At 67.9% G+C, this 54779-nt stretch carries 55 protein-coding genes, 1 tRNA gene, 1 other RNA gene and 1 riboswitch (2 of these 58 cut by a window edge); of the genes, 33 read left to right on the top strand and 24 right to left on the bottom strand.

Annotated features, from left to right (window positions below; all coding sequences use genetic code 11):
• The 4 genes in view from IEX93_RS02710 to aroE are tightly spaced (at most 9 nt apart) and all read right to left on the bottom strand, a layout consistent with a single transcriptional unit that may run on beyond the window.
• A protein-coding gene (locus IEX93_RS02710) for an IMPACT family protein (RefSeq protein ID WP_188846202.1) crosses the window boundary here: on the bottom strand, window positions 1–547 show its 5' portion. It extends 29 nt beyond the left edge of the window; only the first 547 of its 576 coding nucleotides appear in the window; it begins with the start codon at window positions 545–547; its stop codon lies off the left edge, out of view.
• Window positions 544–981 (bottom strand): type II toxin-antitoxin system VapC family toxin, encoded by a 438-nt coding sequence (locus IEX93_RS02705; RefSeq protein WP_188846200.1) that lies wholly within the window; start codon window positions 979–981, stop codon window positions 544–546. Before IEX93_RS02705 ends, IEX93_RS02710 begins: the two co-directional genes overlap by 4 nt.
• A complete protein-coding gene (locus IEX93_RS02700; RefSeq protein ID WP_188846198.1) occupies window positions 959–1234 on the bottom strand; it encodes a hypothetical protein in 276 nt (91 codons plus the stop codon). Before IEX93_RS02700 ends, IEX93_RS02705 begins: the two co-directional genes overlap by 23 nt.
• Window positions 1235–1243: 9 nt before the next feature.
• Window positions 1244–2035: a shikimate dehydrogenase gene (aroE, locus tag IEX93_RS02695; protein WP_188846196.1), complete on the bottom strand. Its 792-nt coding sequence runs from the start codon at window positions 2033–2035 to the stop codon at window positions 1244–1246.
• 62 nt (window positions 2036–2097) lie between these two features.
• Here aroE and IEX93_RS02690 point away from each other — a divergent pair, with 62 nt between their 5' ends.
• From IEX93_RS02690 to IEX93_RS02630, 13 genes are all read left to right on the top strand, one after another.
• The gene (locus IEX93_RS02690) at window positions 2098–3357 is read left to right on the top strand and encodes an NfeD family protein (RefSeq protein WP_188846193.1); all 1260 of its coding nucleotides are present in this window, start codon (window positions 2098–2100) and stop codon (window positions 3355–3357) included.
• Window positions 3358–3359: 2 nt separating this feature from the next.
• Window positions 3360–4337, top strand: a complete 978-nt coding sequence (gene floA, locus IEX93_RS02685) for a flotillin-like protein FloA (RefSeq protein WP_188846191.1) — start codon at window positions 3360–3362, stop codon at window positions 4335–4337.
• Complete coding sequence (locus tag IEX93_RS02680) at window positions 4334–4720, top strand: hypothetical protein (RefSeq protein WP_188846189.1); 387 nt, start codon at window positions 4334–4336, stop codon at window positions 4718–4720. The genes floA and IEX93_RS02680 overlap by 4 nt, the downstream gene beginning before the upstream one ends.
• Window positions 4684–5700 carry a PhoH family protein gene (locus tag IEX93_RS02675; RefSeq protein WP_188846187.1) on the top strand — a complete coding sequence of 339 codons (1017 nt, stop codon included), beginning with the start codon at window positions 4684–4686 and terminating at the stop codon, window positions 5698–5700. The genes IEX93_RS02680 and IEX93_RS02675 overlap by 37 nt, the downstream gene beginning before the upstream one ends.
• Window positions 5657–6076, top strand: coding sequence for an rRNA maturation RNase YbeY (gene ybeY / locus IEX93_RS02670; RefSeq protein ID WP_188846185.1), 420 nt, complete (start codon window positions 5657–5659; stop codon window positions 6074–6076). The genes IEX93_RS02675 and ybeY overlap by 44 nt, the downstream gene beginning before the upstream one ends.
• Complete coding sequence (locus tag IEX93_RS02665; protein ID WP_188846178.1) at window positions 6031–6429, top strand: diacylglycerol kinase; 399 nt, start codon at window positions 6031–6033, stop codon at window positions 6427–6429. The genes ybeY and IEX93_RS02665 overlap by 46 nt, the downstream gene beginning before the upstream one ends.
• A gap of 4 nt (window positions 6430–6433) precedes the next feature.
• Entirely contained in the window at window positions 6434–6796 is a 363-nt protein-coding gene (locus IEX93_RS02660; RefSeq protein WP_188846177.1) for a hypothetical protein, read from the top strand.
• 62 nt (window positions 6797–6858) lie between these two features.
• On the top strand, window positions 6859–7329 hold the full coding sequence (locus tag IEX93_RS02655) for a GreA/GreB family elongation factor (RefSeq protein ID WP_188846175.1): 471 nt from the start codon (window positions 6859–6861) through the stop codon (window positions 7327–7329).
• A gap of 4 nt (window positions 7330–7333) precedes the next feature.
• Window positions 7334–8809 (top strand): lysine--tRNA ligase, encoded by a 1476-nt coding sequence (gene lysS, locus IEX93_RS02650; protein ID WP_188846173.1) that lies wholly within the window; start codon window positions 7334–7336, stop codon window positions 8807–8809.
• The gene (locus tag IEX93_RS02645) at window positions 8810–9679 is read left to right on the top strand and encodes a cation diffusion facilitator family transporter (RefSeq protein ID WP_188846171.1); all 870 of its coding nucleotides are present in this window, start codon (window positions 8810–8812) and stop codon (window positions 9677–9679) included.
• 59 nt (window positions 9680–9738) lie between these two features.
• Window positions 9739–11394, top strand: a complete 1656-nt coding sequence (locus IEX93_RS02640; protein ID WP_188846170.1) for an acyl-CoA mutase large subunit family protein — start codon at window positions 9739–9741, stop codon at window positions 11392–11394.
• Window positions 11395–11413: 19 nt separating this feature from the next.
• Window positions 11414–11833, top strand: a complete 420-nt coding sequence (locus IEX93_RS02635; RefSeq protein WP_060384831.1) for a cobalamin B12-binding domain-containing protein — start codon at window positions 11414–11416, stop codon at window positions 11831–11833.
• Window positions 11830–12318: a PaaI family thioesterase gene (locus tag IEX93_RS02630; protein ID WP_188846168.1), complete on the top strand. Its 489-nt coding sequence runs from the start codon at window positions 11830–11832 to the stop codon at window positions 12316–12318. Before IEX93_RS02635 ends, IEX93_RS02630 begins: the two co-directional genes overlap by 4 nt.
• On the opposite strand, the gene IEX93_RS02625 is transcribed toward IEX93_RS02630, so the two are convergent.
• The 7 genes from IEX93_RS02625 to ssrA all read right to left on the bottom strand — a co-directional run bounded on the left by IEX93_RS02625 (window position 12239) and on the right by ssrA (window position 19257).
• Window positions 12239–12616: a hypothetical protein gene (locus tag IEX93_RS02625; protein ID WP_188846166.1), complete on the bottom strand. Its 378-nt coding sequence runs from the start codon at window positions 12614–12616 to the stop codon at window positions 12239–12241. The genes IEX93_RS02630 and IEX93_RS02625 overlap by 80 nt on opposite strands.
• Before the next feature lie 52 nt (window positions 12617–12668).
• Window positions 12669–13583: an MBL fold metallo-hydrolase gene (locus tag IEX93_RS02620; protein WP_188846164.1), complete on the bottom strand. Its 915-nt coding sequence runs from the start codon at window positions 13581–13583 to the stop codon at window positions 12669–12671.
• 23 nt (window positions 13584–13606) lie between these two features.
• Window positions 13607–15748, bottom strand: coding sequence for a vWA domain-containing protein (locus tag IEX93_RS02615; RefSeq protein ID WP_229906078.1), 2142 nt, complete (start codon window positions 15746–15748; stop codon window positions 13607–13609).
• A gap of 31 nt (window positions 15749–15779) precedes the next feature.
• Entirely contained in the window at window positions 15780–16979 is a 1200-nt protein-coding gene (locus IEX93_RS02610) for a bifunctional 3,4-dihydroxy-2-butanone-4-phosphate synthase/GTP cyclohydrolase II (RefSeq protein WP_188846162.1), read from the bottom strand.
• Window positions 16979–17563 carry a riboflavin synthase gene (locus IEX93_RS02605; protein ID WP_188846160.1) on the bottom strand — a complete coding sequence of 195 codons (585 nt, stop codon included), beginning with the start codon at window positions 17561–17563 and terminating at the stop codon, window positions 16979–16981. Before IEX93_RS02605 ends, IEX93_RS02610 begins: the two co-directional genes overlap by 1 nt.
• Window positions 17564–18697, bottom strand: a complete 1134-nt coding sequence (gene ribD, locus IEX93_RS02600) for a bifunctional diaminohydroxyphosphoribosylaminopyrimidine deaminase/5-amino-6-(5-phosphoribosylamino)uracil reductase RibD (RefSeq protein WP_188846158.1) — start codon at window positions 18695–18697, stop codon at window positions 17564–17566.
• A 4-nt stretch (window positions 18698–18701) separates the two neighbouring features.
• A riboswitch (FMN riboswitch) is annotated at window positions 18702–18823 on the bottom strand.
• Between the two features lie 83 nt (window positions 18824–18906).
• Window positions 18907–19257, bottom strand: a transfer-messenger RNA (tmRNA) gene (ssrA, locus tag IEX93_RS02595).
• 108 nt (window positions 19258–19365) lie between these two features.
• On the opposite strand from ssrA, the gene rimP reads away from it, so the two are divergent.
• From rimP to secD, 6 genes are all read left to right on the top strand, one after another.
• Window positions 19366–19845 carry a ribosome maturation factor RimP gene (gene rimP / locus IEX93_RS02590; RefSeq protein ID WP_188846156.1) on the top strand — a complete coding sequence of 160 codons (480 nt, stop codon included), beginning with the start codon at window positions 19366–19368 and terminating at the stop codon, window positions 19843–19845.
• 8 nt (window positions 19846–19853) lie between these two features.
• The gene (gene nusA, locus IEX93_RS02585; protein ID WP_188846154.1) at window positions 19854–21020 is read left to right on the top strand and encodes a transcription termination factor NusA; all 1167 of its coding nucleotides are present in this window, start codon (window positions 19854–19856) and stop codon (window positions 21018–21020) included.
• Entirely contained in the window at window positions 21017–21295 is a 279-nt protein-coding gene (locus tag IEX93_RS02580; protein ID WP_188846152.1) for a YlxR family protein, read from the top strand. Before nusA ends, IEX93_RS02580 begins: the two co-directional genes overlap by 4 nt.
• The gene (gene infB, locus IEX93_RS02575) at window positions 21264–22979 is read left to right on the top strand and encodes a translation initiation factor IF-2 (RefSeq protein ID WP_188846151.1); all 1716 of its coding nucleotides are present in this window, start codon (window positions 21264–21266) and stop codon (window positions 22977–22979) included. The genes IEX93_RS02580 and infB overlap by 32 nt, the downstream gene beginning before the upstream one ends.
• A 4-nt stretch (window positions 22980–22983) precedes the next feature.
• On the top strand, window positions 22984–23268 hold the full coding sequence (locus IEX93_RS02570) for a hypothetical protein (RefSeq protein ID WP_188846149.1): 285 nt from the start codon (window positions 22984–22986) through the stop codon (window positions 23266–23268).
• 64 nt (window positions 23269–23332) lie between these two features.
• Complete coding sequence (secD, locus tag IEX93_RS02565; protein WP_188846147.1) at window positions 23333–25534, top strand: protein translocase subunit SecD; 2202 nt, start codon at window positions 23333–23335, stop codon at window positions 25532–25534.
• 180 nt (window positions 25535–25714) lie between these two features.
• On the opposite strand, the gene IEX93_RS02560 is transcribed toward secD, so the two are convergent.
• Window positions 25715–25789, bottom strand: a tRNA-Val gene (locus IEX93_RS02560).
• A gap of 90 nt (window positions 25790–25879) precedes the next feature.
• On the opposite strand from IEX93_RS02560, the gene lepA reads away from it, so the two are divergent.
• Entirely contained in the window at window positions 25880–27712 is a 1833-nt protein-coding gene (gene lepA, locus IEX93_RS02555) for a translation elongation factor 4 (protein ID WP_188846145.1), read from the top strand.
• Window positions 27696–28664, top strand: a complete 969-nt coding sequence (locus tag IEX93_RS02550) for a sensor histidine kinase (protein WP_188846143.1) — start codon at window positions 27696–27698, stop codon at window positions 28662–28664. Before lepA ends, IEX93_RS02550 begins: the two co-directional genes overlap by 17 nt.
• Here IEX93_RS02550 and sdaAB read toward each other — a convergent pair.
• Window positions 28661–29323, bottom strand: a complete 663-nt coding sequence (sdaAB, locus tag IEX93_RS02545; protein ID WP_188846141.1) for an L-serine ammonia-lyase, iron-sulfur-dependent subunit beta — start codon at window positions 29321–29323, stop codon at window positions 28661–28663. The two genes, IEX93_RS02550 and sdaAB, sit on opposite strands and share 4 nt — an antisense overlap.
• Before the next feature lie 17 nt (window positions 29324–29340).
• Here sdaAB and IEX93_RS02540 point away from each other — a divergent pair, with 17 nt between their 5' ends.
• From IEX93_RS02540 to IEX93_RS02530, 3 genes are read left to right on the top strand one after another with little or no spacing between them, the layout of a single operon-like run.
• Window positions 29341–31245 carry a hypothetical protein gene (locus tag IEX93_RS02540; RefSeq protein ID WP_188846139.1) on the top strand — a complete coding sequence of 635 codons (1905 nt, stop codon included), beginning with the start codon at window positions 29341–29343 and terminating at the stop codon, window positions 31243–31245.
• Entirely contained in the window at window positions 31242–32093 is an 852-nt protein-coding gene (locus tag IEX93_RS02535) for a dihydrodipicolinate synthase family protein (RefSeq protein ID WP_188846137.1), read from the top strand. The genes IEX93_RS02540 and IEX93_RS02535 overlap by 4 nt, the downstream gene beginning before the upstream one ends.
• Window positions 32081–32743 carry an LEA/WHy family protein gene (locus IEX93_RS02530; RefSeq protein WP_188846134.1) on the top strand — a complete coding sequence of 221 codons (663 nt, stop codon included), beginning with the start codon at window positions 32081–32083 and terminating at the stop codon, window positions 32741–32743. Before IEX93_RS02535 ends, IEX93_RS02530 begins: the two co-directional genes overlap by 13 nt.
• Here IEX93_RS02530 and IEX93_RS02525 read toward each other — a convergent pair.
• Window positions 32740–33087: a cytidine deaminase gene (locus IEX93_RS02525; RefSeq protein ID WP_371863145.1), complete on the bottom strand. Its 348-nt coding sequence runs from the start codon at window positions 33085–33087 to the stop codon at window positions 32740–32742. The two genes, IEX93_RS02530 and IEX93_RS02525, sit on opposite strands and share 4 nt — an antisense overlap.
• 7 nt (window positions 33088–33094) lie before the next feature.
• Complete coding sequence (locus IEX93_RS02520) at window positions 33095–34438, bottom strand: hemolysin family protein (RefSeq protein ID WP_188846130.1); 1344 nt, start codon at window positions 34436–34438, stop codon at window positions 33095–33097.
• A gap of 93 nt (window positions 34439–34531) precedes the next feature.
• Between IEX93_RS02520 and IEX93_RS02515 the strand changes: the two genes are divergently transcribed.
• From IEX93_RS02515 to acnA, 8 genes are all read left to right on the top strand, one after another.
• Window positions 34532–34966, top strand: coding sequence for a MarR family winged helix-turn-helix transcriptional regulator (locus IEX93_RS02515; RefSeq protein WP_188846128.1), 435 nt, complete (start codon window positions 34532–34534; stop codon window positions 34964–34966).
• A complete protein-coding gene (locus IEX93_RS02510) occupies window positions 34959–36230 on the top strand; it encodes a TolC family protein (RefSeq protein ID WP_188846126.1) in 1272 nt (423 codons plus the stop codon). Before IEX93_RS02515 ends, IEX93_RS02510 begins: the two co-directional genes overlap by 8 nt.
• Window positions 36227–37192 carry a TolC family protein gene (locus tag IEX93_RS02505; protein ID WP_188846123.1) on the top strand — a complete coding sequence of 322 codons (966 nt, stop codon included), beginning with the start codon at window positions 36227–36229 and terminating at the stop codon, window positions 37190–37192. The genes IEX93_RS02510 and IEX93_RS02505 overlap by 4 nt, the downstream gene beginning before the upstream one ends.
• A gap of 3 nt (window positions 37193–37195) precedes the next feature.
• Window positions 37196–38368 (top strand): efflux RND transporter periplasmic adaptor subunit, encoded by a 1173-nt coding sequence (locus tag IEX93_RS02500; protein WP_188846121.1) that lies wholly within the window; start codon window positions 37196–37198, stop codon window positions 38366–38368.
• The gene (locus tag IEX93_RS02495; RefSeq protein ID WP_188846119.1) at window positions 38365–41664 is read left to right on the top strand and encodes an efflux RND transporter permease subunit; all 3300 of its coding nucleotides are present in this window, start codon (window positions 38365–38367) and stop codon (window positions 41662–41664) included. The genes IEX93_RS02500 and IEX93_RS02495 overlap by 4 nt, the downstream gene beginning before the upstream one ends.
• A 4-nt stretch (window positions 41665–41668) precedes the next feature.
• Window positions 41669–42415 carry an alpha/beta hydrolase gene (locus tag IEX93_RS02490; protein WP_188846117.1) on the top strand — a complete coding sequence of 249 codons (747 nt, stop codon included), beginning with the start codon at window positions 41669–41671 and terminating at the stop codon, window positions 42413–42415.
• A 4-nt stretch (window positions 42416–42419) separates the two neighbouring features.
• Window positions 42420–42773, top strand: coding sequence for a carboxymuconolactone decarboxylase family protein (locus tag IEX93_RS02485; protein ID WP_188846114.1), 354 nt, complete (start codon window positions 42420–42422; stop codon window positions 42771–42773).
• Window positions 42774–42878: 105 nt separating this feature from the next.
• Window positions 42879–45584 (top strand): aconitate hydratase AcnA, encoded by a 2706-nt coding sequence (acnA, locus tag IEX93_RS02480; protein WP_188846112.1) that lies wholly within the window; start codon window positions 42879–42881, stop codon window positions 45582–45584.
• A 62-nt stretch (window positions 45585–45646) separates the two neighbouring features.
• On the opposite strand, the gene atpD is transcribed toward acnA, so the two are convergent.
• Genes atpD through IEX93_RS02435 form a run of 9 tightly spaced genes read right to left on the bottom strand, consistent with a single transcriptional unit; the run spans window position 45647 to window position 54015 of the window.
• Window positions 45647–46318, bottom strand: coding sequence for a V-type ATP synthase subunit D (gene atpD, locus IEX93_RS02475; RefSeq protein WP_188846110.1), 672 nt, complete (start codon window positions 46316–46318; stop codon window positions 45647–45649).
• Between the two features lie 10 nt (window positions 46319–46328).
• Window positions 46329–47759 carry a V-type ATP synthase subunit B gene (locus IEX93_RS02470; protein ID WP_188846108.1) on the bottom strand — a complete coding sequence of 477 codons (1431 nt, stop codon included), beginning with the start codon at window positions 47757–47759 and terminating at the stop codon, window positions 46329–46331.
• Window positions 47760–47768: 9 nt separating this feature from the next.
• A complete protein-coding gene (locus IEX93_RS02465; RefSeq protein ID WP_188846106.1) occupies window positions 47769–49505 on the bottom strand; it encodes a V-type ATP synthase subunit A in 1737 nt (578 codons plus the stop codon).
• Between the two features lie 12 nt (window positions 49506–49517).
• A complete protein-coding gene (locus tag IEX93_RS02460) occupies window positions 49518–49832 on the bottom strand; it encodes a V-type ATP synthase subunit F (protein WP_188846219.1) in 315 nt (104 codons plus the stop codon).
• 2 nt (window positions 49833–49834) lie between these two features.
• Window positions 49835–50806 carry a V-type ATPase subunit gene (locus IEX93_RS02455; RefSeq protein WP_188846104.1) on the bottom strand — a complete coding sequence of 324 codons (972 nt, stop codon included), beginning with the start codon at window positions 50804–50806 and terminating at the stop codon, window positions 49835–49837.
• Between the two features lie 3 nt (window positions 50807–50809).
• Window positions 50810–51376 (bottom strand): V-type ATP synthase subunit E family protein, encoded by a 567-nt coding sequence (locus IEX93_RS02450; RefSeq protein WP_188846102.1) that lies wholly within the window; start codon window positions 51374–51376, stop codon window positions 50810–50812.
• 54 nt (window positions 51377–51430) lie between these two features.
• Window positions 51431–51727: an ATP synthase subunit C-like protein gene (locus tag IEX93_RS02445; RefSeq protein ID WP_188846100.1), complete on the bottom strand. Its 297-nt coding sequence runs from the start codon at window positions 51725–51727 to the stop codon at window positions 51431–51433.
• Between the two features lie 18 nt (window positions 51728–51745).
• Complete coding sequence (locus tag IEX93_RS02440) at window positions 51746–53704, bottom strand: V-type ATP synthase subunit I (protein WP_188846098.1); 1959 nt, start codon at window positions 53702–53704, stop codon at window positions 51746–51748.
• Window positions 53701–54015: a V-type ATPase subunit subunit G family protein gene (locus tag IEX93_RS02435; RefSeq protein ID WP_188846096.1), complete on the bottom strand. Its 315-nt coding sequence runs from the start codon at window positions 54013–54015 to the stop codon at window positions 53701–53703. The genes IEX93_RS02440 and IEX93_RS02435 overlap by 4 nt, the downstream gene beginning before the upstream one ends.
• A 101-nt stretch (window positions 54016–54116) precedes the next feature.
• On the opposite strand from IEX93_RS02435, the gene IEX93_RS02430 reads away from it, so the two are divergent.
• Window positions 54117–54779 carry the 5' portion of a 23S rRNA (cytosine(1962)-C(5))-methyltransferase gene (locus IEX93_RS02430; protein ID WP_188846094.1) on the top strand. Its footprint extends 486 nt past the window's final position, so 663 of the gene's 1149 nt are visible here — the first part of the coding sequence; its start codon is at window positions 54117–54119; the stop codon falls past the right edge of the window.

Here is a 54779-nt window from a genome sequence, read left to right as displayed (position 1 = left end):
CATCCAGGAGCGCCTGGAGAAAGCCTTCCCACTCGGACTCGGGGAGCTTGAGGGCGAAGCGCACGCCCTCCGGGGTGTAGGTCTCCTCGGCCTTTAGGGCGCGGGCCTCCAGGAGGGCGTAGACCCGGCCCACCTCGGCGAAGGGCACGAGGAAGGCGAGCGCCACTCGCTCCACCAAGGGGACCTTGGGCGCCCGCCTCAAGGCCTCCGCCGCCACCCCCCCATAGGCCCGCACGAGCCCCCCCGCCCCCAGCTTCACCCCGCCGAAGTAGCGCACCACCAGGACCGCTACCCGGTCCAGCCCCTGGGCCTCTATGGCGTGGAGGACGGGTTTGCCGGCGGTGCCCGAGGGCTCCCCGTCGTCGGAAAAGCGGTAGAGGGAGCCTATCTTGTAGGCGTAGACGTTGTGGGTGGCCTCTTCTTCCCGGTTTTTCTCAAGAAAATCCAGGGCCTCCGCCTCGGAGGCCACGGGGGCCGCCTTGGCGATGAAGCGGCTTTTCCGGATCACCTCCTCGTGGATCACCAAGCCCGCCAGGGTGAGGCTCACAGGTCCTCCGCAAGCGCCCGGGCCCGGGAAAATCCCAAGGCTCTTAACCCCTGCACCAAACGGCCATCCGCCGTCCAGAACTCGGCCCCTTCCGCCTCCGCCAGAGCCACATAAAAAGCATCGTAGGCCCGCACCTGACCCAGCCTGGCCGCCCAGCGCAAAGCGGATAGGGCCAAGTCCTCATCCCGGGTGTAGACCCAAGGAAGCTTTAGGATGAGATACAAAGATCGCTCCGCCGCCTCCTGGGTCAAGGCACCGTGAAACGCCGCTCGCCGTAGCGCCGAGGCCACCTCAGAGGCAAAGAGCCGAGGGACAAGAAGAAGCCGCTCCTCTTGGATTGCCCGTTGCAAAAGCCCTTGCGCTTTAGCGCGCAAAGGGTGCCCCGTAACTGCGACCACGGCCACGGAGGCGTCAAGCACCCAGGCGCTCGTCATGGGCTTGACGGTCCTCCTCCAGGAAATCCCGCCCCTCGACGGCCTCCTCCCCTAGAAGACGAAGGGCCTCGAGGACCTCCTGGTACGCCTCCTTGGGGCGCGCCTCCTCCCTAAGCCCCCGGGTCACCAGCTCCCGCAGCACTTCCTGAGCGCTCACCGGACGCCCCCGGGCCAGGCGGAGCCTCCAGGCCAAGCGCTTAACCTTGGCCCACTCGGCTTCCTCCAGCACCACCTGTACCCGGCGAAACCTCATGGGTTCATTTTATTCCCCCAAAGCCTCGAGGGCCGCCCGCTCCATCCCCTCGGGGTCGGGGAGAAGGCCCGTCCAGATGCGGAAGGCCAAGGCCCCCTGCCAGGCCAGCATGGGAAGCCCGGTCTGCACCTTAAGGCCCCTGGCCTGGGCCTCCTTTAGGAAGCGGGTCCAAAGGGGCTTGTAGACCAGGTCCACCGCCGCCCCCTCCTGAGGGAAGAGTTCTGGGGGCAAGGGCGTGGCCTGGGGGTCTTCCAGGCCCACCCGGGTGGCGTTCACCAGGAGCCTGGCCTCCCGCGCCTTTTCCAAGGGGACGGCCTCCAGGCCGAAGGCCTCCGCCAGGGCGCGGGCCTTTTCTGGGGTGCGGTTCCAGACCCAGACCTCGAGGCCCGCTTCCTTCAGGGCGAAGGCCACCGCCCGCCCCGCACCCCCCGCCCCAAGGACGAGGGCGGGGCCCTTTAGGGGAATCCCCCCCGCCTTTAAGGCCTCCAAAAAACCCGGGGCGTCGGTGTTGAAGCCAAGAAGCCTCCCCTCCACGTTGAGCACGGTGTTCACCGCCCCGATCCTTTGGGCCTCGGGGGAGACCCAGTCCAAAAGCCCCAGGGCCGCCTCCTTCAAGGGCAGGGTGAGGTTCACCCCCCTATAGCCCTCCCGCACCGCCTCTAGCCGCCCGGGAAGCGCCTCCAAGGGCGTGTCCAGGGCCTCGTAAACCCCCTTAAGCCCCAGGCTTTCCAGGGCGAAGCGGTGCATGGCCGGGGAGAGGGAGTGGGCCACGGGGTGGCCCAGCACGGCGAAGCGCAGCATCCCCTTAAGGATAGCGCGGCTTGGGGTACACTTCTTCCCGGGGGGCCTATAGAATAAGGGCGGTGAAAAGGCTCTGGGTTCTGGTCTTCCTCCTTCCCCTGGCCCTGGGGAAGACCTACCTCATCCCCATAGAAGGAGAGATTGACCCCGCCTTGGCGGTTTTCGTGGAGAAGGCCCTAACCCGGGCCGAAAGGGAAGGGGCGAGCGGCGTGGCCTTCCTCATAGACACCCCGGGGGGGCGGGTGGACGCCGCCATCCGCATCGCCGACCGGATCCTCCAGACCCCCCTCCCCACCCTGGCCGTGGTGCAAAACGCCTTCTCCGCCGGGGCCCTCATCGCCCTCTCCTGCCGCCAGATCGCCATGCTCCCGGGCTCGGAGATCGGGGCCGCCCTCCCCGTGGTGGCCCTGCCCTTCCAGGAGCCTCAGGCCGCGGACCAAAAGGTGATCTCCGCCCTCAAGGGCAAGTTCCGGGCGGTGGCCGAGGCCCGGGGCAGGCCCGTGGAGCTGGCCGAGGCCATGGTGGACCCGAGCCTCGAGGTCCCGGGGCTTTCCGCCAAAGGGGAGCCCCTCACCCTCTCGGCGGACAAGGCGGTGGAGCTCAAGGTGGCGGACTTCAAGGCGGGGAGCCTGGGGGAAGCCTTGAGGCAGGCGGGCCTGAGCCCCGAGACCGAGCGCCTCACCCCCGGCCCCAGGGTCCAGGTGGCCCGCTTCCTCACGAGCTCCGCCGTGGCGGGGATCCTCCTCGCCTTGGGCCTTCTCCTCCTTTTGGTGGAGCTTTTCACCCCGGGGTTTGGGGTGGCGGGGGCTCTGGGGCTTCTCTTCCTCGCCCTCTACTTCGCCGGGGGGTGGCTTGCGGGGCTTTCCGGGGCCTTTGAGCTCCTCCTCTTCTTCCTGGGGGTGGGGCTCCTCCTGGCCGAGGCCTTCCTCTTCCCGGGCTTCGGCATCGCCGGGGCCTTGGGGGTGGGGGCCATCCTGGCCTCCGTCTACTTCACCTTCGGGGAAAACGCCCTCATGGTCCTGGCCATCGCGGTGATCGCCTTGGGCCTGGGCCTTGTCCTGGTCTTCCGCTACCTGCCTAGGACCCGGCCCGCAAGGGCCCTCGTCCTGGAAAGCGCCATCGCCGAGCACGCCACGGAGGAGGCGGTGGAGGTGGGGGCCATCGGCACCGCCCTCACCGACCTAAGGCCCGGGGGCGTGGCCCAGTTTGGGGCCAAGCGGGTGGACGTGGTGGCCCACCGGGGCTTCATCCCCAAGGGCACCGCCATCCGGGTGGTGGAGGTGCGGGGGCCCACGGTGCTGGTGGAACCTTTGGAGGAATAGCTATGGAAGGACTCGGTGTACTCTTTCTGGCCCTTTTGGTCCTCGTCTTCGTCTTCCTCTTCTTCAGCTTCATCCCCGTAGGCCTTTGGATCTCCGCCTGGGCGGCTGGGGTTAGGGTTCCCCTCCTCACCCTGGTGGCCATGCGGCTAAGGCGCGTTCCCCCGGCCAAGATCATCTACCCCCTCATCAAGGCCACCAAGGCGGGGCTGGACGTGCGGCTGGACCGCCTCGAGGCCCACTACCTGGCCGGGGGCAACGTGGATCGGGTGGTGGACGCCCTCATCGCCGCCGACAAGGCGGGGATCAAGCTCACCTTTGACCGGGCGGCGGCCATTGACCTGGCGGGGCGGGACGTCCTGGAGGCGGTGCGGGTGAGCGTGAACCCCAAGGTGATCCAGACCCCCATGGTGGCCGCGGTGGCCAAGGACGGGATCCAGCTCCTCGCCACCGCCAGGGTCACGGTGCGGGCCAATATTGACCGCCTGGTGGGCGGGGCCGGGGAGGAGACCATCATCGCCCGGGTGGGGGAAGGGATCGTCACCACCATCGGCAGCGCTAACTCCCACAAGGAGGTCCTGGAGAACCCGGACCGCATCTCCAAGACCGTTTTGGAAAAGGGCCTAGACGCCGGCACCGCCTTTGAGATCCTCTCCGTGGACATCGCCGACGTGGACGTGGGCAAGAACATCGGGGCCCAGCTCCAGATTGACCAGGCGGAGGCCGACAAGAAGATCGCCCAGGCCAAGGCGGAGGAGCGCCGGGCCATGGCGGTGGCCGCCGAGCAAGAAAACCGGGCCCTGGTGGAGGCCATGCGGGCCAAGCTGGTGGAGGCCCAGGCCCAGGTGCCCCTGGCCCTGGCCGAGGCCTTGAAGAAGGGGAACCTGGGGGTGATGGACTACTACCGCCTCAAGAACATCGAGGCGGACACCGACATGCGGGAGTCCATCAGCCGCGCGGCCAAGCCCGAGGGTGAGGAATGAGCTTAGACGACCTTTTGGGCCTCCTCTTCCTTCTCTTCTTCATCGTCCTCCCCGCCCTCCAGGGCCTGAGGCGCCCTCCCGCCACACCCCCCGGCTTCCCCGAGGACTTGCCCATGCCCGAGCCCGCTCCCAAACCCCGGGCCAAGCCCCGGCCCAAACCCAAGCCGCAACCCGTCCTCCCCCCAACCTCCCCCCCTAAGGAAGGGGAGAGCCTGGAAAGACCCGTGGCCCCGGAACGGAAGCCCTTGGAGGTCCGCTTCCGCGAGGAGAAGGAGGAAGGGGCACCAAAGCCCAAGAGGAAGCGCCTCCTCACCACCGACCGGGAAAGCCTTCTCAAGGGGGTGATATGGCACGAAATCCTGAAGAGGCCCAAAGGGTTCTAATCCCCCTAAAACCCGAGGAAACCCTGGCCTTTTTGGGCCAGGCGGACAAAAACCTAAAGAAGCTCCGGGCCCTTTTCCGCGAGGCCTTCGGGGACCGGTTAAAGCTCGTGGTCCGCGGGGAGCAGGTGGAGCTTTCCGGCGACCTCGAGGCGGTGAAGGTGGCGGAAAGCGTGGTGCGGGACCTCCTCGCCCTCCTCCGCCAGGGGGCGGAGCTGGACGAGCCCACCTTGGAACAGGCGGTGGCCCTGGCCCAGGAGGGGGAGGGCCTTTACCAGGCCACCACCCCCGAGACGGAGCTCGCCCTCCCGGGCCGCCTCCGCCCCAAGACCCCGGGGCAAAGGCGCTACGTGGAGGCCATCGCCCAGCACGACATCACCTTCGGCATCGGCCCCGCCGGCACGGGCAAGACCTACCTGGCGGTGGCCATGGCGGTGAGCCACCTAAGGGCCCGCAAGGTGAAGCGCATCGTCCTCACCCGCCCGGCGGTGGAGGCGGGGGAGAAGCTGGGCTTTCTGCCGGGGGACATCCAGGCCAAGGTGGACCCCTACTTAAGGCCCCTCTACGACGCCCTCTTTGACATGATTGACGCCGAGCGCTTTGAGCAGTACCTGCAGTCGGGGATCATTGAGGTGGCCCCCTTGGCCTTCATGCGAGGCCGCACCCTGAACGATGCCTTCATCATCCTGGACGAGGCCCAGAACACCACCCCGGAGCAGATGAAGATGTTCCTGACCCGCATGGGCTTCTCCTCCAAGATGGTGATCACCGGCGACGTCACCCAGATTGACCTGCCCAAGCACCAGCGGTCGGGGCTGGTGGAGGCCACCCGTATCCTCAAGGGCATAGAGGGCATCGCCTTCATCTACTTCAAGGAGTCGGACGTGGTGCGCCACCCCCTGGTGGCCCGGATCATCAAGGCCTACGAGGAGGCGGAGCGTGGTGGAGGTGGTGGTCAACAAACGCCCCCCCAAGGGGCTTAGGCCCCGGCTCCGCCGGGCCCTCTCCCGGCTCATGGAGGAGCTCGGCGTGGGGGACAAGGAGGTGACGGTGATCCTCACCGGGGACCGCCGCCTCCGGGCCCTCAAGCGAGCGTGGTGGGGGGAGGACGAGGCCACGGACGTCCTCTCCTTCCCCCATTACGAGCCCGGGGACCCCTTCGTGCCCCCCCACCTGGGGGACATCTGGATCAGCCTGGACACGGCGAGGAGGCAGGCCGAGGCCCGGGGGGCCTCCCTGGAGGAAGAGGTCCTGGTCCTGGCGGCCCATGGCCTTTGGCACCTTTTGGGCCACGACCACCAGAAGGAGGAGGATTGGGAAGGCTTCCGCCGCGTCCAAGAGAGGATCCTCGCCCTCTAAAGGGGGTCTTGCGCTCCTTCGGCTACGCCTTTGAGGGCCTCGCCTACGCCTGGCGGGTGCAGCGGAACTTCCGCATTGAGGTCCTCTTGGGGCTTTTGGCGGTGGGGCTCGCCCTTTGGCTCGGGGTGGACCCCCTGCCCGTCCTGCTCCTAGCGGGCCTCGTCCTTTCCCTAGAGCTTTTGAACACCGCCCTCGAGGCCCTCACCGACCTCATCACCCCCGTCTACCACCCCCTGGCCAAGCGGGCCAAGGACACCGCGGCGGCGGCGGTCCTCCTGGCGAGCCTGGTGGCCCTGGGGGTGGGAGCCTGGCTTTTTCTCCCCCCCCTCCTCGCCCGGCTTGGACTAAGCTAGGGGTATGGAACACGAGGAGCGGGAGTTAATCCTGGAGCTTTTTCCAGGAACCTCCCCTGAACTCCTCCCCCTGGGGGAGATCCTCTACTACCGGGACGAGGAGGGGCGGGTGGTGATCCTGGAAAAAGGCCCCCCGGAGCTCCGCCTGGAGCTGGAACCCCTACCGGGGACCGCCCAAAGGCCCCAGGTGTGCGAGGCCTGCCACCGCCACCTCTCGGGAAGCGCCCTAGGCTTCTTCCGCCATGCGGTGGGGGGAAAGCGGGAGCACCTCCGCTACCTGGTCCTCTGCCTGGACACCCAAAGCTGTGCAAGCCACGCCCCGCCCCGGCGTTTGAGGGAAATCCTCCTTCGGGGTATACTCACCTGAGAATGGGGCCACGGGGCCGGGAGGTCGGCAAAGGCCGGCCTCCATGACTTACGAGGTGGGTTATGGCGCGCGAGGTGAAGCTAACCAAGGCCGGCTACGAAAGGCTCATGAAGCAGCTAGAGCAGGAGCGGGAACGCCTCCAGGAGGCCACCAAGATCCTGCAGGAGCTCATGGAGTCCTCCGACGACTACGACGACTCGGGCCTCGAGGCGGCCAAGCAGGAGAAGGCCCGGATTGAGGCCCGGATTGACGCCCTGGAGGATGCCCTCTCCCGGGCGGTGATCATCGAGGGCCCGGGGGGCGAGGTGATCGGGCTCGGCTCGGTGGTGGAGCTGGAAGACCCCCTGAGCGGGGAGCACCTTTTGGTCCAGGTGGTCTCCCCCGCCGAGGCCAGCGTCCTGGAAACCCCCATGAAGATCTCCGACGCCTCCCCCATGGGCAAGGCCCTCCTGGGCCACCGGGTGGGGGACGTCCTCACCCTAGAGACCCCCAAGGGCAAGCGGGAGTACCGGGTGGTGGCCATCCGCGGCTAGGACGATGAACGAGCAGACCCAGCAACGGCTGAAGAACCTCGAGGCCCTGGTGGAGGCGGGGTTCGCCCCCTACCCCTACCGCTACCCCAAGACCCATAGCGCCCGGGAGATCCTCGAGGCCAAAAAGGGAGCCCCCCCCGAGACGGAGTGGCCCGAGGAGGTGGCGGTGGCGGGCCGCCTGGTGGCCCTGAGGCGCATGGGCAAGGTCACCTTCGCCCACCTCCTGGACGAGACGGGGAAGATCCAGCTCTACTTCCAAAAGGACCTCACCCCCCGCTACGAGCTTTTGAAGAAGCTGGACGTGGGGGATATCCTAGGGGTCAAGGGCACGGTCTTCACCACCAAGACCGGGGAGGTCACCGTCAAGATCCTGGACTGGACCCCCCTGGTGAAAAGCCTCCACCCCCTTCCCGACAAGTGGCACGGGATCCGGGACAAGGAGGTGCGCTACCGCCAGCGCTACCTGGACCTCATCGTCAACCCCGAGGTGCGGGAGGTCTTCCGCAGGCGCACGGAGATGGTGCGCTACATCCGCCGCTTCTTTGAGGAGAAGGGGTTTTTGGAGGTGGAAACCCCCATCCTCCAGCCCACCACCGGCGGGGCGGAGGCCCGGCCCTTCAAGACCTACCACAACGCTTTAGACCACGAGTTCTTCCTGCGGATCTCCCTGGAACTCTACCTCAAGCGCCTCCTCGTGGGCGGGTTTGAAAAGGTCTTTGAGATCGGGCGCAACTTCCGCAACGAGGGGATTGACCACAACCACAACCCCGAGTTCACCATGCTGGAGGCCTACTGGGCCTACGCCGACTACCTGGACATGGCGAGCCTCGTGGAGGAGCTCCTCTCGGGGCTCGTGTACCACCTCTTCGGCACCTACAAGATCCCCTACCAGGGCCGCACCTTGGACTTCACCCCGCCCTTCAAGCGCATCTCCTTCGTGGAGGCCCTGAAGGAGAAGGCGGGCCTCCCCTTTGACCCCCTGGACCTGGAGCGCCTAAGGCTTTGGGCCGACGCCCATCACCCCGAGCTCGCCCACGTCCCGAGCTACAAGCTTTTGGACAAGCTCTTCGGCCTCTACGTGGAACCCGAGCTCCAGGACCCCACCTTCGTCTTTGACTTCCCCCTGGCCATCAGCCCCCTGGCCAAGCGGCACCGGGAGAAGCCCGGGCTTGTGGAGCGCTGGGACCTTTACGCCGGGGGAATGGAGCTTGCCCCCTGCTACTCCGAGCTCAACGACCCTCTGGACCAGAGGGAGCGCTTCCTGGAGCAGGCCCGGCGCCGCCAAGCGGGGGACGAGGAGGCCCCCGAGCCCGACGAGGACTTCCTCCTGGCCCTGGAGTACGGGATGCCCCCGGCGGCGGGGCTTGGCCTCGGGATAGACCGCCTCGCCATGATCCTCACGGACCAGCCCTCCTTAAGGGATGTCCTTCTCTTCCCCCTTCTCAAGCCAAAGAAGGAGGCGGTGGAAGAAGGGGCCTAGATGGCCGAAGGCGCCGCCCGGTTGAGCCTCGTGGTCGCCCTCCTCGTCCTGGGGCTCAAGACCCTGGCCTATGGGCTCACGGGCTCGGTGGCCCTGCTTTCGGATGCCCTCGAGTCCTTGGTGAACGTGGCCGCGGCCCTCGCCGCCCTCCTCGCCCTCCGGGTCGCCCGCAAGCCGCCAGACCAGAACCACCCCTTCGGCCACACCAAGGCCGAGTACTTCTCCGCCGTGCTGGAAGGGGTCTTGGTGGTGGTGGCCGCCCTCCTCATCGCCAAGGAGGCCCTCCCCCGCCTCCTTCACCCCGTGCCCCTAGAGGGCCTCGGTCCCGGGCTTGGGGTGAGCCTCCTCGCCACCCTCTTAAACGGCCTTCTGGCCTATCACCTACTAGAAGAGGGCCGCCGCCACCGTTCCCCCGCCCTCATCGCCGACGGGCACCACGTCCTCTCCGACGTCCTCACCTCCACGGGGGTCCTCCTCGGGGTGGGGCTTTCCGGGCTCACGGGGCTTTGGGTCTTAGACCCTCTTCTGGCCCTTTTGGTGGCGGGGAACATCCTCCTCATAGGCTTCCGCCTGGTGCGCCACTCGGTGGGCGGGCTTATGGACGAGGGCCTTCCCCCGGAGGAGGTGGAGCAGATCCGCGCCTTCCTCCAGGAGCGCATCCGGGGAAGGGCCCTCGAGGTCCACGACCTCAAGACCCGGAGGGCGGGCCCCAGGACCTTCCTGGAGTTCCACCTGGTGGTGCCGGGCAAGACCCCGGTGGCGGAGGCCCACCGCCTCTGCGACGAGCTGGAAAGGGCCTTGGCCGAGGCCTTCCCCGGCCTGGTGATCACCATCCACGTGGAGCCGGAAAGCGAGCGGAAGCGGGTATAGCCTAACGCTCTTTTCCTTCCCGGCAAAAAAGCGTAAACTATGGGGCAAAGGAGGCCCCCATGCGCAAGAAGCACGACTGGCTCAGGGAGACCTATAGGAAGAGCCTGGAGAAGATCCCCGAGCGGCCCATCGCCCACCGCACCCTCTCGGACATCGCCCCAGAGCCCCTCTACACCCCGGAGGACATCGGGGTCCTGGACCCGGAGTACGAGGAGAAGCGGGGCTTTCCCGGGGAGTTCCCCTACACCCGGGGGGTCTACGGCTCCATGTACCGCTCCCGGCTTTGGACCATGCGGATGTTCGCCGGGTTCGGCACCGCCGAGCAGACCAACGAGCGCTTCAAGAAGCTCCTCAAGGCGGGGCAGACGGGCCTAAGCGTGGCCTTTGACCTCCCCACCCTCATGGGCTACGACTCGGACCACCCCCTGGCCAAGGGGGAGGTGGGAAAGTGCGGGGTGGCGGTCAGTAGCCTCGCCGACATGGAGGTCCTCTTTGAGGGGATTAACCTCGAGGAGGTCACCACCTCCATGACCATCAACTCCCCCGCCAACGCCATCTGGGCCATGTACCTGGCGGTGGCCAAGAAAAAGGGCTACGACTGGAAAAAGCTCGGGGGCACCATCCAAAACGACATCCTCAAGGAGTTCATCGCCCAGAAGGAGTACATCTTCCCCCCCGAGCCCAGCATGAAGCTGGTCATCGACACCTTTGAGTGGGGCCCCAAAAACGTCCCCAAGTGGAACTTCATCTCCGTCTCCGGCTACCACATCCGGGAGGCGGGCTCTACGGCGGTGCAGGAGCTCGCCTGGACCCTGGCGGACGGCTTTGAGTACGTGGAGGCGGCCCTCAAGCGGGGCCTGGACATTGACGAGTTCGCCCCCAGGATCAGCTTCTTCTTTGACGTGCACAACGATTTCTTTGAGGAGATCGCCAAGTTCCGGGCGGCAAGGCGCATCTGGGCCAAGGAGATGCGCTACCGCTACGGGGCCAAGAACCCCCAAAGCTGGATGCTCCGCACCCACGCCCAGACCGCCGGGGTCTCCCTCACCGCCCAGCAGCCCCTGAACAACATCGCCCGGGTGGCCATCCAGGCCCTGGCGGCGGTGCTTGGGGGGGTGCAAAGCCTCCACACCGACGCTTACGACGAGGCCCTGGCCCTGCCCACGGAGGAGTCGGCCACCATCGCCCTCAGGACCCAGCAGATCATCGCCTACGAGACGGGCGTCACCCACACCATTGACCCCCTGGCGGGGAGCTACTACGTGGAGTGGCTCACCGACGAGATGGAGCGCCAGGCCATGGAGATCATTGAGGAGATCCGCCACATGGGAGGGGTGGTGCGGGCCATTGAGGAGGGGTACTTCCTCCGGGAGCTCGCCGAGGCCAGCTACCGCTACCAGCAGGAGGTGGAGCGCAAGGAGCGGATCATCGTGGGGGTGAACGCTTTCACCGACGAGATCCCCCTAAAGGTCCCCATCCAGCTCGTAGACCCCGAGGTGGAAAGGGTCCAGGCGGAGCGCCTGGCCCGCGTCCGCCGGGAGCGGGACCCCAAGCGGGTGGAGGAGGCCCTAGAGGGCCTTAGGCGGGCGGCGGTGGAGGGGCAGAACACCATGCCCCACTTCGTGGAGTGCGCCCTAGCCTACTGCACCCTGGGGGAGATGATGGACGTCCTGAGGGAGGTCTACGGCACCTACCAGGAGCCGGCCTACGTGTAGGAGGGGTAAGATGCAAGGCGTGGATCGGCGCATCCGGGTGCTCATCGCCAAGCCGGGCCTGGACGGCCACGACCGCGGGGCCAAGGTGGTGGCCCGGGCCTTGAGGGACGCGGGGATGGAGGTGATCTACACCGGGCTCCGCCAAACCCCGGAGATGATCGTCTCCGCCGCTATCCAGGAGGACGTGGACGCTATAGGGCTTTCCATCCTCTCCGGGGCCCACATGCACTACTTCCGGGAGGTGAAGCGCCTATTGGACGAGCAGGGAGCCTCGGACATCCTCCTCTTCGGCGGCGGGATCATCCCCGACGAGGACGTGCCCAAGCTCAAGGCGCTGGGGGTGGCCGCCGTCTTCGGCCCCGGCACCAGCACCCAGGAGATCGTGGACTTCCTGAAGCGGGCCGTGCCCGAGCGCTGGAAGGCCCAGGGGCTCGCATGAAGGCCATCCAGCTCTACTACCCCCCGGAGTGGGCCCACTGCTACGGGTGCGGCTACCTGAACGCCCAGGGCCTTCGCATTGAGACCTACTGGCACCCCGAAAGGGGGGAAAGCGAAACCCGCTTCACCCCAAAGCCCCACCACACCGCCATCCCCGGCTTCGTCTACGGGGGGCTTTTGGCCTCTTTGGTGGACTGCCACTCCACCGCCACCGCCGCCGCGGCCAAGGCGGCGGCGGAAGGGGTGAGCCTCGAGGAGGCTCCCTTGCGCTTCGTCACCGCAAGCCTCAAGGTGGACTTCCTGAAGCCCACCCCTTTGGGCCCGGAACTCCGCCTGGTGGGCCGGCCCAAGGAGGTGAAGGGGAGGAAGGTGGTGGTGGAGACCGAGCTTTACGCCGAGGAGACCCTCACGGTGCGGGGGGAGGCGGTTCTCGTTCAGATCGGCGAGGGGTTCGGGCGTTCAGAAGACGCTCCAGCTGGTGGATAAGCTCCCCCAGCTCGGCCACCCGCGGCCAACCCCTTAGGACCAGCTCCAACCAAGCCTCCTCCAAAAGGGCTTTAACCGGGGCGAGGGTCCCCTCGGGGATGGCCCTTTCCACTGCCAGGGCCTTGTTCTCTTGGCGCAGGAGGGCGTTTTCCCGCTCCAGGTTCCAAAGGCGCAGGCGCAGGTCCAGGATCTCCTTTTGGGCCTCCTCTAGAAGCCTTTCCAGGTGGCTTTGGTGGAGGCGGTGATGGGCGGTTTCCGCCCGGATGCGGCCTTCCAGCTCGTCGTCCCAGTGGAACATAGCCCCAGGGTAAGGGGGGTCACCTCCTTCCCGTGTGATCTTTGCACACACCCTAGAACTCAAAGAAAGCGGGGACGAAGGCGTACCCCTCCCCTTCCCGGCGAATGTAGCCCAGGGCGGGCCAGGGGAAGTGGTAGGCGGTGATGAGGCTCTTTTCCTCGGAGACCTTACGGAAAAGCCGGGCCCGGGTCTCCACCACCCGCGCCTTGTCCATGTCAAAACCCAGGTAGGCCTGGGGGAAGCGCAGGGAAAGGAGGTAGTGGCCGGCGGCATCCCCGAAGACGAAGAGCTTCTTCCCCTGGGAGACCACCTCCAGGCTCATGTGCCCGGGGGTGTGGCCGAAGGAGGCCACCGCCCGCACCCCGGGGAGGATCTCCTCCCCGTCCTCCACGGGCCGGATCCGCTCCCGCAAGGGGACGAGGGCCCGCTCCACCGCCTGGGAGGGGTTTTGCAGCCAGAACTCCAGGTCCACCCTCCCCATGAGGTGCACCGCCTGGGGGAAGACCGGCCGCCCCATCCCGTCCACCAGGCCCCCGATGTGGTCGGGGTGGCCGTGGGTGAGGAAGACGTGGGTGATGTCCTCGGGGGCGTAGCCCGCCAGGGCCAGATGGTCTAGAAGCCTTCCCCCGGCGGCCTGGCCCCGGCCCGTGTCTACCAGAAGCCGGGCCTCCCCCAGGTCCAGAAGGACGGGGTTAAAGTTGTTGCGGGTGGCCTCGGGGTTGAGGAAGTTCTCCTCCAAGGTCCTGCGGAAGGCCTCCTGGAGCTCGGGGTTCGCCCCCCAGTTGGGGAGGAGGGGCCCCGGGGGGGACTGGCCGTCGGAGAGGATGACCGCCGTGATCCCCCCGAGGCCAAACCGGTAGAACCCGCCCCCGTTCACCCCCTTGGGGGCCCGCCTCGAGGCCTGGCCCAAGGCCACACCCCCCGCCAGGAGTAGACCCGCCCCCTGGATAAACCGCCTCCGGTCCATAACGCCTCCTTTCTAAGGGCAGCTTAGCCCGGGGCCCCTTCGCGGAGTGTGCCCCGGGGCACCCTGGCCTCAAGGAAGCGCTCCAAGAGAAAGAGGAGCAAAGCCGCTAAGAGGAGGTAGGGCCTTAAGGGCAAGGGGCGCCTCACCCCCCGCCCCGCCTCCTCCGGGGAAAGGAGCCGCCCCCCTGTGGCCTCCGCCATGGCCCTTAGGGTGGCCTCCCCGTCCCTTGGGGTCCACTCTCCCGGGAGGGGGAGGCTTAGGGGGATGCGCCGCTTGCCGTCCAGGAGCACCCCTTCCCCCCGGGCCACCCCCTCAAAGCGGCCGGGGCCCGCCGGGAGGAGGGGGGTTTCCTTCCCCCCGGCGAGGAGGCGTGGGGCCTCGAGGCGGCCCAAGACCACCACCCGCACCCCCTCCCCCTCGGGGTAGGCGTAGAGGGCGAGGGCCCGCCCGGCCCCCGCCAGGTAGCGGGCAAGCCCCCCGAGGAAGGGAGCGGCCCCGGCGAAGTCCCGCCAGGAGCGGGAAAGGTCCGTGGCCAAGGCGGCAACCCGCCCCTCTCCCCTTTCCCCCAGGGCCAAAAGGGCCCGCTCCCCGCTTCTTAGGAGGACCTCGGCCCAAGGCTCGGCCCGGGCGGGCAGGAGGACCTCCAAAGGCGGGAAGGCGAAGGGCTCGGTGAGGGGGTGGGGGGCCTTCTCCACGGGAAAGCGCCCCTCCAAAGCCCCGCCGCGGAAGACCTCCTGCCCCTCCCTTAGGAAGAGGCGGGGAAGCTCCTTAGGGGTGGCCGCCCGGTAGAACCGCCCCCCGCCCCGTCGGGCCAGGGCCTCTAGCAAAGGGGCGTCGGCGTCCTGCCCCAAGGCGATGGCGGAGACCTCCGCCCCCGCTCCCGCCGCCAGGGCCAAGAGGGCCTCCCGGTCGTCCGCCACCTGGCCGTCGGTAAGGACCAAGATCCCCTTCCGCCCCCCGGGGACCCCCTTAAGGAGGTCCACCGCCTCCCGCAAGGCCCCGCCCAGCACCGTCCCCCCGCCCGCCCGCAAGGAAAGGAGGAGGCTTTGGGCCTCCTTTTTGGCCTGGAGGGTCATGGGCCTTGGGGGGAAGAGGACCCGGTGGCCGGAGGCGAAGACCACCACCCCCACCCGGTCCTCGGGGGTGGCGGTGCCGATGAGCTCCAAGGCGGCGGCCACCGCCAGGGAGAGCTTCTCCCCCTCCATGCTCCCCGAGACGTCCAGGACCAGGACCAAGGCCGCCCCCTCCCGGCCCAGGGGCTTCAGGGGCAGGTCTTCCGGCAAGACCCGGTCCCACCCCCCGAAGAAAAGCCCCCTGGGGGTGGCGGTGAAAAGGAGCCCCCCGCCCCGGTGGAGGTAGGCCCTCAAGGCCTCGGGGGCTCCCTCGGGGAGGTCCAAGACCCCAAGGCCCACCGCCACCAGGTCGGCCTCGAGGGGAAGCCGGAAGGGCCCTTCCTCCACCTGGAAGCCCTGGGCCTCGAGGTAGCGGGCCAAAGCCGGGTCCCCCAGGACCAAGGCCCTGGCCCGGTCGGCGGGGGCAAGGCGCAAGCGGGCCTCGCTCCTTCCCCAAGGCCCCTCGGCCACCGCCCAAACCTCCGCCTCCCCCTCTAGGGGGAAGGCGTAGGGGAGGACCTTTCTCCCCTCCACCCGAAGGGTCCGGGTCCAAACCCCTCCCGGCCCCTCCACCCTCAGGCGGGCCTCGGCGGGGCGGGGGGCCTCCAGCACCACCCCCACCCCCACCGTCTCCCCGTAAAGGGGGTAGGGCGGGGGAAGGAGGCTTAGGGCCACGTGGGGCTTGGGGGGGACGTAAAGGGCGTCCAAGGGGAAAGGCGGGGCAAGGGGCGGGAAAAGCCCGTCGGAGACCAGGACCACCCGGTCGGGGGAAAGCTTTAGGGCCTCGAGGAAGGCCCTTTGGATATCGGTCCTCTCCCCCAGGTCCAGCCGCCTGGCCGTGGGGGCGGGAAGGCGCTCCACCCGCTCGGCGAAGGCTAGGAAGATCCCCTCCCTGGGAAGCCTTTCCGCCAGGGCGAAGACGCCTTCCCGGGCGGAAGGGGAGAAGTCCAGGAGGTAGACCACCCGCCCCTCCCGGGGCCACTTGGGGTCCAGGAAGGCGAGGAGGAGGAGAAGGAGCACAAGGGCCCTAAGAAGCCCCAAGGAAGCGGGCATACCCCCATGCTACCCCCGAAGGAAGGGGGCATCAGTCCATCCAGTGGCCCAGCTTCTCCTTCTTGGCCTGAAGGTAGCGCTCGTTGTAGGGGTTGTCCCCGGCCCTCAAGGGGATGCGCTCCACGATCTCTATGCCGAAGCCGGAAAGGGCCCGGACCTTGCGGGGGTTGTTGGTGAGAAGGCGCATCTTCCGCACCCCCAGGTCGTAGAGGATCTGGGCCCCCACGCCGTAGTCCCTTAGGTCCGGGGGGAAGCCTAAGGCCAGGTTGGCCTCCACCGTGTCCAGGCCCTGGTCCTGGAGGTGGTAGGCCTTGATCTTGTTCACAAGGCCGATCCCCCGCCCCTCCTGTCTCAGGTAGACCAAGACCCCTTTTCCCTCCTCTGCGATCCTCTGGAGGGCCAGGTCCCGCTGGAAGCCGCAGTCGCACCTTAGGGAGTGGAGGGCATCCCCCGTGAGGCACTCCGAGTGCATCCGCACCAAAACGGGCTCCTCCGGCTCCCAGCTTCCCATGACCAAGGCGGCGTGCTCCTCCCCCGTGAGGGTATCCCGGTAGCCCAGGATGCGGAACTCCCCGAAACGGGTGGGAAGCAGGGCCTCCGCCTCCCGCCTCACGTAAAGGTCCCCCCGCTCCAGGCGGTAGCGGATGAGGTCGGCGATGGTGCCCACCTTGAGGCCGTGCCTTTGGGCAAAGAGCAAGAGGTCCGGCAGGCGGGCCATGGTGCCGTCCTCCTTGAGGATTTCAATGAGGCTGCCCACAGGGGTGAGGCCGGCGAGGCGCAGGAGGTCCACCGTGGCCTCGGTGTGCCCGGCGCGGCGCAGGACCCCCCCGGGCCTCGCCACCAGGGGGAAGACGTGCCCCGGGCGGCGGAAGTCCTGGGCCGTGGCCTCGGGATCGGCGAGAAGCCTTAGGGTGGCCGCCCGCTCGTAGGCGCTGATTCCCGTGGTGGTCCCCCGGGCGTCCACGCTCACGGTGAAGCGGGTCCCCTGGGGGTCTTGGTTCTTCTCCACCATGAGGGGGAGGTCCAGGGCCTTGGCCCTTTCCTCCGTGAGGGCCACGCAGAGGAGGCCCCGGCACTCCTTCAGCATGAAGTTCACCCACTCCGGGGTCACGTGCTCCGCCGCCATGATGAGGTCGCCCTCGTTCTCCCGGTCCTCGTCGTCCACCAGGATCACGGGGCGGCCCCGGCGGAGTTCTTCCAGAAGTTCCTGGACGCTGGCAAGCCCTTCCATCAGCTCCTCCCCAAAAGGCGGGCCACGTACCGGGCGATGAGGTCCACCTCGAGGTTCACCCCATCCCCCACCCGAAGCCCCCCCAGGTTGGTCACCTTTAGGGTGTGGGGGATGAGGGTGACCCAAAAGGCCTCCCCCGAAAGCCCCGCCACCGTGAGGGAGACCCCGTTTAGGGCCACGCTCCCCTTCTCGGCGATGTAGGGGGCAAGCGCCTTGGGGGGAAGGAAGTAGAAGTCCTTGGCCCCCGGGGCCTCCCGCACCTCAAGGAGCTCCGCCACCCCGTCCACGTGCCCGGTGACGAAGTGCCCCCCAAGCCGGTCCCCCACCCTTAAGGCCCTTTCCAGGTTGGGGCGGTGGCCCACCCGCCAGGTGGGGGCGGTGCGGCGGAGGGTCTCCTGGGCGAGCTCCACCCAGAACCCCTCCCCGTCCACCCGGACGGCGGTGAGGCAGACCCCGTCCACCGCCACCGAATCCCCCACCTTCAGGTCCTCCAGCACCCTCCGGGCGGCGATGTGGACCCGGAGGAAGGGCCCTTCCTCCACCTTCAGGATCTCTCCGGTTTCCTCCACAAGTCCTGTGAACATCTATCCCTCCGGGTAGGCCTCAAGCCAGAGGTCCTCCCCCAGCCACTCCCTGCGGGCAAGGCGAAGGCGGAGGGCCTCCGCTACCCGCTCCACCCCAAAGCCCTCGGCAAGCCCCCTCCCCTCCCCCAGGATCCGGGGGGCGAGGAAGAGGGCGAGCTTGTCCACCAGGCCCCTTTCCAAAAAGGCCCCGGCAAGCCTCGGCCCCCCCTCCAGCAAAACCCCGTCCACCCCCTCCTCCAGGAGGAAGGCCAGGGCCCTTTCCAGGTCCACCCGCCCCCCTTCCCGGGGGAGGGCCACCACCCGGGCCCCCGCCTCCTCCAAGGCCGAAACCCGCGCCCTCGAGGCCCCCTCCCCCACGAAGACCAGGACCCGGGCGGGCTCCCCCCTCGGGCCCCTTTGGAAGAGGCGGGCCGTGGGCGGGGTCCTGGCCTCGGTGTCCAGGACCACCTTCAAGGGGTCCCGGAGGGGCGGGGGCTCCAGCATGTGGGGAAAAGGGCGGAAGTCGGGGTGGCGCACGGTGAGGGCGGGGTCGTCCTTTAGGACGGTCCCCACCCCCACCATCACGGCGGGAAGCCACTGCCGGTAGGCGTGGGCCACGCGGCGGCTCGCCTCCGAGGAGATCCAGCGGGCATCCCCCGAAGGGGCGGCCACCTTCCCGTCCAGGGTGAGGGCCGCCTTCCAGAGGACGAAGGGAAGGCCCTTTTTCTGCACGGTGAAGAAGACCTCGTTCTGGGCCCGGGCCTCCTCTTCCAGAAGGCCCGCCTCCACCTGGACCCCCCCCGCCCGCAGCCGGTCAAGCCCCCCCCGGGCCAGGGGGTTTTCCTCCCGGGCCGCCACCACCACCCGGGAAACCCCGGCCTCCAAAAGGGCCAGGGAGCAAGGGGGGGTGCGGCCGAAGTGGTCGCAGGGCTCGAGGCTCACGTAGGCGGTGGCCCCCCGGGCAAGCTCCCCCGCCTCCCTTAGGGCGAAGACCTCGGCGTGGGGCTCCCCCGCCCTGGGGTGGTACCCCTCCCCCACGATCCGGCCTTCCCTTACCAGGACCGCCCCCACCAGGGGGTTCGGGCTCGTGTGGCCCCGGGCCCTTTCCGCAAGCTGCAGGGCTCTACGCAGAAAACGCTCGTCCAGGTCGCGCAAACCGGCCCTCCTTCTCCCATCCGGACTTTCACCGTCGGCCCCGGAATTCCACCGGGTCGGGCCCCAGTAGGGGCTTCGCGGGCTTTCACCGCCGGTGGGGACTTCCACCCCGCCCCGAAGGAGGTGCCCAAGGCACCTCTTTCACTTTACCAAGCCCCGAGGGGAAAAGTGTACCCCAAAAGGGAAAGGGCGCCCGAAGGCGCCCCTTTTGGTGGAGGTGGGGGGAGTTGAACCCCCGTCCGAAGGTCCCTACGGCGGGCTTCTACGCGCGTAGTCCGCGTTTAGGGTGTCCCCCTGGCTTGGCCCGCGGACGGGCGGCCAGGAGCGAGCCCTCTTAGAGGTTCGCCCGGGGTTAGAGGGCGTGGCCCCAGGCTAGCCGGGTTTGTGTCCCCGCTTCCGGCGAGCCCCCGGCGGGGCTTCCGGGCGAGGTCGCGGTCATTAAGCCGCGAGGGCGTAAGCAGGCTTGTTGGCCTTTATTCGTTTGCGGGTTTTTACGAGGCCACCCGCACCTCGGCGCGCGGCCACGCCTTCGGCGACCCCCGTCGAGACCGTTCACCCCCGTGTTTGGGCCGGGCTCGGACCGGCAACCTTGAGTGTAGCAGGCTAAAGGGCTTGTAGTCAAGGGGTTTTCGGGTGTAAACTTAGGCCAGTGCTCCCAAGGGAGGGGGGTGGGTGTAAGCCCACCCTTCCTTTGTGGAGGTTGGCGCAGAGGGAGGTGCACGGTGGACCTTTGGCGGCTTGTGGAGGAGGCGGTGGCCCCTTTGGACCTGGAGGTCCTCGAGGTCCGGGAGGCCCCCGGGGAGGTCCTGGTGCGGCTTGACCGCAAGGACGAAAAGCCCATCCGCCTTTCCGACCTGGAAGCGGCGAGCCGGGCCATAGAGGCGGTTTTGGACCGGGAAGACCCCATCCCGGGAAGCTACAAGCTCTTGGTGGAGTCCCCCGGGCCCAAACGCCCCCTCTTCACCCGCCGCCACTTTGAGCGCTTCCAAGGGCTCAAAGCCAAGGTCCAAGGCCCCGGAGGCTTCACCGGGAGGATCCTCCGGGTGGAGGGGGAAGAGGTGGTCTTCCAGGTGGGCCTCGAGGAGAAGCGCCTTAGGATCGGCACCTTCCGCGCCAACCTCGCCGAGTGGCCCGAGGAGCCTAGGTAGGAGGAAGCATGAACCGGGAGTTCGTGGAAGCCATGCAGCAGCTGGCCCTGGAGCGGGGCGTGAGCACCGAGGAGATCCTCGAGGCCTTCAAGGAAGCCCTGCGCAAGGCCTACATAAAAAGACAAAAAGGCTACAAAAAAGAGGAGATTGACGCCGGCAAGGGGCCCGAGGTGGACGTCTACATAGACCCCCAGACGGGCCGCATTGAGATGGTGGAGGTCCGGCGGGTGGTGGAGAAGGTGGAGGACCCCGACAAGGAGATCGCCCTGGCCGAGGCCCTCCAGTACGACCCGGAGGTGCAGGTGGGGGACGAGATGGAATTCCCCATTAACCCCGAGTCCCTGTCCCGGGTGGCCATCCAGGACCTGCGCCAGATCCTCACCCAGCGCCTCAAGGAGTCGGAGCGCAACCGCATCTACAACGAGTACAAGGACAAGGAAGGCCAGGTCCTCACCGGGGTGGTGACCCGGGTGGACAACCGGGGTAACGTCTTCGTGGAGCTGGGCCGGGGGGAGGCCTACCTGCCCAAGAGCGAGCAGATCCCCACGGAGAAGTACTACCCGGGCCAGCGCCTAAAGGTCTACCTGAAAAAGGTGGACCGCTCCGCCAAAGGCCCCTCCCTCATCGTGAGCCGGGCTCACGAGAAGCTCTTGGAATACCTCCTAAAGCAGGAGGTGCCGGAGATCGCCGAGGGGATCGTGGAGATCAAGGCCATCGCCCGGGAACCGGGGCGGCGGAGCAAGGTGGCGGTCACCAGCCACAACCCCAACGTGGACCCCATCGGGGCCTGCATCGGGCACAAGGGGCAAAGGATCCAGGCGGTCTCCGCCGAGCTTGGCCGGGAGAAAGTGGACATCATCCTCTGGTCCAAGGACCCCAAGGAGTTCATAAGGAACGCCCTCTCCCCCGCCCAGGTGGGCTCCATTGAGCTGGACCCCGAGGCCAAGAAGGCCCGGGTCAAGGTGACCAAGGACCAGCACTCCCTGGCCATCGGCACCGGCGGACAGAACGTGCGCCTGGCCTCCAAGCTCACGGGGTACGACATCCACTTTGAGGAGGCGGAGATCTCCGACCTGGACGAGGCCCTGCGGCGGGCCGCCCAGGAGGAAGCCGAGGCCAGCAAAGCCCGGGCCAAGGAAGCCTTTGAGAAACTCTTCAAGGATCTTTCCGAATGAGCCGGCACGTTCCCATCCGGATGTGCGTGGCCTGCCGCAGGAGGCGGCCCAAGGGGGAGCTTCTGCGCATCCTCCTCACCCCGGAAGGGTTCGTGCTGGACCCAAGCGGCAAGCGCCCGGGGCGCGGGGCCTACGTCTGCCCCGACAACCCCGAGTGCTGGAAGGAGAAGAAGCTAAGGCGCTTCGCCGGGGCCAAGGCCAAAGCCCTGGCCGAGGCCCTGGCGGCGCATCTGGGAGGGATGCATGGCCAAGGTCAGGATCTACCAGCTGGCTAAAGAGCTGGGCATGAAAAACGAGGAGCTCTTGGAGCTCCTGGACCAGATGGGGGTGGCTTACAAGTCCCACGCCTCCACCCTAAGCGAGGAAGACGCCGAGGCGGTGCGGGAGCTGGTTAGGGAGCAGCGGGGCCTCCAGGAGAAGCTGGCCGAGGAAGAGCGCCGAAAAAGCCTTCCTAAGCGCCCCCCCGTGGTGGTCATCATGGGCCACGTGGACCACGGGAAGACCACCCTTTTGGACTACCTCCGTAAAAGCCGCATCGCCGAGAAGGAGGCCGGGGGGATCACCCAGCACGTGGGCGCCTTTGAGGTGAAGACCCCCCAGGGCACCATCGTCTTCATTGACACCCCGGGGCACGAGGCCTTCACCACCATAAGGCAGCGGGGAGCCCGGGTGGCGGACATCGCCGTGATCGTCATCGCCGCCGACGACGGGATCATGCCCCAGACAGAGGAGGCCATCGCCCACGCCAAGGCGGCGGGGACCAAGCTCATCTTCGCCATCAACAAAATTGACCTGCCCCAGGCGGACCCCGAGAAGGTGAAGCGGCAGCTCATGGAGCGGGGCTTCGTCCCCGAGGAGTACGGCGGCGACGCCATCGTGATCCCCATCAGCGCCAAGACGGGGCAGGGGGTGCAGGACCTTTTGGAGATGATCCTCCTCCTCGCCGACCTCGAGGACTACCGGGCGGACCCCAACGCCGAGCCTAAGGGGGTGATCCTAGAGTCCAAGCTGGACAAGCAGGCGGGGGTCGTGGCCAACATGCTGGTCCAGGAAGGGACCTTCCGGGTGGGGGACTACGTGGTGGCCGGGGAGGTCTTTGGGCGGATCCGGGCCATGATGGACGCCGACGGCAACCAGCGCAAGGAGGCGGGGCCGGGTAGCGCCGTGCAGGTCCTAGGCTTCCAGGAGCTCCCCCACGCCGGGGACGTGGTGGAGTGGGTGCCGGACCTGGAGGCCGCCAAGGAGATCGCCGAGGAGCGGAAGGAGGAGCGGCGCGCCCGGGAGGAGGAGGAGAAGGCCCGCCGCCCCCGGACCATGGCCGATCTCCTCCGCACCTTGCAGGAAGAGGGCAAGAAGGAGGTGAACCTGATCCTCCGGGCCGACACCCAGGGCTCCCTCGAGGCCATCCAGCACATCCTGGCCAAGGAGAGCACCGAGGACGTGAGGCTCAACGTCCTCCTGGCCCAGGTGGGGGCCCCCACGGAGTCCGACGTCCTTTTGGCCCAGACGGCAGGGGCCGCCATTTTGGCCTTCGGGGTGAACCCGCCGGGCTCGGTGAAGAAGAAGGCGGAGGAGAAGGGCGTCCTCCTCAAGACCTTCCGCATCATCTACGACCTGGTGGACGAGGTCCGCAACATGATCAAGGGGCAGAAGGAGCCCCAGTACAAGGAGGAGGTCCTGGGCCAGGCCGAGGTGCGGGCCATCTTCCGCCTGCCCACGGGCAAGCAGGTGGCCGGGTGCATGGTCCTCCAGGGCCGGATCCCCCGGAACGCCGAGGTGCGGGTCCTGAGGGACGGCCAGGAGATCTGGAAGGGGCGCATCGCCAGCCTCAAGCGCTTCAAGGAGGACGTGCGGGAGGTAGCCCAGGGATACGAGTGCGGCCTGGGCCTGGAAGGCTTTGACGATTTCCGGGTGGGGGACATCATAGAAGCCTTCCAGGTGGTTGAGGTGCCCGCCTAAAGCCATGCGGGGAGGCCTCCTCGCCCTAAGCCTTGCCCTAGCCCTCCAGGGGCTCACCCTCCCGGGGCCGAGGCCGGGGAAGGAGGCCAGCCTTCTGCCCCAAGGACCGGTTCTCCTCCTCAAGGAGGAGAAGCCCTCCCCAAGCCCCCTCCTCCCCGCCCTCGCCCTCCCTGTTCCCACCCCCCTCCGGCCCCGGCCCGCCCCCCTCCCTAGGCCCACGCCCCAGGAGGAAGCGGAAAGGCCCAGGCTCTACCTCCTCTACAGCAAGCTCCTCTTGGAAGGGGGCTAGGCTCTAGGCCCGGCTCCTTGCGGCGCTTGCGGCATCAGGCCCTTTGGGAATAAAGGAGGTTAGCATGAAGAAGAACCTGAGCGGAGCCCTTCTCCTCGCGCTTTTGCTCCTAGCCTTGGTCTTTCTCTGGAAACCTTGGGCCCCCAAGGAGCCCAAGATCCACCTGGGCCTGGACCTCCAGGGAGGGCTGCGGATCGTCCTGGAGGCCAAGGTCCCCAGGCCCACCCTGGACGACCTGGAAAAGGCCCGCACCATCTTGGAGAACCGGATCAACGCCCTGGGGGTGGCGGAGCCCCTGATCCAGATTCAAGGGCAGAAACGCATCGTGCTGGAGCTTCCCGGCCTCTCCCAGGCCGACCAGGACCGGGCCCTGAAGCTCATCGGACAACGGGCCGTCCTGGAGTTCCGCATCCTCAAGGACAGCGCCACGGGCCTCACCGTGGCCGAGATCAACCAGATGCTCCGGGAAAACCCCAGGCTCAACCGGGCGGAGCTGGAAAAGGAGCTCATCAAGCCCGAGGACCTGGGCCCCCCCCTCCTCACCGGTGCCGACTTAGCCGACGCCCGGGCGGTCTTTGACCAGTTCGGCCGCCCCCAGGTCTCCCTCACCTTCACTCCGGAAGGGGCCAAGAAGTTTGAGGAGGTCACCCGGCAGAACATCGGTAAGCGGCTCGCTATCGTCTTGGACGGCAATGTCTACACCGCCCCCGTGATCCGCCAGGCCATCACCGGGGGGCAGGCGGTCATTGAAGGGCTTTCCAGCCTCGAGGAGGCGAGCGAGATCGCCCTCGTCCTGCGCTCCGGCGCCCTGCCCGTGCCCCTGGAGGTGGCGGAGATCCGGGCCATCGGCCCCACCTTGGGCCAAGACGCCATCCAGGCGGGGATCCGGGCCGCCCTCATCGGCACCTTGGCCATCTTCCTCCTCATCTTCGCCTACTACGGGGTGGGCCTCGGCCTGGTGGCCTCCTTGGGCCTCCTCTACACCTCGGTCCTCATCCTGGGGATGCTCTCGGGCCTCGGGGCCACCCTCACCCTCCCGGGCATCGCCGGCTTAGTCCTCACCCTGGGGGCCGCGGTGGACGGCAACGTCCTCTCCTTTGAGCGGATCAAGGAGGAGCTTAGGGCCGGCAAGCGGTTCCGCCAGGCCATCCCCGAGGGGTTCAAGCACTCCACCCTCACCATCCTGGACGTGAACGCCGCCCACCTCCTGGCGGCGGCGGCCCTTTACCAGTACGCCACCGGTCCCGTGCGGGGCTTCGCCGTGGTCCTGGCCATCGGCGTGGTGGCCAGCGTCTTCTCCAACCTGGTCTTCAGCCGCTTCCTCCTGGAGCGCCTGGCGGAGCGGGGGGAGATCCGCCCCCCCATGTGGCTCGTGGACCCCCGGTTTGACTTCATAGGGCCGGCCCGCTACATCACGGCGGCGAGCCTCCTCCTGGCCCTGGTCGCCGGGAGCCTCGCCCTCACCAAGGGCTTCAACTACTCCATTGACTTCACCGGGGGAACCGCCTACACCCTAAGAACCTCCCCGGAGGTGGGGGTGGACACCCTCAGGCGGTTCCTGGAAGAGGAAGGCCTCCCCGCCAAAGAGGCGGTGATCACTCAGGTCCAGGCCCCCACGGCGGACTTCAAGGAGTTTCTGGTGAAGCTCCCGCCCCTTCAGGACGAGGCGCGGATCGCCCTGGAAAAGCGCTTCGCCCAAGAGCTTAAGGCCACGGTCCTCACCTCGGAAACCGTGGGGCCCGCCATCGGGCAGGAGCTTCGCAGAAACGCCCTCATGGCGGTCCTGGTGGGGCTTGGCCTCATCCTCATCTACGTGGCCTTCCGCTTTGACTGGACCTTCGGCGTGGCCAGCGTCCTGGCCGTGGCCCACGACGTGGCCATCGTGGCGGGGATGTATAGCTTTCTGGGCCTGGAGTTCTCCATCCCCACCATCGCCGCCTTCCTCACCGTGGTGGGTTATTCCATCAACGACTCCATCGTGATCTCCGACCGCATCCGGGAAAACCAAAAGCTCCTACGGGGCCTTCCCTACGCCGAGGTGGTCAACCGCTCCATCAACCAGACCCTTTCCCGCACGGTGATGACGAGCCTCACCACCCTCCTCCCCATCCTGGCCCTCCTCTTCCTGGGAGGAAGCGTCCTCCGGGACTTCGCCCTGGCCATCTTCGTGGGGATCTTCGTGGGCACCTACAGCTCCATCTACGTGGTGAGCGCCCTGGTGGTCCTCTGGAGGAACTACCGGGCGAAAAGGACCAAGCCCGCCTAGGCCCTAAAGGAGGGCAAGCGGGGCCTTAAGGCCCCGCTTGCCCTCCTCACCCCCCGGCCCTGGGCTCGAGGCCCATCTCCTGGGTTGGGCCGCGCCAAGGATTTTGGCCGTATACACACGACCCTTCCCGGTGGTCGCAAAAAAGCCCCCGAGGCCTCCAACCCCGGGGGTTCTGCCCTTTGGTGGGCGGCGTAGGACTTGAACCTACGACCTCTCGCGTGTGAGGCGAGCGCTCTTCCGCTGAGCTAGCCGCCCCAGCGCCAAGAAGCTTATCACGGGGACATGGGCCTGTCAAGCCGCATGCCTAAGGGAAAGCCCTTGACTTTCCCACAGGTAGCCCCGAGGATGAGAAGGATGGAACAGCGCCGCATCCGCAACTTCTCCATCATCGCCCACGTGGACCACGGCAAGTCCACCCTGGCCGACCGCATCCTCCAGCTGACCCATGCGGTGAGCGAGCGGGAGATGCGGGAGCAGTTTCTGGACTCCCTGGAGCTAGAACGGGAGCGGGGCATCACCATCAAGGCCAGCGCGGTGCGGGTGAACTACCGGGCCAAGGACGGGGAGGAGTACGTCTTCCACCTCATAGACACCCCGGGGCACGTGGACTTCACCTACGAGGTCTCCCGGGCCCTGGCGGCGGTGGAGGGGGTGCTCCTGGTGGTGGACGCAAGCCAAGGGGTGGAGGCGGAGACCCTGGCCAAGTTCTACATGGCCTTGGAGCACGGGCACGTGATCATCCCGGTGATCAACAAAATAGACCTCCCCAACGCCCGGCCCCTGGAGGTGGCGCTAGAGGTGGAGGAGGTCTTGGGCCTTCCCGCCGACGAGGCCATCTTCGCCTCGGGGAAGACGGGGGAAGGGGTGGAGGAGATCCTCGAGGCCATCGTCAAGCGCATCCCCCCACCCCAGGGCGACCCCCAGGCCCCCTTAAAGGCCCTCATCTTTGACTCCGTGTACGACGCCTACCAGGGGGTGATCCCCTACCTCCGCCTCTTTGAAGGGGAGGTGCGCCCGGGGGATCGGATCCGCATCTATTCCACGGGCAAGGAGTTCACCGTGGACAAGGTGGGGGTCTTCACCCCCCAGGGCCTCGTGCCCACGGAAAAGCTCAGCGCCGGGGAGGTGGGGTGGCTGGTGGCCGCCATCCGGGACATCCACGACGTCCAGGTGGGGGACACCATCACCCTGGCGGACCGCCCCACCCCCTCCCCCTACCCCGGCTTCCGCCCCGCCAAGCCCGTGGTCTTCGCCGGGCTCTACCCCGTGGACTCCGGGGACTACGGGAAGCTTCGGGACGCCCTGGAGAAGCTCAAGCTCAACGACGCCGCCCTCACCTTTGAGCCCGAGTCCTCCACCGCCTTGGGCTTCGGCTTCCGCTGCGGCTTCCTGGGGCTTTTGCACGCCGAGATCGTCCAGGAGCGCCTAGAGAGGGAGTTCGGCCTTTCCCTCATCGCCACCGCCCCCAGCGTGGTCTACAAGGTGCGGCTCGAAAGCGGGGAGGAGGTGGAGATCCACAACCCCGCCGACCTCCCCGACCCCACGCGGATGGAGGAGATCCTCGAGCCCTACGTGAAGCTCACCATCTTCACCCCGGAAGAGTACGTGGGAAACCTCATGCAACTCCTCCAGGAGAAGCGGGGAAGGCTTGTCAGCATGAACTACCTCCCGGGGGCGCAGAAGCGGGTGGAGCTGGTCTACGAAGCCCCCTTCGCCGAGGTCCTCTACGACTTCCACGACCGCTTGAAAAGCCTCTCCCGGGGGTACGCCTCCATGGACTACGAGCAGATCGGCTACCAGCCCGGGGACCTGGTGAAGGTGAACGTCCTGGTGCACGGGGAGGTAGTGGACGCCCTCACCTTCATCGCCCACCGGGAGAAGGCCTACACCATGGCCCGGGCCATCGTGGACAAGCTGGCCGAGGTCATCCCCCGCCAGCTCTTTGAGGTGCCCATCCAGGCGGCCATCGGGGGAAAGATCATCGCCCGGGCCACGGTGAAGGCCCTAAGGAAGGACGTGCTGGCCAAGTGCTACGGCGGGGACGTGACCCGGAAGAAGAAGCTTCTGGAAAAGCAGAAGGAGGGGAAGAAGCGCCTCAAGGCCATCGGCAAGGTGGAGGTGCCCCAGGAAGCCTTCCTGGCGGTGCTTTCGGCGGGTCGCGATGAGCCTAAGGGCTAGGCTCGCCCTGGTTATCGCCCTCCTCGCCTTCCTTCCCAACCTGGTCCTGGTCCTCACCCTGGGCCTCCTGAGGGAAGGGCCTTGGTTTCCCCTTTTCCTCTGGCTCCTCCTCCTGGCCCTGGTCTCGGGCGGGGTGGGGTACTTCCTGGCCCAAAGCCTCCTCCGCCCCCTGGAGGAACTCACCCGGGCCCTGGCCTACCTCTCCTGGAAGGAGGAGGTGGCCTTCAACCTTCCCCCTCCCAAGGAGCCACCCCCCGCCGAGGTGGCCCTCCTAAGGGCCCGCTTCGCCGAGCTTTTAGACCGCCTGAGGGCGCTTTTGGAGGCCCGGGAAGCCTTCTACGCCGCCTTGGCCCACGACCTAAAGACCCCCCTCCTTTCCGCCATCCGGGCCCTGGAATACCTGGAAGGGGCCGACCACTTGGGCAAGGAAAAGCGGGTAGGGCTCTTAAGCCGCCTCCGGAAGGAACTCTCCCAGGGCCTCGTCCTGGTGGAAAACCTCCTCACCCTCTCCCGCCTCGAGGCCCGCCCGCCCCGGGGCGAGACCCTGAACCTCAGGGCCCTGGCGGAAGACCTCCTCCTCCGCTACCGGGAGGAGGCCGAAAGGCGGGGGGTGCGGCTGGAAGTGGCGGGGGCGGGGCTTGCCCGGGGGGAGCGGACCCTCCTGGAGCGGGCCCTGGCCAACCTCCTGGAAAACGCCCTGCGCCACGCGCGAACCCGGGTCCGGGTGGAGGTGGCCCCGGGGTGCCTCCGGGTGGAGGACGACGGCCCCGGGCTTCCCCTGCCCCTCGAGGTCCTGGCCCAACCCTTCCGCCAGGGGCCGGGCAACCGGGGGGGTAGCGGCCTAGGCCTCCACACCGCCAAACGGGTGGCCGAGGCCCACGGGGGGCGGCTGGAGGAGGCCAAAGGGGCGCTGGGCGGGGCCTGCCTGGCCCTAAGGCTTCCCGCCGCCTAATCCATGACCGGGGGGATCTGCCGCACCCAGAGGATGTAGGAGAGGTAGGCCAGGTACTCCAGGGGCTTTTCCGTGAGGGGGCGGTCCATCTCAATGCTCATCATGGCCTCCCCGCCCCGCTTTTTGCGGCTTACCGTGAGGTAGGCGATGTTCACCTCGTCGTCCGCCAGGATGCGGGCTACCCGGGCCACCACCCCGGGGGTGTCCACGTTCTTCACCACCAGGGTGGGGGCGCTCCCCGTGATCCGCACCTCAAACCCGTCCACGTCAAAAACCCGAACCACCCCCCCGCCCAAAGAGCTTCCCGTGACCACGAGGCGCTCCTTCTCCCCCTCCAAGGCCATCCGCACCGTGTTGGGGTGGACGTCCCCTAGCTCCACCTCCTTGAAGACCACCTCCACCCCCTCCCGCTCCGCCAGGGAAAGGCTCTCCTTTAGCCTCTCGTCGTCGGGCTTAAGGCCCAAAACCCCCGCCACCAGGGCCAGGTGGGTGCCGTGGCCTTTGCCCGTCTTGGCGAAGGAGCCGTGGAGGCCGAACTCCACCCGCTTGGGCTTCTCCCCGAGGAGGTAGCGGGCGAGGAGGGCCAGGCGGCAGGCCCCCGCCGTGTGGCTGGAGGAGGGCCCCACCATCACCGGGCCGATCATGTCCAAGAGTCCCACGGTTGTAGAATACCGCCATGCGCGCCCTGATGGTCCTCTTGGCCCTAGCCTCCTGGGCCCTGGCGCAGACCCTCCGCCTCCCCGAAAGGGCCCCGGCGGGAGAGCCCTTGGTCCTCGAGGGCGAAAACCTGCCCCAGGGCCGCTTCCCCCTCCTCCTAGAGGGTCCCCACGGGACGGAGACCCTGGAGGTGGAGGTCCGAGAAGGCCGCTTCTCCCTCACCCTCACCCCCAAGGACCCCGGCCACTACCGCCTGGTCCTCTCCCTGCCCTCGGGGCCTTTGGAGGCCCGCTTCCAGGTCCTCCCCCCCGAGCCCCCAAGCCTCACCCCCGATGGGCTAAGGCTCCCCTGGGGCCTCGTCCCCCTGCCGCCCGGGGACTGGCTTGGGCCTTTGGTGGAGGGAAACCGGGTCTACGTGGCCCAGGGGCTTTTGGTGGTGGAGGCGGGCCTGGAGGGAGAGGGCCTACGCTTCCACTTCGCCCCGGCCCGCATCAAGGAGCTAAGGCCGGGGCCCGAGGCCCTTTTGGAAACGGGAAGGACCCTAGCCCTCCCCTTCCCTCCCCTCCCCTTTGAAGGAAAGGAGGAGGACCTGGCCTCCTTGAAACCCCTCCTGGACTTCTTCCAACCACCAAGGCCCTGGCCCTACTTCGCCTACTGGGCCCTAGACCCCAAGGACCTCACCCCGGAAGACCTCGCCGCCTACCGGGAAAGCCTAAGGGGACGGGGCCACCGCCCGGAGCTTTTCCACGGCCAGGAAGGGGTGGTCCGCATGGCGGAGGCCGCCCGGGCCCTCCTCCGGGAGGACCCGGAAAGGGCCCGGGCCCTGGCAGAGACCCTCCTTGCCGCCACCCCCCTCTTCCCAAACTCACTGGAGTTTTTCCATGAAGTGGCCGAGGCCCTCGAGGCCCAAGGCCACCCCGAGGAGGCCCTGCGCTACCGGGAGGCCCTGGGGTGGCTAAAGGCCTGGCTCCCCCCGGCCCTCCCAGAGGGGCGGCTTGCCCTGGGGACCCTGGCCGTGGCCTACCTGGCCCTTCTCCTCTACCTCTTCCTCCTCTACCTCCCCGCCCAGCTTAGGGACCTGAAGCCCGTGGGCGGGTTCCTTAGGGGGTTTTTCCGCCACCCCCTCCTCCGCCTAAGGCACCTCACCCTGGCCTACGCCTCCTTGGGGGAGCGGGCCTTGGCCTTAGGGCTTCTCCTTCTCCTCGTGGGCGGGGTCCTCCTCTACGGGCTAGACCAGAGGGCCCGGGAGGCCCTCTTCGCCCCGCCCCTGGACCGGGGCACCCTGGCCACCGAGGCCGCCCAGGACTTCCTGCGGGGCCTTCCCGCCCTTCCCGCCGTTAAGGCCCACCTGGGCTACGCCCTCCTTTCCGAGGCCCCCAAGGAGGCGGCAGCCCTTCTTGGGGCAAGCGGCCTGCCCTTCGCCCTGGCCCTGAAGGGCAAGGCGGCCGAGGCCTACGCCAAGGCCCCCTGGGACGGGGGCGTCCGGGCCGCGCTGGGCCTCGGGACCGACCCCTGGGGGGAGAGGACGCCCGGCCCCTCGGCCCGGACCCTCTACCTAACCCTTCTCCAGGTGGCCTGGACCCGCTTCCTGGAAGACCCCCTGCGGGGCTTTCTGGGCCTCTCCCTCCCCCTGCCCCAAGGGGCCAGGGTCTGGGCCTTTCTCACCCTTTTCCTCCTCTTGGTCTACCATCTCCTGGCCTTCTTCCTCCCCAGGCCTAAGGGCGCGCCGCCCGCCCTCTGGTCCCGGCTGGTGCGCCTTCTCCTCCCAGGAAGCCTAGGGTTTTCCTCGGGGCTTGGGGCGGTCCTCCTGCTCCTTGCCGCCTACGGGTTCTGGGCTTTCCTCCAAGGGGAGCCCGCCTACCTCCTCTTGGCCTACGGGATCCACCTTCTCCTCTGGATCGGTGCTTTAAGGAGGCCGGCATGATCCTACCCCCCATCCCCACCCCCTTTGACCGGGAAGGCAGGCTGGACACGGAAGCGTTTAGGGCCCTGGCCGAGGCCTTGGAACCCCTGGTGGATGGGCTTCTGGTCTACGGGTCCAACGGGGAGGGCGTCCACCTCTCCCCCGAGGAAAGGGCCAAAGGGCTCAAGGCGCTAAGCCCCAAGAAGCCCTTCCTGGTGGGCCTCATGGAGGAGACCCTGCCCCAGGCCCAAAGGGCCCTCCTCGAGGCCCAGGAGGCGGGGGCCCTGGCCCTCCTCACCACCCCGCCCCGGTACTACCACGGAAGCCTCGGGGATGGCCTTCTCCGCTACTACGAGGCCCTGGCCGAGGCCATGCCCCTTTTCCTCTACCACGTGCCCCAGAACACCAAGGTGGACCTGCCCCTGGCCGCGGTGGAGGCCCTGGCCCGGCACCCCAACGTCCGGGGGATCAAGGACTCTAGCGGCGATCTCCATCGCCTGGCCTTCTACCAGGCCCGCCTTCCGGGCTTTCGGGTCTTCACCGGCCACGCCCCCACCTTCCTGGCCGCCCTGGCCCTGGGGGCGGAAGGGGGGATCCTGGCTGCGGCGAACCTGGCCCCAAGGGCCTACCGGGCCCTCTTGGACCACTTCCGCCAGGGAAGGCTCGCCGAGGCCCAGGCCCTGCAGAAAAAACTTTTCCCCTTGGGGGACCTCCTGGCCAAAGGCGGGGTTCCCCTCTTGAAGCAGGCCTTAAGGTACCTGGGGCTTCCCGCCGGCTACCCGAGGCCTCCTTACCCCCAGGAAAGCCCCCTTTGGGAAAGCTTCCTGCCCGTGTTGGAAGGGCTTAGGGAGGAGGGATGGGTCCTATAAAGCGCCTCGCCCTTCTCCTTCTCCTCCTCGCCGCCTGCGCCCCAAGGCCCCTTTCCCCCGAGGCCCGCTACCTGGGGGCGAGCCTCGAGGGCTTGGAGCTTTCCCCAAAGCCCGCCCTTCTCCTTTCCGTCCGGGTGGCCTTCCACAACCCGAACCCCTTCCCCCTCCCCCTCGCCGCCTTCGGGGCACGGCTTCGGGTGGGGGAGGTGGTCCTGCCCTTAGGGCAAAGCCTCCCCCCGGGGGATAGCGAGGCCCTCCTCCCGGTGCGCCTCACCCCCGAGGAGGCCCTAAGGACCGCCCGGGCCCTCCTTTCCCCCGAGGGGGTAGAGGTGGCCTTGGAGGGGAAGACCTTGGGGCAGGACCTCACCTTCTTCCGCACCCGCTTGGCCTTCCCCCTGGAGCCCTTAAGGGTGCGCCGGGCCGGGGTAAACCTCTTCCTGGAAAACCCCAACCCCCTGCCCCTCCGGGTGGAGGGCCGCCTGGTCCTCCTGGGGCAAAGCTTTAGCGTCCGGGCGGACCTCCCCGCCCGGGGCGAGTCCCGGCTCCAGATCACGGGCTTCCGGCCCGGGCTGGAGCGGGGGACGGGGCGGCTGGAGCTTACCCTCGAGGTCCCGGGGTTTTTCCACCAGAACCTGGTCCTAAGCCTCTAAAGGCGGAAGGCCAGGGGGAGGAGGGCCCCCAAGGTGGTGCGCACCTCCTCCTCGGGGCCGTGAAGGACCACCTCCACCTCTGGCCCCCCGAACTCCATGAGGACCTGCCGGCACCCCCCGCAAGGGGGGATGGGGCCCTTGGGGCTATAGACGTGCACCCGATCCAGGCGCCGCTTCCCCGCAAGGACCATGGCCGCCACGGCGTTCCGCTCGGCGCACTGGGAGAGGGGGAAGGAGGCGTTTTCCACGTTCACCCCCAAGAAGACTTCCCCTTCCGCCTCCACCAGGGCCACCACAGGAAACCCCGAGTAGGGGGCGTAGGCCCGCTCCACGTGGGCCTTCATTAAGGCCTTAAGCTTCTCCACGGGCCCCCTCCTGGGCGAGCCTCTCCACCCGCACCCGGTGGATGCGGCGCTGGTCGGCGCTTTCCACCACGAAGCGGAACCCCTGCCACTCCACGCTCTCCCCCACCCCGGGGATGCGGCCGAAGCGCTCGTAGAGGAAGCCGGAGAGGGTGTCGTACTCCCCCTCGGGAAGGGGCACCCCCAAGGCCTCGGAAACCTCATCCACGGGAGTCTGGGCCAGGACCGAGTAGACCCCGTCCCCCAAGGGCTTGATGGGGGCGTCCTCCGCCTCGTCGTTCTCGTCGTAGATCTCTCCCACGATCTCCTCCATCACGTCCTCCAGGGTCACGAGCCCCGCCGTCCCCCCGAACTCGTCCACCACGATGGCCATGTGCACCTTGCGGCGGCGGAGCTCCTTGAGGAGGGTCCAGGCGTCCATGTTCTCCGGGACGAAGTAGGGGGGGTGGGCGATGGAGGCCACCGTCCGCCCCTTGAGGTCCTCCTCGCAATAGTAGGTGAGGAGGTCTTGGGCGTAGGCGATGCCCACGATGTGGTCCACGCTCTCCCGGTAGACGGGAACCCGGCTATAGCGGTGCTCCCGAAAAAGTTCCAAGAATTCCTCCAAGGTGGCCCCGGCTTCTATGGCCACCATCTCCACCCTAGGGGTCATAATCTCCCGCACCGGGGTGTCCTCCAGGGCCAACACCCCCTGGATCATCTCCTCTTCCTGGGGGTCTATGGCCCCCGAGGCCTCCGCCCCCGCCAGGATGAGCTTGAGCTCCTCCTCGGAGACCAGGGGGGTGTTCCGGGGCTCGAGGCCAAGAAGCCGTAGTAGTCCCCCGGAAACCAGGCTAAAGAAGCGCCCTAGGGGGTAAAAGAGCACCGAGAGGGCGTAGATGGGCCAGGCAGCCAGGCGGGCCAAGGCCTCGGCGTGGTGCACGGCCAAGGACTTGGGGGTGATCTCCCCGAAGAAGAGGATGAGGAAGGTCATGACGCCCGTGGCCACCCCCACCCCGGCGGAGCCGAGGGCCTGGGTGGCGAGCTCCGTGACCAGGGCGGTGGCGGCGATGTTCACCAGGTTGTTGCCCACCAGGATGGTGGTGAGGAAGCGGGTGATGTCCTGGGCGATGAGGCGGAAGGGGCCTCCCCGCTCCTCGGCGAGCTCCTTGAGCTTCCAGGGGTAGAGGGTGGTGAGGGCGGTCTCGCTGGCGGAGAAGAAGGCGGAGAGGGCGAAGAGGAGGGCGAGGACCGCCCAAAGCCACGGGCTTTCCGGGGAAGCCGCCTCGCCTTGCGCCAAAGCCGGGGAGCCTAGGATCCAGAGGAGAAGCCGCCGACTTGGAGGTCTGTCCATACGCCTGGCCCCATTCTACACCACCGCCTGGGGGAGGAGCGGGCTATTACTTGATTATTGACAACTATTTACCCAACTGGGTATTTTAGGGCCATGAACGGTCCGCCCCCCCCTTTGGTGCGGGAACTGGCCGAACTGGGGTACGCCCTCATGCACGCCCTCTTCCAAGAGGCCAAGGAGGCCCTGGGACGACAGGGGCTTTCCCTCCAGCGGGCCCACTTCCTGGGGCTTTTGGCCCAAGGGGTGGACGCGCCCTCGAGGCTCGCCGCCCTTCTTGAGGCCAGCCCCTCCCAGGTCTCCCACCTGGTGGCGGCCCTGGAGCGGGAAGGTTTGGTGGAGCGCCAGGTGGACCCTCTGGACCGGCGGCGCTTCCGGCTAAGCCTCACCGCCAAGGGTCAGGAGATCCAGAAAAGGGCCCAGGAGGTCTGGTTTAACGCCTTCGCCAAGCGGCTCGCCCGGCTCTCGCCGGAGGAAGTCCGGGCCTTCCGGGACATCCTCGCCCGCCTGGTGGGAGGTGCCCATGGGTAGGGTCCTTCCCCTCCTCGTCCTCTTCCTCCTCCCGGCCCTGGCCCAAAGCGCCTTCGCCCCCTTAAAGGACCACCCCTTGCGCAAGCAGGCGGAGGCCTACCTCCTGGCGGCCCAAAAGGGCCTCGAGGCCCAGGCCTCCCCTCTAGCCCTGAACGTCCAGGGGAACTACGCCCGCCTCAGCTACACCTGCACCCCGGAAGCCCTCTGCCAAAGCCTCCCCGAGGACGGCAAGGCCCTCACCCTGGCCCTGGTCCTGAACCCCTTCCCCTTCGGGGACGGGGCCGACGCCCTGGAAAGGGCCCGGATCGCCCTAAGGCGGGCGGAGCTCGCCTACCGCAGGACCCTCACCGCCCTCCAGGCCCAGGCGGTGGCCGCCCACGGGCGCTACCAGGAGGCCCTCCTTGGGGTGAGGATCGCCGAGAAGGGGGTGGAACTGGCCAGGCTCGCCCTCGAGGCCGCCCAGAAGCGCCAGGCCAACCCCCAGGAGCTTCGGGAAGCGGAGCTTTCCCTTAGGGAAGCGGAAAACCGCCTGGAAGAGGCCAGGCGGGGCCTGGCCCTCGCCCAAAAGGCGGCGGAAGGGCTTGTGGACCCAAAAGCCCCCCTTCCCGAGATCCCTCCGCCCCAGGGGAAGACCCCCCTTTCCCTGGAGGAGGCCCGCCTGAACCTGGCCGAGGCCCGCATCGGGGAGGGAGCCGCCTTGAGAAACCTCCTCCCCACCCTCCAGGGAAGCCTCAACCTCTACCCCTCGGGAAACGAGACCCTCTCCCTTAGCCTCACGAGCCGCGATCTCAAGCCCACCCTGGCCTACACCCGCCAGGACCCCGCCCGCCAACCCACCGTCATCCCCAACGCGGGCCAGTACGAGACCAAGGAGGAGCTCAGGCTTACCCTCTCCCTCACCCTGTCCCCCGGCCTCTTCGCCGCCTACGAGGCGTCCCAGGCCCAGGTGAAGGCGGCCCAGGAGGCCCTTAGGGCGGCGGAGGAGCAGGCCGCCCTGGAGGGGGATACCTTGGAACACAATCTAAAAACCGCCCAGTCCGCCCTGGCCCTGGCCGAAGCCCGCTACGCCGCGGCGCAAAAGGCCCTGGAGGAGGCCAGGACCCGGCAGGCCCTAGGCTTGGAAAGCCTTCTTGGGGTGAAGCGGGCGGAGCTAAACCTTTTGCAGGCGGAGCTCGCCCGCTTGCAGGCCCAAAACAACCACAGGAACGCCCTTATGGAGCTTTACCGGTTTTACGGAGAGATTCTCAAGGAGGTGGCGCAGTGAAGCGGAGCGTCTTGGCCCTCGCCCTTTTGATCCCGGCCCTAGCCCAACCCCTGCCTGAGGCCCTCAAGAAGGCCCCGGAGGCCACGGGGGTGGCCACCGCCCGGCTTACCTACGAGACCCGGAACAAGGAGTTGCAAAGGACCCTCCAGGACCCCTTGCGCACCGCCTTAGGAGAGCTCCAGGCCCGCCAGGCCCTGGCCTTGGCCGAGGCCCGGCTTAAGCGGGCCCTGGCCCAGGCGGAAAACGAGATCGTGGCCGCCTACACCCAGGCCCTCGAGGCCCTTCTTCAAGAGAGGATCGCCGAGAAGGCCCTGGCCGTGGCCGAGCTCGCCCTAAGGGCCGCCCGGATCCGCTACCAGGGAGGCGGGGCCACCCAGCTGGACGTCCTGGAGGCGGAGAACCGCCTCCTCGAGGCCCAAAAGAACCTGGACCTGGCCCGAAGGGGCCGGGAGAGCGCCCTGGCCAGCCTGGCCAACCTGGTGGGGGACTGGACCCCCGAGCCCGTGCAAACCCTCCCGCCCCTTCCCGAGGAGGCCCTGGTGGAAACCCTCCTTAAGGAGCACGCCGACCTCTTGGAGCTTCGCCAGTCCCTGGAGCTTCTCCGCTTCCAGCGGGGGCTTCTGGACGAAAGCTTCACCCCTCGCAAGGACATAGAGTCCCTGGAGGACCAGATCAAGACCCTGGAGGAGAACCTCTCGGGCCTGGAGTCCTCCTTAGGGGTGGGGCTTCGCGCCCGCTACCGGCAACTTGCCCCCCTTCTCCAAGGGGCGAAGGCCGCTGAGGAAGCCTACCAAGCCGCCAAGGAGCGCTACCAGGCGGCCCAGAAGCGGTACGAGGCGGGGCTCATCAGCCGCCTTTCCCTCCTCCAGGAGGAGCTTTCCCTCCTCCAGGCGGAGCTTTCCTGGGAACAGGCCAAGCACGCTTACCTGAAGGCCTACTACGGCCTTCTGGCCTCGAGGTGAACCATGCGGCGTCTTTGGCTTCTTCTTCCCCTACTCCTGGTGGCCTGCGCCCCCAAGGAGCAAAGGGCCGAGCCCCCGAAGGCCTTGGCCGTGGCGGTGCGGGTGGTGGAGGCCAAGCCCGGGGTCTTGGAACGGGAAACCCGGGTGGCGGCCACCCTCCAGGCGGAGCGGGAAAGCCTGGTGGCCGCCGGGGCCTCGGGGAGGGTTTTGCGCACCCTCGAGGCGGGAAGCCGGGTGAAGGCCGGGGAGGGGGTGGTCTTCCTGGACCCCGAGCCCTTCCGGGAAGCCCTAGAGGGGGCGAGGCTCTCCTTAGCCCAGGCGGAGACCAACCTGAAGCGGGCCCAAGAGGCCCGGGAGGGGAACCGGAAGGCCCTTTTGGCCCAGCTCCAGGCGGCCGAGGCCCAGCTCCAGGCGGCCAAGCGCCGCTACGAGGAAGGGAAGGCCCTTTTGGAAGCGGGGGCCCTCGCCCCTTTGGACCTTAAAGCCCTGGAGGCCAGCCTCCACCAGGCCCAAAGCGCTTACCAGAACGCCAAGGAAGCCCTGGAGCAGCTGGAGCGGGGGGAGGATCTAAGGCTTCTCGCCCTCCAGATGGAGGCCGCCCGCCTCCAGGTGCGCCAGGCGGAGCGGAACCTGAAGGAGAGCGTGATCCGGGCCCCCTTCGCCGGGGAGGTGGTGGAGGTCTTCGTGAAGGAGGGCGAGTTCTTGGGCACGGGAAGCCGGGCCTTCCGCCTGGCCACCACGGAAAGCCTTATCGCCAAGCTCTACCTTCCCCCGGAGAAGGCCGCCCTCATCACCCAGGAGACGCCCTTCCTGCTAAGGCAAAACGGTCGGGAGGCCCCGGCCACCCTCCTCCGCAAAACCGAGCTCCCGGGGCAAAGCCGCCTGGTGGAGGTGGTTCTAAAGCCCCAAGGCGCCCTCCTTCCGGGGCCGGCCGAGGCCCGCTACCGGGAAAAGCTGGCCGAAGGCTTCCTCCTCCCCGCCGGGGCCCTAAGGCCCGAGGAGGGGCGGGCCTGGGTCTATGTGGTGGAGGAGGGGAAGGCCAAGCGGAAGCCGGTGCGCCTCCTCGCCCAGGAGGGAGACCAAGCGGCCGTCCAAGGGCTAAAGCCCGGGGAAAAGGTGATCTACCCCGTGCCCGAAGGGCTTAAGGACGGGGACCCTGTGGAGGTGGTGCCGTGAGGGAAAACCCCCTGGTGGCCTTCTTTGTGGAGCGCTTCGTCTTCGCCACGGCCATCTTCGTGGGGCTCGTGCTGGTGGGGCTCCTTTTGGGTCTTGGCCTTGGGGTGGAGCTCCTTCCCCGCTTCAGCGTCCCCGTGGTGGCCGTCTCCACCGCCTACCCGGGGGCGGGCCCCGAGGAGGTGGCGGAGCAGGTGTCCAAGCCCTTGGAGGACGCCCTTTCCACCCTAAGCGGGGTGGACACCATCGGCTCCAGCTCCACCGAGGGGTTCAGCCTGGTCTTCGTCCAGTTCCAGCAGGGGGTGGACGTGGACCAGGTGGCGGTGGAGGTGAGCCAGAAGGTGGCCGCCGCCCGGGGAAGCCTGCCCAAGGACGCCTCCGCCCCGGTGGTGCAGAAGTTTGACCCCTCGGCAAGCCCCATTCTGTATATCGCCCTCGAGGCCCCCGGGGAGGACCTCTCCCGGGTCTTGGACTACGCCGAGCGCAGCCTCAAGCCCAAGCTCCAGCTGGTCCAGGGGGTGGCGGACATCCGCCTCACCGGGGCCCCCAAGCGGGCCATAAGGGTCTACCTGGATCCAAGCCGCCTCCAGGCCCTAGGGGTGGCCCCCTTGCAGGTGGTCCAGGCCCTCTCCGCCTCCGCCCTAAACCTCCCCTTGGGGAGCCTCACCGAAGGGGAAAGGCGCCTGGTCTACACCCTGAGGAACACCCCCGCCACCGCCCAAGACGTGGCCAACCTCCTCCTGGACGCCAGCCGGGGCCTCAAGGTGGGGGATGTGGCCCGGGTGGTGGAGGAAAGCGAGGCCCCTACCACCCTGAACCGGCTGAACGGCCGCCCCGCGGTCTTCCTCGCCGTGGTCAAGACCCCGGACGCCAACGCCGTGGCCGTGGCGGACGGGGTCAAGAAGACCCTGGCGGAGACCGCCCTGCCCAAAGGCTACCGGGCGGAGGTGGCCCTGGACACCACCGACTTCATCCAGGCGGCGGTCCAGGACACGGTGCGGGAAGCTTTTCTAGCGGCCTTGGCCGTCTCCTTGGTGGTCCTCGTCTTCCTGGGCAAGTTAAACTCCGTCTTCTCCGTGATCCTGGCCATCCCCATCACCCTCTCGGGGGCCATCCTCCTCTTCGGGGTTTTGGGCTTCACCTACAACCTTATAAGCCTCCTCGCCCTCACGGTGGCGGTGGGGATCGTGGTGGACGACTCCATCGTGGTGGCGGAGAACATTGACCGCTACCGCCGCATGGGGCTCGGCCTCAAGGAGGCGGTGATCAAGGGGGCGAGCGAGGTGAGCGTGGCCGTGGCCGCCGCCACCCTCTCCCTCCTCGCCGTCTTCCTCCCCATCAGCTTCCTCCCCGGGATCATCGGCCAGATCTTCCAGCAGTTCGGCCTGGGCATGGCGGCGGCCATCGCCGTGAGCTGGCTCGAGGCCCTCCTCTTCCTCACGGTGCGCCTGGCCTACTTCCCCGACCCCGACCCGCCCGGCCTGGGGGAGGCCCTGGCGGCCTTAAAGCGCCTCCCCGAGGACCTGGCCTGGGCCTACCGGCGGGGCTACCGCCGCCCCACGGGGCTTCTTCTGGGAGCCTTGGCCGCCTACTTCCTTTACCGGCAAGGCCCCCTCTACCTCCTTCTCCTCCCCCTCTACCCCGCCCTCCTCGCCCTGGCCCGCTACCTGAGCCGCTTCCTCTTGGGCCTCCTGGGGGCCTTGGCCAAGGGGGTCCACGCCGCCACCGAGCGGGGCCTAAGGGGCCTCACCGAGGCCTACGCCCGCACCCTGGAAAGGACCCTGGCCCGGCCCGGGGTGGTCCTGGGGGTGGCGGGCCTCGCCTTCCTCTCCATCTTCCCCCTCCTCCCGCGGATCCCCTTCAACTTCACCCCCCGCTCGGACACCGGGGTCCTCACCGCCACCCTCCTCCTGCCCAAGGACACGCCCCTGGCCGTCTCCGACCGGGCGGCGCGGGCCCTGGAGGCCTACTTCCTCGCCCACCCGGCGGTGGAGCGGGTGGTGACCACCGTGGGGGCGAGCGCCACGGGCGGGACCCAGGTGGGGGACCCCTCCCGGGTCCAGCTCCAGATCGTCCTCAAACCCAAGCACGAGCGGGAGGACATCTTCGCCCTCGCCGAGGCCTTCAACCGGGAGGGCAAGGAGGTTCTCAAGGGCTTCCCCGGGGCGGACCTCCGGGTCCTGGCCCAGACCGGCCCCGAGGCAGGGGACGCCGACCTCCAGTTCTTCCTGGTAAGCCCGGACCGCGCCCTTCTAGAGGAGCGCACGGCAAGGATCGTGGAGCTCATCGCCCAGAAACCCTACGTGCTGAGCGTCAAGAGCACCCTCGAGGCCACCCAAAGGGAGCGGGTCTTCGTCCCCGACCCCGCCCGGCTTTCCGGCACCGGCCTCACCCCCCAGGACGTGGCCCAGAACCTGAGGCTCTACCTCTCGGGGGTGGAGGCGGCCAAGGCCCGGCGCGGGGGCGAGGAGTACCCCATCGTGGTCCAGGCCGACCCCTTGCGGCTTGGGGGGGAGGGGGATCTCCTTTCCCTGCCCGTCTACGCCCCCGCCCTGCAGGCCTTCCTCCCCCTCTCTAGCCTGGGCCAGTTTCAAGAACGCCCCTCCCCCACCCTGATCTCCCGGCGCAACCAGGCCTACACTGCCGGAATCAACATCAACCTCCGCGAGGGCGCCCCGGGGAGCTTCCAGATCCAGCAGGCCTTGGAGCGGGAGCTAAAGGAAAAGGGCCTTTTGGGGGACGGGGTGGAGCTCGAGGCCACGGGGCTTGGAAGCTTCACCCAGGACCTGGCCCGGCTCGCCCCCCTGGCCTTCCTCCTGGCCCTGGTCCTCAACTACCTGGTCATCGCCAGCCAGTTCAACGCCTGGCGCTACCCCCTCTACCTCCTCCTCCCCGTGCCCTTGGCCCTGGTGGGGGCCTTCTGGCTCACCTACCTTCTGGGCACGGGGTTGGACGTGATCAGCGTCCTAGGGGTGGTGATGCTCATCGGCCTGGTGACCAAAAACGCTATCCTCCTCCTGGACTTCGCCGTGCGCCGGATGCGGGAGATGCCCCTAAAGGAGGCCCTGGTGGAGGCGGCCCGGCTCAGGCTTAGGCCCATCCTCATGACCACCCTCACCGTGCTCATCATCAGCCTCCCCCTGCTTCTAGGGACGGGGGAGGGGGCGGAGTACCGGAAGCCCCTGGGGGTGGTGATCCTGGGCGGGCTCCTCTCCTCCACCCTCCTCACCCTCTTCGTGGTCCCCGCCGCCTTCTACACCTTTGAGGGGCGGCGGGCCAAGGAGCCCGTGCTACGGTGAGGGCATGGACGCCAAGCGGCTTCTTCTTCTCTTCCTCCTCGCCGCCACCCTCCTCGCCGGGGGGGTGGTGGGGGTGGCCTTCTACTACCTGAGGCCCCTAAAGGCGGAGCCCATCGCCCGGGAAGCCCTTCGGGGCCTAAGGGTGACGGAAAGGCCCTACGGGCTAGAACTCCTGCCCCAAGCCCCCAAGGCCCTCCTGGCCTTCTACCCCGGGGCCCGGGTGGAGCCTTTGGCCTACGCCCCCGTCCTCGCCCCCGTGGCCCGGGCGGGGTACGGGGTGGTCCTCCTCCAGGTGCCCTCGGGGATCGCCCTTTTGGGGAAGGAGCGGGCCCTCGAGGCGCAAAAGGACCACCCCAACCTCCCCCTGGCGGTGGGAGGGCATAGCCTGGGGGGGGTGGCGGCGGCGGAGGTGGCCGCCCAAGCGAAGCTTCCCCTTATCCTCTTCGCCAGCTACCCCGAGGGCGACCTCTCCCAAGAGGCCTTCCCTACCCTGGCCCTCTACGGCACGGAAGACGGCCTCCTGCCCCCGGAGGAGGCCCGAAAGAAGGCGGAAAAGCTTCCCAAAAACGCCCGGGTGGTCTTCATAGAGGGCCTCAACCACGCGGGCTTCGGAGCTTACGGGGCCCAGAAAGGGGACAGGCCCGCCACCCGCCCCCGGGAGGTCCTCTGGCGGGAGGTGGCCGAGGAGGTGCTCCTCTTCCTCGAGGGCCTGGGCTGGGACACCCCTCCCTCCCCCCAGGCGCTACGCTAGGGGCATGGACCGGACCCACGAGCGCGTCCTCGAGGCCATGAGGGAAAACCTGGGGGAGGGCCTGCCCCGGGCTATCCCCCTCCTCGCGGAAAAGGCGCCGGGCCTCCTCCTGGAGCACGGGCGGAGCTGGACCTACGCCATGCCGGAAAAGGGGGCCCTGGACAAGAAGACCCGCACCCTGATCCTCCTCGGCATCGCCCTGGCCACAGGCTCCGAGACCTGCGTGAAGGCCATGGCCCGCCGGGCCAAGCGCCTGGGTATACCCAAGGAGGCCTTGCTGGAGACCCTAAAAATCGCCCGGCAGGCCCAGGCCAACGCCGTCTTGGGCCACGCCGCGCCCCTTCTGGAAGTGCTATAGTGGAGAAAGCCGGGGTGGGCACCCCCCCTCGGACCGGAATCTTCCCCCAAAAGTAAGCGCCCAGGATCGCCCTTTTGCCCGCACGGGGGAAGGGAAAGGAGGACCATGAAGGACAGCTTCCAAACCCTCAAGACCCTGAACACGAAAAGCGGCACCTACGGCTACTACGACCTCACCGAGCTGGAGAGGAAGGGCCTAGCGGAGGTTTCCCGCCTGCCCTTCTCCATCCGGGTCATGCTGGAAAGCCTCCTCCGCAACGAGGACGGCTACCAGGTCACCCGGGAGGACATAGAGGCCTTGGCCCGCTGGCAACCCGACCCCGGGGAGATCAACGTCCCCCTGAAGCTCGCCCGGGTCATTCTCCAGGACTTCACCGGGGTGCCGGCAGTGGTGGACCTGGCCGCCATGCGGGACGCCATCAAAGCCAAAGGCGGGGACCCCAAGCGCATCAACCCCGTGGTGCCCGCCGATCTGGTCATTGACCACTCGGTCCAGGTGGACGCCTTCGGCACCGCCTACGCCTTCTTCTACAACGTGGAGAAGGAGTACGAGAGGAACAAGGAGCGCTACCTCCTCCTCAAGTGGGCCCAAAACGCCCTGGAGAACTTCCGGGTGGTGCCCCCGGGCACGGGGATCGTCCACCAGGTGAACATCGAGTACCTCACCAAGGTGGTGATGACGGGCAAGCGGGACGGGCTCACCCTGGCCTTCCCCGACTCCCTGGTGGGCACCGACAGCCACACCACCATGGTGAACGGCCTGGGGGTCCTGGGCTGGGGCGTGGGGGGCATTGAGGCCGAGGCGGTGATGCTGGGCCAGCCCTACTACATGCTGGCCCCCAAGGTGGTAGGCTTTAAGCTCTACGGGGAGCTTCCCGAGGGGGCCACGGCCACCGACCTGGTCCTCACCATCACCGAGATCCTGCGCAAGCACGGGGTGGTGGGCAAGTTCGTGGAGTTCTACGGCCCCGGCGTGGCCAAGCTCTCCACCCCCGACCGGGCCACCATCGCCAACATGGCCCCCGAGTACGGGGCCACCATGGGCTTCTTCCCCGTGGACGAGGAGACCCTGAACTACCTCCGCCAGACGGGGCGGCCCGAGGAGCTCGTGGAGCTGGTAGAGGCCTACACCAAGGCGGTGGGCCTCTTCCGCACCCCCGAGGCGGAGGAGAAGATCCGGTACTCCGAGTACCTGGAGCTGGACCTCTCCAGGGTGGAGCCCTCCCTGGCGGGCCCCAAGCGGCCCCAGGACCGGGTGCCCCTCAAGGAGGTGAAGAAGAGCTTCCTCGCCCACCTCACCAAGCCGGTGAAGGAAAGGGGCTTTGGCCTCACGGAGGACCAGCTCCAGAGGAAGGTTCTCGTCAAGCGGCAGGACGAGGAGTTTGAGCTCACCCACGGCTCCGTGGTCATCGCCGCCATCACCAGCTGCACCAACACCTCCAACCCCTCGGTGATGCTGGGGGCGGGGCTTCTCGCCAAGAAGGCGGTGGAGGCGGGCCTGGACCGGAAGCCCTGGGTCAAGACCAGCCTGGCCCCCGGCTCCAAGGTGGTGACGGACTACCTGGAGATGAGCGGGCTCATGCCCTTCCTCGAGGCCCTGGGCTTCCACCTGGTGGGCTACGGGTGCACCACCTGCATCGGGAACTCCGGGCCTCTCCCCGAGGACATCGCCAAGGCGGTGGAGGAGGGAAACCTGGTGGTGGCCGCCGTCCTCTCCGGGAACCGCAACTTTGAAGGCCGCATCAACCCCCACGTGAAGGCCAACTACCTGGCGAGCCCCATGCTGGTGGTGGCCTACGCCCTGGCGGGCCGGATGGACATTGACTTCACCACCGAGCCTTTGGGCTTTGACCCCAACGGCAAGCCCATCTACCTCAAGGACATCTGGCCCTCCATGGAGGAGATCCGGGAGGCCATCAGGAAGACCCTGGACCCCGAGCTCTTCAAGAAGGAGTACAGCAAGGTGTTTGAGGGGGACGAGCGCTGGCAGGCCCTCCCCGCCCCCACGGGGGAGCTCTACCAGTGGGACCCCGAGAGCACCTACATCCAGAACCCGCCCTTCTTTGAGGACCTGGGGCAAAGGAAGGTGGGGGACATCCGCGGGGCCCGGGTCCTCCTCGTCCTCGGCGACTCCGTGACCACGGACCACATCTCCCCCGCGGGGGCCATCCCCGTGAAGAGCCCCGCCGGCCAGTACCTGATCAGCAAGGGGGTGAAGCCGGAGGACTTCAACTCCTACGGCTCCCGGCGCGGCAACCACGAGGTGATGATACGGGGCACCTTCGCCAACATCCGCATCAAGAACCTGATGCTGGACGGCGTGGAGGGGGGCTACGCCAAGAAGCTCCCCGAGGGGGACGTGGACTTCGTCTACAACGTCGCCATGCGCTACAAGGCGGAGGGCACGCCCCTTCTCGTCATCGCCGGCAAGGAGTACGGGACCGGTTCCAGCCGCGACTGGGCCGCCAAGGGCACCTACCTCCTGGGCATCAAGGCGGTGCTGGCGGAAAGCTTTGAGAGGATCCACCGCTCCAACCTGGTGGGGATGGGGGTCCTGCCCCTGGAGTTCCTGCCTGGGCAGAACCGGGAGACCTTGGGCCTCACGGGGTACGAGGTCTACGATATCCTGGGCCTCGAGGACCTGAAGCCCAGGAAACTCGTGGACATCGTGGCGAGGCGGGAGGACGGGAGCGAAATCCGCTTCCAGGCCATCGCCCGCCTGGACACCCCCGTGGAGGTGGACTACTACAAGAACGGGGGCATCCTCCAGACGGTGCTCCTCAACCTCCTCCAGGAGGCCAAGGCCCAGTAGCGGGGAAAACCCACCCCCCGGGGATTTCCCCGGGGGGTTTTGCCTTCGCGGGCCCTTTAAGGTTAAAGCCCGGCGCCGATCTCCAGGCCAGGGTTGGGGCGGGCCCCTTCCGCCTCGGCCTCCCGGGCCTCTATCTTGCCCTTGATGCGCTTGAGGCGGAAGGTGTCCTCCCTTTCCCTTTGCTCCAGGACCTGCTGGATGAAGCGGATCTGGGAGCGGATCCCGGGGATCACCACCTGCTCCAAGGCGTTCACCCGGCGGGTGGTCTTCTTGATCTCCTCGCCGATCTTCTTGAGGCGGGTCTCGGTGTTGGCCACCCGGACCAGGGCCTCGGCGTAGCGGCGGAAAGCCCGGGCGGCCTCGAGGGTGTAGGCAGGCGTGCCCACGGGGGAGAGGACCCCGCCTTCGGGGAAGGCCGCCTTCAGCCGCGGCACCCTGCTCCCCCAGACGTTTTCCACCTCCGCCTCCACCCCCTCTAGCGGCGGAACCCCCAGGCCCGCCGCCGCCACGGCCTCGGGCCCGTCAAAGGCCTGGGCCAAGAGGAGGGCCCCGTAGGCCTCCTGGGCCGCCTGGTTCAGGGCCTTCCTGGCCTCCAGGGCCTCCCGCACCAGGCCGAAGAACTCCGCCACCAGGGCGTCCCGTTTCTTCTTGAGGAGGTCCACCCCCTTCTGCGCCAGGCGGAGCTGCCCCCGCCTTTGCAGAAGGTTCATCCGGGTGGGGCTGACCTGGCTCACGGCGCACCCCCTAGACGCTCTGGGCGCCCCAGATCTCCTCCAGCTTCTGGCCGTAGTACTTGCCGATGTGGTCCCTGGAGATCCGCTTGAGCTCGCCCTGGGGCAGCATGGAGAGGAGGGCCCAGGCGATCTGGAGGCTCTCCTCAATGGAGCGGTTCTGCTGCCCCTGGTTGATGAAGTGCCGCTCAAAGGCGTCGGCGAACTGGAGGTAGCGGCGGTCGTTCTCCGTGAGGGCGTCCTCGCCGATGATGGCCACCAGCTTCCTTATGTCCACCCCGTTGGCGTAGGCGGAGTAGAGCTGGTCGGAGACCTGCTTGTGGTCCTCCCGGGTCTTGCCCTTGCCCACGGCGTTGTTCATGAGCCGGGAGAGGGAGGGCAGGGGGTCAATGGGCGGGTAGATGCCCTTGCGGTGGAGCTCCCGGGAGAGCTGGATCTGGCCCTCGGTGATGTAGCCGGTGAGGTCGGGGATGGGGTGGGTGCGGTCGTCGTCGGGCATGGAGAGGATGGGGATCTGGGTCACGCTCCCCTTCTTCCCCTCCACCACCCCGGCCCGCTCGTAGATGGTGGCCAGGTCGGTGTACATGTAGCCGGGGTAGCCGCGGCGCCCGGGGATCTCCTCGCGGGCGGCCCCGATCTCCCGCAGGGCCTCGCAGTAGTTGGTCATGTCCGTGAGGATGACGAGGACGTGGTAGTCGTGCTCAAAAGCCAGGTACTCCGCCACGGTGAGGGCCATGCGGGGGGTGAGGATCCGCTCAATGGTGGGGTCGTCCGCCTTGTTGAGGAAGAGGACGGAGCGGCTTAGGGCCCCGGTGCGCTCAAACTCCTGGATGAAGTAGGAAAGCTCCCTCTGCGTGATCCCCATGGCGGCGAAGACCACGGCGAAGGGCTCCTCCTTCTTCCCTTCCCCGGAGAGGTCCGGGCGCACCGTGGCTTGGCGGGCGATCTGGGCGGCGAGCTCGTTGGCGGGGAGGCCCGAGCCGGAGAAGATGGGAAGCTTCTGCCCCCTCACCAGGGTGTTCATCACGTCAATGGTGGAGATCCCCGTCTGGATGAACTCCTCGGGCTTCCTCCGGGCCACGGGGTTCAAGGGGAGGCCGGTGATGGGCAGGCGCTTCTCAGGGGTGATGGGGGGCAGGCCGTCTATGGGCTTGCCGATCCCGTTGAAGCGGCGGCCCAGCATCTCCTTGGAGACCCCGAGCCGGGCCACGTCCTCCACCAGGCTCACGCTGGTGGTGGCCAGGTCCAGCCCCGTGGTCTCCTCAAAGACCTGGATGACGGCGTACTCCTCGGAGACCTCAATCACCTGGCCGCCGCGCACCCGGCCCGAACCGTCCCTGATGTCCACGATGGCCCCGTAGGCGAGGTCCTTGGCGTTCTCCACGAAGAGGAGGGGCCCGGAAATGTAGGTGACGCCCGTGTACTCCTTCTTCAAGAGGTCCATGCTTCCCTCCTAGGCCAAGGCCTTAAAGGCCCCCTGGATCTCCTTCAAGGCCTCCTCAAAGTAGCCGGGGAACTCCTCCTCGCTCACGTAGCGGGCGCGGCCGATCCGCTCCACCACGGGAAGCTGGAGGATCTCGTCTATGGAAACGCCCCGTTTGATGGCCGCCTCCGCCTCCTGGTAGAAGGTGAGGATCATCTTCATGATCCCGTAGGCCTTCTTCATGGAACAGTAGGCGTCCACCTCGTGGAAGGCGTTTTGCTGCAGGAAGTCCTCGCGGATGATCCGGCCCACCTCAATGACCAGGCGCTCGGCGTCCTGGAGGGCGTCCGGCCCCACCAGCTGGACGATCTCCTGGAGGCCCGCTTCCCGCTGCAAAAGCTCGGAGATGGCGTCCCGGAGCTCGGGGTAGTCCTGGGCCACGTTCTCCCGGTACCAGGGGTCCAGGGCCGAGGTGAAGAGGCTATAGGAGCCGTTCCAGTTGATGGCGGGGAAGTGGCGCCGGAAGGCCAGGGAGGCGTCAAGCCGCCAGAAGGCCCCCACGATCCTCAAGGTGGACTGGGTCACGGGCTCGGACATGTCCCCGCCCGGCGGGGAGACCGCCCCCACGATGGTCACCGCCCCTTCCTCCCCGCCCAGGGTGATGACCTTGCCGGAGCGCTCGTAGAAGGCGGCAAGCCTGGCGGCCAGGTAGGGCGGGTAGCCCTCCTCGGCGGGCATCTCCTCGAGGCGGCTAGAGATCTCGCGAAGGGCCTCCGCCCAGCGGCTGGTGGAGTCGGCCATGAGGGCCACGGAAAGCCCCTGGTCGCGGAAGTACTCGGCGATGGTCACCCCCACGTAGATGCTGGCCTCGCGGGCGGCCACGGGCATGTTGGAGGTGTTGGCGATGAGGACGGTGCGGTGCATGAGGGGCCCCCCGGTCTTGGGGTCGGTGAGCTCGGGGAACTCCACCAGCACGTCCGTCATCTCGTTCCCCCGCTCCCCGCAGCCCACGTAGACCACCACGTCGGCGTTGGACCACTTGGCCAGGGACTGCTGGGTCACGGTCTTCCCGCTCCCGAAGGGCCCGGGGATGGCCGCCGTCCCCCCCATGGCCACGGGGAAGAGGACGTCCAGGATGCGCATCCCCGTGAGGAAGGGGGTGTTGGGGTCAAGCTTCCTTTGCACGGGGCGCGCCCGGCGCACGGGCCAGGTGTGGTACATCTTGAGCTCGGTGCCGTCCTCGAGGATCACCACCGGCTCCTCCACGGTGTACTCCCCGGCGGGCTTCACCTCCTTCACCCGGCCCCGCACGTCCGGGGGCACCAGGATCTTGTGGGTGAAGCTGAACTCGGGCACCGTGCCCAAGACCATACCCCCCCTGACCTCGTCCCCGGGCTTGACCCTGGGGGTCCAGGCCCACTTCTTCTCCCGGTCCAGGGCGTGGACCACCACGCCCCGGGTGATGTAGATCCCCGTCTTCTCCCGGATGCGCTCCAGGGGGCGCTGGATCCCGTCGTAGATGCCGTTTAGCATCCCGGGGCCGAGCTCCACCGCCAGGGGAAGCCCCGTGGAGACCACGGGCTCCCCTACCTTAAGGCCCGAGGTGTCCTCGTAGACCTGGACGAAGGCGGTGTCCCCGTCCAGGCGGATGATCTCCCCCACGAGGCCCTCTTCGCCCACCTTGCAGATATCGTACATGCGGGCCCCCAGCATACCCTTGGCGATCACCGCCGGGCCCGCGATCTTCTGGATCACCCCTTGGATCATCGTCCCTCCATTCTACAGCTTGATGTCAAAGCCGATGGTCCTGCGCACCAGCTCCCGCATGTAGCCCTCCACATCGGGGCTCTGGAAGGCCTCCCGGATCCCGGCGATGGGAAGGAGCACGGGGAGGTCCTTGCCCCTGAGGAGGCGCTCCACCGCCCTCTCGGGCTCGGGGACGAGCCCCTGGTCCACGGCCACCAGGGCGTACCCCCCCTGCTGGACCAAGGCCTCCAGCCGGGCCTTGGCCTCCTCCGGGGAGGCGACCCCGAAGGCCTCGAGGCCCGCAAGCCGGAAACCCAAGGCCGTGTCCGGATCGGCGATCACCGCGATCTTCACGGGCAGGTCACCTCCTCCTCCACCTGGGCCCGGGGCAGGCCGAAGTAGGCCCGGCGGGCCAGAAGCCTAAGGCGCACCGCCTCCCACTCCCGCTCCTTCACGTAGGCCAGGGCAAACCCTGCCCCCAGGGGATCGGTGGCCCCTTTCCTGGCCTCCTTGAGGAGGAGGCAGCGGAGACGGCGCTCCAAGTCCCTTAGGTCCCGCACCCCGGAAAGGGAGGCCAAAGGCGTCCCGGAAAACTCGTCAAAAACAGCGTAGTCCCCCTCCAGAAGCCGGGTGAAGCGCACCCGGTCCACGAAGCGGCCGCCCCGGATAAAAAAGGCCTCGGGGGCCACCTCCTGCCCCTGGAGCTTTAGGGCGGTGCGGAGGTTCTCGGCGTCCACCTCCAGGGCCAGGTAGTCCCTCAAGGCCGGCTCCCCCAGGGCCTTGGCGCTTTTGGCCACGTCCTCAAAGAAGCGCTTGGCGAGAAGCGCCTCCACCCGGGCGAGGTCCTGGGTCTCCCTTAAGACCGCCCTCAAGACGCGGGCCAGGGGGTGGCCGAAGACGGAAAGGGCCTGGGCAATCCCCTGGGCGTCCTGGGCCTCGTAGGCCCGCCGCCACAGGGCCTCGGGCAGGGTCCCGGGAAGGAGGGCCACCTCCTCCAAGGAGCGGCCCGTGGCCTTGGCCCTGAGGAGGGCCTGGAGGTTGGTGAGGTCGGCCCTAAGGAGAAGAAGGCGCACCGCCTCCTTCGCCTCCCCGGAGGCCAGCCGGGCCAGATCCCCCACGAGCCTGGCCTGGGTGCGGAGGACGGCCCGGTCCACGTCGGGAAGCCCCTGTCCGGAAAGCTCCCCGCCGTAGACCGTCTCCGAGAAGAGGCGCAGGAAGTCGGAATAGGGCAGGTCCAGGGCCTCCTGGAAAAAGCTTTCCTTGAGGAGCGTCTGCCGCCTGGCCCGCACCCGGGCGTTCAGGTAGGCGAAATCGTCCGCCATGGCCTAGCCCCAAAGGACCTGGGCCACCCGGGAAGAGAGGGTATCCCAGGCCCGATCCAACCGAGCCTCCAGGTTGTTTTCCACCTGGGTCTTCCCGTCCCCACCCATGACCCGGACCCCCAGGCGCAAGGCGGGGTCCTCCTTAAGGGAAAGGCCCTTCTCCCGGGCCAAGGCCTCCAGGTGGGGCAGGTTCTCCGGGTGGGAGGCCAGGGCCTGGGGGGCGGGAAGGGCGGAGAGGGCCTCCAGGGCCAGCTTCCGCACCACCTCGGGCCACTCGGGCTTTTGGGGAAGCGCCCTTAGGACCTCCAGGGCCTTGGCCTTCACCGCCTCCAGCACCTCCCCCTTGGCCTCGGCGCGCCGCGTGGCCAAAAGGAGCTCCCCGGCGCTTTCCGCCCGGCGGAGGGCCGCCTGGTACTGGGCCTTTAGGGCCCGCTCCTTAGCGGCCAGAAGGGCCTCCGCCTTGGCCTTGGCCTCCTCTTTAAGGGCCTCCGCCTTGGCCTTGGCCTCCTCCAGGATGGACCGGATCTCGGCCTCCACCTCCTGGGTTAGGATGCTTTCCAGTTTGGACATCTCGCCTCCTTAGGGAAAAGGCCCCACCCCCAAAGGGCGGGGCCCAGGCGTCCCTTAGAGCCTGCCGTTCAGGATGATGGCGATGAGGAAACCGAAGATCACCAGGGTCTCGGGCAGGAGGAGGAAGATGAGGGCGGCACCGAAGTTGCTCCGGTCCTCGGCGATGGCCCCCACGCCCGCCGCACCGATACGGGCCTGGGCCACGCCCGCGCCCAGGGCGGCTAGCCCCACCGCAAGCCCCATGCCCACGGCGATGAGCCCCCGGTCAAGCCCAGAGGAGGCCGCCGCCTCTTCCGCCGCCAAAGCCAACGCGCCGAACACCGCAAGAACCAGAACCAGAAGCTTCTTCATCATCCTTCTTCCCTCCCTTTAAGCGCCCTCGCGGACGCTAGCGAACGGCCGGTAAGGCCTGCCGTTCTCCTCGTAGAAACCGAACTTGGTGAAGAACTCCACCCAGATCAAACGGATGGGCTGGAGCATGTGCCCCAAGGTGGTGAGGGCGAGGATGAGAAGGTGCAAAAGCCCCGCCACCGCGATGCCCAAAAGGACTCCGATGAGCCCAAAACGCTCCGCCAGGGCGAAGCCCACATCCGTGAGGAGGCCGGCCAGGATCCCGCCCGCCGCCCCCACGGCGTAGATACGGATGTGGGAGAGGATGTGCCCCGCCTGGGTGAAGATCTCCGGGATCATGAGCCAGATCCGGCTCATGAGGACAGCCACCAAAAAGACCGCAAACCCCAGGTACATGAGACCGCTAAGCCAGCCCGCCTGGAGGTTCCCCAGGTAGGAGGCGGCCAGGGCCAGAACCCCCACGAGCCCGCCCAAATACCCCACCCCCTCCCAGAAGTGGGCCATGTGGCGGTGTTTGAGGCCCAGGTAGGCCCTAAGGAGGAGGCCGTAGAAGACCATCACCACCCCGAAGGCCACGGAAAGGAGGATGAGGAGGTTGGCGGTCTTGGCGGTGTCTATGCGGTGGATCAGGATGGGGATGAGCCCGGGGTGCTCCGGCGTGCCGAAGACCCCGAGGTGCTCCAGGAAGGTGCCGAAGAACTCCCCGTACACCACGCCCCAGAGGACGGTCCAGAAGACCATCCAGTTCAGGATGTAGACCAGCTTGCCGATCACCTGGGGCTTCAGCTTCAAGGCGAAGAGGTCTATGACCAAAGGCTCGTTCCGCTTCACGTAGCCGGAAAGCCACCGCCCCACCAGGTAGAAGAGGAGGGCGTAGCCGATGTCCCCCACGATCATCCCGAACCAGAAGGGGAAGAAGATGGGGACCACCGGCGTGGGATCAAAGGTCCCGTACTTGGGGGTGTTGAGGAAGCTCACCAGGAGTTCAAAGGGCTTGGCCCAAGGGGGGTTGTCCAGGGCCACGGGGATGCGGTCCGCCTCGTGGTGCTCGTCCACCGGCTCAAAGGCGTAGACCACGTGCTCCTTGTGGCGGGCAAGGGCCTCCTCCACCTTGGGCTTGGCCTTCACCGGGACATACCCCAAAAGGGCGAAGCCGAAGCGGCCTGCGGCCAGCTCCTCCAAGGCCTTGAGCCGGGCCACCTCGTCCTTGGCCCGGGTCCAGAGGCTCTTCAGGGTGGGGGCCGACTCCCGGGCCAGCTTGTGAAGCGCCTGCCGCACCTCGGAAAGCTCCTTGGGGGCGGCCTCCGCCCGCTCCCTAAGCCGCCTGGCCGCCTGAGAAAGGGGAAGCTCGCCGTAGGCCCCGGGAAGCCTTAGCTCCGCCACCCCCGCCCGGGAGAGAGCCGCCTTGGCCGCCTCCTGGTCCCGCCGGTGGACCACCAGGAGGGCGGCAAGCCCCTTGGCGTGGGGCTCGGTGGCGAGGATGTAGCGGTCCTCCAGGGCCTTCCTCAGAGCTTCCTCCACCAGGGGAAGCTCCCTTTCCGTGAGGAGGAAGGGATAGACCCGGAAAAAGGGGCTTTGGTCTAGGCCGTGGGCCATGGAGGCAAGCCTTTCCAAAGGCTCCAGGTAAGCCTGGGCCAAAGCGAGCTCCTCCTCCAGCTCCTGCCGCTGGCGGGCAAGCCCCTCGGCGTGGCTCTGGATGGGGGCGAGGGCCTTTAGGGCGGCCTCGAGCCCCTCGGGGAAGGGGCGGGAAGGCTCGGGCTCCTGGCCCAGGAGGGCCAGGGTGTGCTCCGCCCCGGCGGCCACCGTCTCCCACTGCCTAAGCTCCTCCCGCTCCTCCGGGGAAAGCTTGTACTCGGGAAGGACCTCCACCCGGAGGGTCTCCAGGTGGACCACCCCCGCCTGCTGGAGGCTTTGGAGAAGCTCCTTGGCCCGCCCCTTGGGGCCGGCCAGGACCAGCTTCTCCATGGGGGCGATCACGGCAGGACCTCCTTCAGGACCAGGGCCACCGCCTCCTCCAGGCGGGCGAGGCCCCGCTCCTTCACCGCCTTGGCCTCGGCCTCCGCCTTCTCCCGGTACCGGGCGAGGAGGGCCTCGGTCTCCTGGGCCTCCTTCGCCTTGGATGCCTCCTCCAAGGCCTTGGCCTTGGCCTCCGCCTCCTCCAAGAGGGCCTTGGCCTCGGCCTCGGCCCGCTTCAGAAGCTCCTCCGCCTCCTTCTTGGCGGCCTCGAGGCGGGAAAGGAGCTCCTTCTCCTTCTCCGCTAGGCTCTTGATAAGTCCCAAGCCTCCCATCGCCCCTCCCTATGTGAAAAGATGCGCAATCCGCGCCCGCCGGGTATCTTACCGGCCTTAGGGGGCTCCGTCAACCAACCCCGCTTAAGTATACTGAAGCGGTGAGGATTCTCGTCAACGAACGCGGGGCAAGGCGCCTCCTTGCCCGCCACCTATGGGTCTTCCGACGGGACGTGGTCTCGGGGCCCGAGGCCCCCGGGCTTTACCCCGTCTACTGGGGCAAGCGCTTCCTGGCCCTGGCCCTCTACAACCCCCAAAGCGACCTCACGGTGCGGGCCTTCCGCTTCCTTCCCCACCCCGAGCCCAAGGAGGCCCTCCTAGAAAATCTGGACCGGGCCTTAAGGCGCCGCCTTCCCCACCTGGAGGGGGAGCCGGAAGGGGGCTTCCGCCTGGCCCACGCCGAGGGGGACCTCCTCCCCGGGCTCGTGGTGGACTACTACGCGGGCCACGCCGTGGTCCAGGCCACGGCCTACGCTTGGGAGGACCTCCTGCCCGAGGTGGCGGAAAGGCTTAGGCTCCTGGCCCGAAGCGTCCTGGCCAAGAACGACGCCAAGGCCCGGGCCTTAGAGGGGCTTCCCCTCTACGTCCGCCCCCTCCTGGGGGAGGTGCCCGAGAGGGTGGCGGTGAGGGAAGGGCGGGTGCGCTACTGGGTGGACCTCAAGGAAGGGCAGAAAACCGGGGCCTACCTGGACCAGCGGGGAAACCGCATCCTCATGGAGCGCTTCCAAGGGGAAAGGGCCCTGGACGTCTTCAGCTACGCCGGG

It is taken from the genome of Thermus composti (genome assembly GCF_014647535.1).
In the GTDB taxonomy this organism is placed as follows: domain Bacteria; phylum Deinococcota; class Deinococci; order Deinococcales; family Thermaceae; genus Thermus; species Thermus composti.
The sequence above is the reverse complement of the archived record's forward strand: the minus strand, read 5'-3'. Positions and strand labels throughout refer to the sequence as shown.

Coding starts and splice junctions, on each gene's coding strand:
- IEX93_RS02705 (WP_188846200.1), bottom strand. CDS start 981: ATGACGAGCGCCTGGGTGCTTGACGCCTCCGTGGCCGTGGTCGCAGTT.
- IEX93_RS02700 (WP_188846198.1), bottom strand. CDS start 1,234: ATGAGGTTTCGCCGGGTACAGGTGGTGCTGGAGGAAGCCGAGTGGGCC.
- aroE (WP_188846196.1), bottom strand. CDS start 2,035: ATGCTGCGCTTCGCCGTGCTGGGCCACCCCGTGGCCCACTCCCTCTCC.
- floA (WP_188846191.1), top strand. CDS start 3,360: ATGGAAGGACTCGGTGTACTCTTTCTGGCCCTTTTGGTCCTCGTCTTC.
- IEX93_RS02680 (WP_188846189.1), top strand. CDS start 4,334: ATGAGCTTAGACGACCTTTTGGGCCTCCTCTTCCTTCTCTTCTTCATC.
- IEX93_RS02675 (WP_188846187.1), top strand. CDS start 4,684: ATGGCACGAAATCCTGAAGAGGCCCAAAGGGTTCTAATCCCCCTAAAA.
- IEX93_RS02660 (WP_188846177.1), top strand. CDS start 6,434: ATGGAACACGAGGAGCGGGAGTTAATCCTGGAGCTTTTTCCAGGAACC.
- IEX93_RS02655 (WP_188846175.1), top strand. CDS start 6,859: ATGGCGCGCGAGGTGAAGCTAACCAAGGCCGGCTACGAAAGGCTCATG.
- lysS (WP_188846173.1), top strand. CDS start 7,334: ATGAACGAGCAGACCCAGCAACGGCTGAAGAACCTCGAGGCCCTGGTG.
- IEX93_RS02645 (WP_188846171.1), top strand. CDS start 8,810: ATGGCCGAAGGCGCCGCCCGGTTGAGCCTCGTGGTCGCCCTCCTCGTC.
- IEX93_RS02640 (WP_188846170.1), top strand. CDS start 9,739: ATGCGCAAGAAGCACGACTGGCTCAGGGAGACCTATAGGAAGAGCCTG.
- IEX93_RS02630 (WP_188846168.1), top strand. CDS start 11,830: ATGAAGGCCATCCAGCTCTACTACCCCCCGGAGTGGGCCCACTGCTAC.
- IEX93_RS02625 (WP_188846166.1), bottom strand. CDS start 12,616: ATGTTCCACTGGGACGACGAGCTGGAAGGCCGCATCCGGGCGGAAACC.
- IEX93_RS02620 (WP_188846164.1), bottom strand. CDS start 13,583: ATGGACCGGAGGCGGTTTATCCAGGGGGCGGGTCTACTCCTGGCGGGG.
- IEX93_RS02615 (WP_229906078.1), bottom strand. CDS start 15,748: ATGCCCGCTTCCTTGGGGCTTCTTAGGGCCCTTGTGCTCCTTCTCCTC.
- IEX93_RS02610 (WP_188846162.1), bottom strand. CDS start 16,979: ATGGAAGGGCTTGCCAGCGTCCAGGAACTTCTGGAAGAACTCCGCCGG.
- IEX93_RS02605 (WP_188846160.1), bottom strand. CDS start 17,563: ATGTTCACAGGACTTGTGGAGGAAACCGGAGAGATCCTGAAGGTGGAG.
- nusA (WP_188846154.1), top strand. CDS start 19,854: ATGAACCGGGAGTTCGTGGAAGCCATGCAGCAGCTGGCCCTGGAGCGG.
- IEX93_RS02580 (WP_188846152.1), top strand. CDS start 21,017: ATGAGCCGGCACGTTCCCATCCGGATGTGCGTGGCCTGCCGCAGGAGG.
- infB (WP_188846151.1), top strand. CDS start 21,264: ATGGCCAAGGTCAGGATCTACCAGCTGGCTAAAGAGCTGGGCATGAAA.
- IEX93_RS02570 (WP_188846149.1), top strand. CDS start 22,984: ATGCGGGGAGGCCTCCTCGCCCTAAGCCTTGCCCTAGCCCTCCAGGGG.
- secD (WP_188846147.1), top strand. CDS start 23,333: ATGAAGAAGAACCTGAGCGGAGCCCTTCTCCTCGCGCTTTTGCTCCTA.
- lepA (WP_188846145.1), top strand. CDS start 25,880: ATGAGAAGGATGGAACAGCGCCGCATCCGCAACTTCTCCATCATCGCC.
- IEX93_RS02550 (WP_188846143.1), top strand. CDS start 27,696: ATGAGCCTAAGGGCTAGGCTCGCCCTGGTTATCGCCCTCCTCGCCTTC.
- IEX93_RS02540 (WP_188846139.1), top strand. CDS start 29,341: ATGCGCGCCCTGATGGTCCTCTTGGCCCTAGCCTCCTGGGCCCTGGCG.
- IEX93_RS02535 (WP_188846137.1), top strand. CDS start 31,242: ATGATCCTACCCCCCATCCCCACCCCCTTTGACCGGGAAGGCAGGCTG.
- IEX93_RS02530 (WP_188846134.1), top strand. CDS start 32,081: ATGGGTCCTATAAAGCGCCTCGCCCTTCTCCTTCTCCTCCTCGCCGCC.
- IEX93_RS02525 (WP_371863145.1), bottom strand. CDS start 33,087: ATGAAGGCCCACGTGGAGCGGGCCTACGCCCCCTACTCGGGGTTTCCT.
- IEX93_RS02520 (WP_188846130.1), bottom strand. CDS start 34,438: ATGGACAGACCTCCAAGTCGGCGGCTTCTCCTCTGGATCCTAGGCTCC.
- IEX93_RS02515 (WP_188846128.1), top strand. CDS start 34,532: ATGAACGGTCCGCCCCCCCCTTTGGTGCGGGAACTGGCCGAACTGGGG.
- IEX93_RS02510 (WP_188846126.1), top strand. CDS start 34,959: ATGGGTAGGGTCCTTCCCCTCCTCGTCCTCTTCCTCCTCCCGGCCCTG.
- IEX93_RS02500 (WP_188846121.1), top strand. CDS start 37,196: ATGCGGCGTCTTTGGCTTCTTCTTCCCCTACTCCTGGTGGCCTGCGCC.
- IEX93_RS02490 (WP_188846117.1), top strand. CDS start 41,669: ATGGACGCCAAGCGGCTTCTTCTTCTCTTCCTCCTCGCCGCCACCCTC.
- IEX93_RS02485 (WP_188846114.1), top strand. CDS start 42,420: ATGGACCGGACCCACGAGCGCGTCCTCGAGGCCATGAGGGAAAACCTG.
- acnA (WP_188846112.1), top strand. CDS start 42,879: ATGAAGGACAGCTTCCAAACCCTCAAGACCCTGAACACGAAAAGCGGC.
- IEX93_RS02470 (WP_188846108.1), bottom strand. CDS start 47,759: ATGGACCTCTTGAAGAAGGAGTACACGGGCGTCACCTACATTTCCGGG.
- IEX93_RS02465 (WP_188846106.1), bottom strand. CDS start 49,505: ATGATCCAAGGGGTGATCCAGAAGATCGCGGGCCCGGCGGTGATCGCC.
- IEX93_RS02455 (WP_188846104.1), bottom strand. CDS start 50,806: ATGGCGGACGATTTCGCCTACCTGAACGCCCGGGTGCGGGCCAGGCGG.
- IEX93_RS02450 (WP_188846102.1), bottom strand. CDS start 51,376: ATGTCCAAACTGGAAAGCATCCTAACCCAGGAGGTGGAGGCCGAGATC.
- IEX93_RS02445 (WP_188846100.1), bottom strand. CDS start 51,727: ATGAAGAAGCTTCTGGTTCTGGTTCTTGCGGTGTTCGGCGCGTTGGCT.
- IEX93_RS02435 (WP_188846096.1), bottom strand. CDS start 54,015: ATGGGAGGCTTGGGACTTATCAAGAGCCTAGCGGAGAAGGAGAAGGAG.